The sequence below is a fragment of the Streptomyces sp. NBC_00076 genome (assembly GCF_045041235.1).
Taxonomy (GTDB): domain Bacteria; phylum Actinomycetota; class Actinomycetes; order Streptomycetales; family Streptomycetaceae; genus Streptomyces.
Window position 1 is genome coordinate 4861552 of sequence record NZ_CP108242.1, and the last position, 56724, is coordinate 4918275.

The 56724-nt window shown below is 70.0% G+C and carries 52 protein-coding genes and 1 tRNA gene (2 of these 53 cut by a window edge); 30 read left to right on the forward strand and 23 right to left on the reverse strand.

The genetic code is table 11. From position 1 onward, the window contains the following. Both OHA64_RS21935 and OHA64_RS21940 read left to right on the forward strand, forming a co-directional pair. Positions 1-806 carry the 3' portion of an NAD(P)-binding protein gene (locus OHA64_RS21935; RefSeq protein ID WP_405615598.1) on the forward strand. 355 nt of this gene lie to the left of the window's left edge, so the window shows 806 of its 1161 coding nt (coding positions 356-1161); its start codon lies beyond the left edge, outside the window; its stop codon occupies positions 804-806. Positions 807-889: 83 nt separating this feature from the next. Further along, positions 890-1900 (forward strand): zinc-binding dehydrogenase, encoded by a 1011-nt coding sequence (locus OHA64_RS21940; protein WP_405615600.1) that lies wholly within the window; start codon positions 890-892, stop codon positions 1898-1900. 114 nt (positions 1901-2014) lie between these two features. Here the strand turns inward: OHA64_RS21940 and OHA64_RS21945 are convergent, their stop codons facing one another. Further along, the gene (locus tag OHA64_RS21945; protein ID WP_405615602.1) at positions 2015-2716 is read right to left on the reverse strand and encodes a rhomboid-like protein; all 702 of its coding nucleotides are present in this window, start codon (positions 2714-2716) and stop codon (positions 2015-2017) included. On the opposite strand from OHA64_RS21945, the gene OHA64_RS21950 reads away from it, so the two are divergent. Genes OHA64_RS21950 through OHA64_RS21960 form a run of 3 tightly spaced genes read left to right on the forward strand, consistent with a single transcriptional unit; the run spans position 2670 to position 5247 of the window. Continuing rightward, a complete protein-coding gene (locus OHA64_RS21950; RefSeq protein ID WP_405615604.1) occupies positions 2670-3596 on the forward strand; it encodes an aminoglycoside phosphotransferase family protein in 927 nt (308 codons plus the stop codon). The genes OHA64_RS21945 and OHA64_RS21950 overlap by 47 nt on opposite strands. Before the next feature lie 9 nt (positions 3597-3605). Continuing rightward, a complete protein-coding gene (locus OHA64_RS21955; RefSeq protein WP_405615606.1) occupies positions 3606-4091 on the forward strand; it encodes a GNAT family N-acetyltransferase in 486 nt (161 codons plus the stop codon). Positions 4092-4140: 49 nt separating this feature from the next. After that, positions 4141-5247 carry a DUF4037 domain-containing protein gene (locus OHA64_RS21960; protein ID WP_405615608.1) on the forward strand — a complete coding sequence of 369 codons (1107 nt, stop codon included), beginning with the start codon at positions 4141-4143 and terminating at the stop codon, positions 5245-5247. A gap of 14 nt (positions 5248-5261) precedes the next feature. On the opposite strand, the gene OHA64_RS21965 is transcribed toward OHA64_RS21960, so the two are convergent. Beyond that, positions 5262-5335, reverse strand: a tRNA-Thr gene (locus tag OHA64_RS21965). Positions 5336-5577: 242 nt separating this feature from the next. Between OHA64_RS21965 and OHA64_RS21970 the strand changes: the two genes are divergently transcribed. From OHA64_RS21970 to OHA64_RS21980, 3 genes are all read left to right on the forward strand, one after another. After that, entirely contained in the window at positions 5578-6714 is a 1137-nt protein-coding gene (locus OHA64_RS21970) for an ABC transporter ATP-binding protein (protein WP_405615611.1), read from the forward strand. A 215-nt stretch (positions 6715-6929) separates the two neighbouring features. Beyond that, a complete protein-coding gene (locus OHA64_RS21975) occupies positions 6930-7382 on the forward strand; it encodes a hypothetical protein (protein ID WP_405615613.1) in 453 nt (150 codons plus the stop codon). 112 nt (positions 7383-7494) lie between these two features. After that, on the forward strand, positions 7495-8226 hold the full coding sequence (locus tag OHA64_RS21980; RefSeq protein WP_405615615.1) for an NDP-sugar synthase: 732 nt from the start codon (positions 7495-7497) through the stop codon (positions 8224-8226). 152 nt (positions 8227-8378) lie between these two features. Here the strand turns inward: OHA64_RS21980 and OHA64_RS21985 are convergent, their stop codons facing one another. The 6 genes from OHA64_RS21985 to OHA64_RS22010 form a co-directional block, all read right to left on the reverse strand. After that, the gene (locus tag OHA64_RS21985; protein WP_405615617.1) at positions 8379-10133 is read right to left on the reverse strand and encodes a DoxX family protein; all 1755 of its coding nucleotides are present in this window, start codon (positions 10131-10133) and stop codon (positions 8379-8381) included. A 118-nt stretch (positions 10134-10251) separates the two neighbouring features. Next, positions 10252-11193, reverse strand: coding sequence for a 23S rRNA (guanosine(2251)-2'-O)-methyltransferase RlmB (gene rlmB, locus OHA64_RS21990; protein ID WP_405615619.1), 942 nt, complete (start codon positions 11191-11193; stop codon positions 10252-10254). Positions 11194-11304: 111 nt separating this feature from the next. After that, positions 11305-12705 (reverse strand): cysteine--tRNA ligase, encoded by a 1401-nt coding sequence (cysS, locus tag OHA64_RS21995; protein WP_405615621.1) that lies wholly within the window; start codon positions 12703-12705, stop codon positions 11305-11307. Between the two features lie 146 nt (positions 12706-12851). After that, entirely contained in the window at positions 12852-13355 is a 504-nt protein-coding gene (gene ispF / locus OHA64_RS22000; protein ID WP_405615624.1) for a 2-C-methyl-D-erythritol 2,4-cyclodiphosphate synthase, read from the reverse strand. Next, complete coding sequence (ispD, locus tag OHA64_RS22005; RefSeq protein ID WP_405615626.1) at positions 13345-14121, reverse strand: 2-C-methyl-D-erythritol 4-phosphate cytidylyltransferase; 777 nt, start codon at positions 14119-14121, stop codon at positions 13345-13347. The genes ispF and ispD overlap by 11 nt, the downstream gene beginning before the upstream one ends. Positions 14122-14394: 273 nt before the next feature. Beyond that, positions 14395-14877, reverse strand: coding sequence for a CarD family transcriptional regulator (locus OHA64_RS22010; RefSeq protein WP_003953493.1), 483 nt, complete (start codon positions 14875-14877; stop codon positions 14395-14397). 634 nt (positions 14878-15511) lie between these two features. On the opposite strand from OHA64_RS22010, the gene OHA64_RS22015 reads away from it, so the two are divergent. Further along, positions 15512-16189, forward strand: a complete 678-nt coding sequence (locus OHA64_RS22015; RefSeq protein WP_405615628.1) for a DUF461 domain-containing protein — start codon at positions 15512-15514, stop codon at positions 16187-16189. Between the two features lie 81 nt (positions 16190-16270). Here OHA64_RS22015 and OHA64_RS22020 read toward each other — a convergent pair whose 3' ends face one another. Together OHA64_RS22020 and OHA64_RS22025 are read right to left on the reverse strand one after the other, a co-directional pair. Continuing rightward, complete coding sequence (locus tag OHA64_RS22020) at positions 16271-16951, reverse strand: response regulator transcription factor (RefSeq protein ID WP_015659563.1); 681 nt, start codon at positions 16949-16951, stop codon at positions 16271-16273. Then, complete coding sequence (locus OHA64_RS22025) at positions 16948-18294, reverse strand: sensor histidine kinase (protein WP_405615630.1); 1347 nt, start codon at positions 18292-18294, stop codon at positions 16948-16950. The genes OHA64_RS22020 and OHA64_RS22025 overlap by 4 nt, the downstream gene beginning before the upstream one ends. Before the next feature lie 234 nt (positions 18295-18528). Here OHA64_RS22025 and phoU point away from each other — a divergent pair, with 234 nt between their 5' ends. Together phoU and OHA64_RS22035 are read left to right on the forward strand one after the other, a co-directional pair. Then, positions 18529-19230, forward strand: coding sequence for a phosphate signaling complex protein PhoU (phoU, locus tag OHA64_RS22030; RefSeq protein ID WP_405615632.1), 702 nt, complete (start codon positions 18529-18531; stop codon positions 19228-19230). Positions 19231-19486: 256 nt separating this feature from the next. Then, positions 19487-19735: an SCO4226 family nickel-binding protein gene (locus OHA64_RS22035; RefSeq protein WP_405615635.1), complete on the forward strand. Its 249-nt coding sequence runs from the start codon at positions 19487-19489 to the stop codon at positions 19733-19735. Between the two features lie 661 nt (positions 19736-20396). On the opposite strand, the gene OHA64_RS22040 is transcribed toward OHA64_RS22035, so the two are convergent. The 9 genes from OHA64_RS22040 to OHA64_RS22080 all read right to left on the reverse strand — a co-directional run bounded on the left by OHA64_RS22040 (position 20397) and on the right by OHA64_RS22080 (position 34733). Beyond that, complete coding sequence (locus OHA64_RS22040) at positions 20397-22475, reverse strand: ArnT family glycosyltransferase (RefSeq protein ID WP_405615637.1); 2079 nt, start codon at positions 22473-22475, stop codon at positions 20397-20399. A 74-nt stretch (positions 22476-22549) separates the two neighbouring features. Beyond that, complete coding sequence (locus OHA64_RS22045; protein ID WP_405615639.1) at positions 22550-23635, reverse strand: NlpC/P60 family protein; 1086 nt, start codon at positions 23633-23635, stop codon at positions 22550-22552. Positions 23636-23679: 44 nt separating this feature from the next. Further along, the gene (locus OHA64_RS22050; protein ID WP_030661330.1) at positions 23680-24162 is read right to left on the reverse strand and encodes a poly-gamma-glutamate biosynthesis protein PgsC/CapC; all 483 of its coding nucleotides are present in this window, start codon (positions 24160-24162) and stop codon (positions 23680-23682) included. Continuing rightward, positions 24159-25637 (reverse strand): poly-gamma-glutamate synthase PgsB, encoded by a 1479-nt coding sequence (gene pgsB, locus OHA64_RS22055; RefSeq protein ID WP_405615643.1) that lies wholly within the window; start codon positions 25635-25637, stop codon positions 24159-24161. The genes OHA64_RS22050 and pgsB overlap by 4 nt, the downstream gene beginning before the upstream one ends. Before the next feature lie 15 nt (positions 25638-25652). Beyond that, positions 25653-27923 carry a HAMP domain-containing protein gene (locus OHA64_RS22060; protein ID WP_405615645.1) on the reverse strand — a complete coding sequence of 757 codons (2271 nt, stop codon included), beginning with the start codon at positions 27921-27923 and terminating at the stop codon, positions 25653-25655. Between the two features lie 263 nt (positions 27924-28186). Next, positions 28187-29530 carry an alpha/beta hydrolase family protein gene (locus tag OHA64_RS22065; RefSeq protein WP_405615647.1) on the reverse strand — a complete coding sequence of 448 codons (1344 nt, stop codon included), beginning with the start codon at positions 29528-29530 and terminating at the stop codon, positions 28187-28189. Positions 29531-30017: 487 nt separating this feature from the next. After that, positions 30018-32174: a protein kinase domain-containing protein gene (locus OHA64_RS22070; protein ID WP_405615649.1), complete on the reverse strand. Its 2157-nt coding sequence runs from the start codon at positions 32172-32174 to the stop codon at positions 30018-30020. Positions 32175-33399: 1225 nt separating this feature from the next. After that, positions 33400-33969, reverse strand: a complete 570-nt coding sequence (locus OHA64_RS22075; RefSeq protein ID WP_405615651.1) for a GNAT family N-acetyltransferase — start codon at positions 33967-33969, stop codon at positions 33400-33402. Then, positions 33966-34733, reverse strand: coding sequence for a GntR family transcriptional regulator (locus OHA64_RS22080; protein WP_405615653.1), 768 nt, complete (start codon positions 34731-34733; stop codon positions 33966-33968). Before OHA64_RS22080 ends, OHA64_RS22075 begins: the two co-directional genes overlap by 4 nt. Before the next feature lie 423 nt (positions 34734-35156). Between OHA64_RS22080 and OHA64_RS22085 the strand changes: the two genes are divergently transcribed. The 13 genes from OHA64_RS22085 (at position 35157) to OHA64_RS22145 (ending at position 46086) form a co-directional block, all read left to right on the forward strand. After that, positions 35157-35321, forward strand: a complete 165-nt coding sequence (locus OHA64_RS22085; RefSeq protein WP_405615655.1) for a hypothetical protein — start codon at positions 35157-35159, stop codon at positions 35319-35321. Between the two features lie 128 nt (positions 35322-35449). After that, complete coding sequence (locus OHA64_RS22090) at positions 35450-35719, forward strand: DUF6284 family protein (RefSeq protein WP_405615657.1); 270 nt, start codon at positions 35450-35452, stop codon at positions 35717-35719. Beyond that, positions 35716-36162, forward strand: a complete 447-nt coding sequence (locus OHA64_RS22095; protein WP_405615659.1) for a Pycsar system effector family protein — start codon at positions 35716-35718, stop codon at positions 36160-36162. The genes OHA64_RS22090 and OHA64_RS22095 overlap by 4 nt, the downstream gene beginning before the upstream one ends. Further along, the gene (locus OHA64_RS22100) at positions 36159-37061 is read left to right on the forward strand and encodes a DUF2637 domain-containing protein (protein WP_405615661.1); all 903 of its coding nucleotides are present in this window, start codon (positions 36159-36161) and stop codon (positions 37059-37061) included. Before OHA64_RS22095 ends, OHA64_RS22100 begins: the two co-directional genes overlap by 4 nt. After that, the gene (locus OHA64_RS22105) at positions 37061-37447 is read left to right on the forward strand and encodes an RRQRL motif-containing zinc-binding protein (RefSeq protein WP_405615663.1); all 387 of its coding nucleotides are present in this window, start codon (positions 37061-37063) and stop codon (positions 37445-37447) included. The genes OHA64_RS22100 and OHA64_RS22105 overlap by 1 nt, the downstream gene beginning before the upstream one ends. Before the next feature lie 29 nt (positions 37448-37476). Next, entirely contained in the window at positions 37477-38031 is a 555-nt protein-coding gene (locus OHA64_RS22110) for a hypothetical protein (protein WP_405615665.1), read from the forward strand. Between the two features lie 115 nt (positions 38032-38146). After that, the gene (locus OHA64_RS22115) at positions 38147-40264 is read left to right on the forward strand and encodes an ATP-binding protein (protein ID WP_405615667.1); all 2118 of its coding nucleotides are present in this window, start codon (positions 38147-38149) and stop codon (positions 40262-40264) included. A gap of 204 nt (positions 40265-40468) precedes the next feature. Then, a complete protein-coding gene (locus tag OHA64_RS22120; RefSeq protein WP_405615669.1) occupies positions 40469-40933 on the forward strand; it encodes a hypothetical protein in 465 nt (154 codons plus the stop codon). Between the two features lie 88 nt (positions 40934-41021). Beyond that, a complete protein-coding gene (locus OHA64_RS22125) occupies positions 41022-41762 on the forward strand; it encodes a DNA methylase (RefSeq protein ID WP_405615671.1) in 741 nt (246 codons plus the stop codon). A gap of 17 nt (positions 41763-41779) precedes the next feature. Beyond that, positions 41780-42610: a bifunctional DNA primase/polymerase gene (locus OHA64_RS22130; protein WP_405624051.1), complete on the forward strand. Its 831-nt coding sequence runs from the start codon at positions 41780-41782 to the stop codon at positions 42608-42610. Then, positions 42603-44084, forward strand: a complete 1482-nt coding sequence (locus tag OHA64_RS22135; protein ID WP_405615673.1) for an ATP-binding protein — start codon at positions 42603-42605, stop codon at positions 44082-44084. Before OHA64_RS22130 ends, OHA64_RS22135 begins: the two co-directional genes overlap by 8 nt. A 445-nt stretch (positions 44085-44529) precedes the next feature. Next, positions 44530-44775, forward strand: a complete 246-nt coding sequence (locus tag OHA64_RS22140; RefSeq protein ID WP_405615675.1) for a helix-turn-helix domain-containing protein — start codon at positions 44530-44532, stop codon at positions 44773-44775. Positions 44776-44850: 75 nt separating this feature from the next. After that, complete coding sequence (locus OHA64_RS22145; RefSeq protein ID WP_405615677.1) at positions 44851-46086, forward strand: tyrosine-type recombinase/integrase; 1236 nt, start codon at positions 44851-44853, stop codon at positions 46084-46086. A 78-nt stretch (positions 46087-46164) separates the two neighbouring features. Here the strand turns inward: OHA64_RS22145 and OHA64_RS22150 are convergent, their stop codons facing one another. Further along, positions 46165-46926 (reverse strand): phosphoglyceromutase, encoded by a 762-nt coding sequence (locus OHA64_RS22150; protein WP_405615679.1) that lies wholly within the window; start codon positions 46924-46926, stop codon positions 46165-46167. Between the two features lie 163 nt (positions 46927-47089). On the opposite strand from OHA64_RS22150, the gene OHA64_RS22155 reads away from it, so the two are divergent. Beyond that, positions 47090-48448 carry an MDR family MFS transporter gene (locus OHA64_RS22155; RefSeq protein ID WP_405615681.1) on the forward strand — a complete coding sequence of 453 codons (1359 nt, stop codon included), beginning with the start codon at positions 47090-47092 and terminating at the stop codon, positions 48446-48448. A 13-nt stretch (positions 48449-48461) separates the two neighbouring features. On the opposite strand, the gene OHA64_RS22160 is transcribed toward OHA64_RS22155, so the two are convergent. Further along, positions 48462-48962, reverse strand: coding sequence for a DUF2000 family protein (locus OHA64_RS22160; protein WP_405615683.1), 501 nt, complete (start codon positions 48960-48962; stop codon positions 48462-48464). A 49-nt stretch (positions 48963-49011) separates the two neighbouring features. Between OHA64_RS22160 and OHA64_RS22165 the strand changes: the two genes are divergently transcribed. Next, positions 49012-49884 carry an AraC family transcriptional regulator gene (locus tag OHA64_RS22165; protein WP_405615685.1) on the forward strand — a complete coding sequence of 291 codons (873 nt, stop codon included), beginning with the start codon at positions 49012-49014 and terminating at the stop codon, positions 49882-49884. Positions 49885-49973: 89 nt separating this feature from the next. Then, positions 49974-50621, forward strand: coding sequence for a hypothetical protein (locus OHA64_RS22170; protein ID WP_405615687.1), 648 nt, complete (start codon positions 49974-49976; stop codon positions 50619-50621). Positions 50622-50642: 21 nt separating this feature from the next. Here OHA64_RS22170 and OHA64_RS22175 read toward each other — a convergent pair whose 3' ends face one another. Both OHA64_RS22175 and mshA read right to left on the reverse strand, forming a co-directional pair. After that, on the reverse strand, positions 50643-51170 hold the full coding sequence (locus tag OHA64_RS22175; RefSeq protein WP_405615689.1) for a YbjN domain-containing protein: 528 nt from the start codon (positions 51168-51170) through the stop codon (positions 50643-50645). Beyond that, the gene (gene mshA, locus OHA64_RS22180; RefSeq protein WP_405615691.1) at positions 51163-52503 is read right to left on the reverse strand and encodes a D-inositol-3-phosphate glycosyltransferase; all 1341 of its coding nucleotides are present in this window, start codon (positions 52501-52503) and stop codon (positions 51163-51165) included. Before mshA ends, OHA64_RS22175 begins: the two co-directional genes overlap by 8 nt. A 316-nt stretch (positions 52504-52819) precedes the next feature. Between mshA and OHA64_RS22185 the strand changes: the two genes are divergently transcribed. From OHA64_RS22185 to OHA64_RS22195, 3 genes are all read left to right on the forward strand, one after another. Continuing rightward, positions 52820-53632, forward strand: a complete 813-nt coding sequence (locus tag OHA64_RS22185) for a class I SAM-dependent methyltransferase (RefSeq protein WP_405615693.1) — start codon at positions 52820-52822, stop codon at positions 53630-53632. Positions 53633-53838: 206 nt separating this feature from the next. Further along, positions 53839-54918, forward strand: a complete 1080-nt coding sequence (locus OHA64_RS22190; protein ID WP_405615695.1) for a C40 family peptidase — start codon at positions 53839-53841, stop codon at positions 54916-54918. 318 nt (positions 54919-55236) lie between these two features. Continuing rightward, a protein-coding gene (locus OHA64_RS22195) for a PP2C family protein-serine/threonine phosphatase (RefSeq protein ID WP_405615697.1) crosses the window boundary here: on the forward strand, positions 55237-56724 show its 5' portion. 120 nt of this gene lie beyond the right edge of the window; only the first 1488 of its 1608 coding nucleotides appear in the window; the start codon lies at positions 55237-55239; its stop codon lies beyond the right edge, outside the window.

Sequence of the window (56724 nt, forward strand, 5' to 3'; positions counted from 1 at the left end):
TCCTGACCTGGGCCACCGAACAGGCCGGCAAGGAGGGCGCCCGGGCCGCCGCCAACTACTCCGCCGTCGCCCTCTTCCACCACGACCCGGGCGCCCTGTCCGCGGCGTTCGTACAGGAACGCCTGCGCCGCGCCACCAAGCTCCCGCCGGAGGCCCACTATCCGCGCGGCGGCTGGGGCGCCCTCATCGACCGGATGGCCGCGCGGGCCTGGAACCTGGGGGTCCGCATGGAGACGCTCTCCCGCGTCGGCACCCTCCCCACCGACGCACCCGTCATCGTCGCCACCTCCCTCGATGCCGCCCGGCGCCTTCTCGGCGACGACTCGCTGACCTGGACAAGCGGTCGTACGACACTCCTCGACCTCGCCGTGCGCAGCCGGCGCGGGGACGCGTTCGCCGTGTCCGACCTCGACTCCCCCGGCTGGATCGAACGGTTCACCGCCCAGGACCGGTCCCTCGCCCCCGCCGGCGAGCAGCTCCTCCAAGGACAGATCCCCCTCGCCCCGCACGAGACGAAGGCCGATGGCGTCACGCGCGCGGAACAACTGCTCGACCTCGCCTTCGAGGGCTGGCGCGAGCGCGTCACCTGGCGGCGCGAAGCCATCGCGAACGGCCGCACCGGGGCCGTCGACCTGCCCGGCACCAGTTGGCGCGACCGGCCGGCGATCGACCGCGGTGACGGCGTCTTCCTCGTGGGCGACCAGGTCGCCGCCCCCGGCGTGCTGTCCGAGGTGTCCTTCAACAGCGCCCTCACCGCGGTCTCACTCGCCCTCGGCCACCACACCCTTGACCTCAAGCATGCTTGAGGTCGAAGAGTGGGCCAGCACAAGCGGGACCGCGGTACGAGAACACCGCTCACCGATGGACACCACCCACCGACGGTGGACCCATGCACGCCATCCGCCTGCACACCTTCGGCCCGGCCGACCACCTCACACTCGAACAGGTCCCCGACCCCGTACCCGGACCCGGCCAGGTCCGTATCGCCGTAGCAGCGGCCGGTGTCCACCTCCTGGACACCGCCCTGCGCGAGGGCTTTCAGGGCCCCCTGCCCAAGCTTCCGACCCTGCCCACGATCCCCGGCCGGGAGGTCGCCGGTACCGTCGAGTCCCTCGGCGAGGGCGTGGCCGACCTGTGGCTCGGCCGACGCGTGGTCGCCCACCTCGGCTTCGCCCCGGGCGGCTACGCCGAACTCTCCGTCACCGACGTCGACCGCGTGCACGACATCCCGCACAACCTCGACGCCGCCCAGGCCGTCGCCATGATCGGAACGGGCCGTACGGCCATGGGAATCGTGCAGTTCGCCGGACTCGGCCCCCATGCGGTGGCCGTGATCCCGGCCGCCGCAGGCGGAATCGGCACCCTCCTCGTGCAGTACGCCAAGAACGCGGGCGCCACCGTCATCGGCCTCGCGGGCGGCCCCGAGAAGACGGCCCGCGTCGACGCCAACGGCGCCGACCTCGCCGTCGACCACCAGGACCCCGGCTGGCCCGCCAAGGTACGCGCCCACCTGGACGGCCTCCCCCGGTCCCGCCCGACCGACAGCCCCCGCACCGCCACCGTCGTCTTCGACGGCGTGGGCGGCAGCGTCGCCCGCGCGGCCGTCGACCTGCTCGGCCCCGGCGGCAGACACCTCGTCTTCGGCTGGTCGGGAGCCGGCCCGCACGACGGCGAACCGTATCTCGTCGACGGGGTCTCCCAGCAGGTCCTCGGGCCCGTCATGATGCGGAAGGCAGGCGGCTCCAACCCCGTCCGCACCCTGGAACTACGCGCCCTCTCCGAGGCCGCCGCGGGCCGCCTCACCCCCGCCGTACAGCGCTTCCCACTCGCCGAGGCAGCCGCCGCACACCACGCCCTGGAGACGCGCGGCACCACCGGAAAGGTGGTCCTGGAACCATGACCTCCCCAGGACGCGACCGACCCGATCGGTGCTCTCCCGACGGAGCGAATGACACCCACCAGGTGACTCCGCGGGCACCGATCCCCGCCGCCGACGGGGCGGAACCGCAGCAGTTCACCACCCCCGCCACGAAGCCACCGCCCCCCGCGGATCCCACACCCCGCCCCGCCCCCGCGTCACCGGATGACAGGCGAACCCGATCAACAACGACACGGCATGCCCGAAATCGGTGAACGTCCGCCCCACCACCAACGGAACCCCGTACACCACCAACACCACCGCCAGATACCCGAACCGCCACGGCCGCGCGATCCGGTACACCAACACCCCGACCACCCCCGCCAGCGCGTAACTCACCCCGATGTCCACCGTGTCCGCCGTCGACGACGGAGCCCTCCCGTCCCACATCGCCACCAGCACCGCGCTCTCACTGATCAACGTCGCCAGCACATGCGCGGTCACACACACCACCAACCAGCGCAAGGTGCCGAGCCAACGCTCCGCCGGCGCGTGAATGAAGCTGTACAGCGCCACATACGGCAGCCAGTTCCCACCGTCGATCAACAACGCGCTCGCGAACAACACCCGCACCGGGTTCTCCGACAGCCGCTGAATGTTCGTCGACCGCTCCAGCAGGAACTCCCGCTCGAACTCCGGGGACATGTGATGAACAGCGACGGTACTGACGAGGAGCAACGCCAACCAGACATACGTACCGGGCGCGCCACGGACGTACCTCACCACCCGGCTCCGGCGCCGCTCACCGCGCATGACCCGATTCACGCACGCAAGTATCGTCCGCCCCGTGATCGACATTCCGGAAGGCCTGGCCGCCGCACAGCAGAAGTACAACGGCGCCGCCGGACGCGCCTTCATCGCCCGACTGCCGAACCTGGCCGCGGACTTCCTCGACCGCTGGGACCTACGGCTCGACGGCCCGCCCATGCACGGCGTCTCCGCCCTGGTCCTGCCGGTGGTCCGCCACCCCGACACCACCCCCGCCGTCCTGAAACTCCAACTCCTCGACGCCGAGAGCGAAGGCGAACCCGTCGCCCTGCGGGCATGGCACGGCGACGGAGCCGTACGACTGCTCGACCACGACCCCACCACCGGCACCATGCTCCTGGAACGCCTCGACCCGGCCCGCATGCTGTCGCACCTGCCAGACCCCCACGAAGCCGCCCTCGTCATCGCCCGCCTGCTGGCCCACCTCACCACCACCCCCGCACCCCACGGCATGCGCCGACTCGGCGACATCACCCAGGCCATGCTCGACCGCACCCCCGCCGCCCTCCAGCACATACCGGACCCCGAGGCCCGCCGCCTCCTCGCCGACTGCGCCGCCGCCGTACGCGAGGTCGCCACCGACCCCGGTGACCGACTCCTGCACTGGGATCTCCACTACGACAACGTCCTCGCCGCCGACCGCGCCCCCTGGCTCGCCATCGACCCGAAACCCCTCGCCGGCGACCCCGGCTTCGAACTGCTCCCCGCCCTCTGGAACCGCTTCGACGCCGACGACATCCCCTGGCGCTTCGACGCCATGACCGAGATCCTCGGCCTGGACCGCCCCCGCGCCCGCGCCTGGACCCTCGGACGCGTCCTGCAGAACTGCCTGTGGGAGATCGAGGACGGCCGCCCCCTGGAGGCGGAACAACTGGAAATCGCCAGGCGTCTCAGAAACGCCGACCGCTAGCCTGCGCCCATGATCCGACCCGCCACCCCCGCCGACGTCCCCGCCCTCCACACCCTCATCCGCGAACTCGCCGACTACGAGCACGCCCTGGAGGAAGCCAAGGCCACCGAGCAACAACTCCACGACGCCCTCTTCGGCGACCACCCGACGACCCACGCCCTCATCGCCACCGACGACACCACGGACGAACCGATCGGCTACGCGATCTGGTTCCTTAACTTCTCCACCTGGCGCGGCGTCCACGGCATCTACCTGGAGGACCTCTACGTCCGCCCCACCGCCCGAGGCGCAGGCCACGGCAAGGCCCTCCTCACCGAACTGGCCCGCATCTGCGTCGACCGCGGCTACGCCCGCCTGGAATGGGCCGTCCTCAACTGGAACGCCCCCGCCATCGCCTTCTACGAGGCCCTCGGCGCCCGCCCCCAGGACGAGTGGACCGTGTACCGGCTCACAGACGAGTCACTTGTGAAGGTGTCGCGCATGACATCTCACTGAACGGGCACGGCTCACTGGCGTGAGCATCACCGGAACGAGCCCCACGAACATGCCCCCCTTCATACCCGGCCTCGAACTCTGTCGCCGGTTCTACGCGGAAGCCGTACGCCCCTTACTGGAGGAGGCCGCCCCCGGAATCCCCCACTCCGCCGCCCGCATCGGCAGCGGCTCCGAAGTGCTCGGCTTCGACACCGCCCGCTCGGCGGACCACGAATGGGGCCCACGCCTCCAGCTGTTCCTCCGCCCCCGGGACGTCTCCCGGCACTCGGGCCGCATCAGACACGTGCTCGCCGAACACCTCCCGAAGACCTTCCACGGCTACCCCACCCACTTCGCCCCCACCGACGAGACCCGCGACATCCGCGTCATGCGGGCCACCGACGGCCCCGTCCACCACCGCGTCGAAGTCACCCACGTCTCCTCCTGGTTCACCGCCACCCTGGGATTCGACCCGACCTCTCCCCTCACCCCGGCCGACTGGCTCGCCACCCCCACCCAGCTCCTCGCCGAGGTCACCGCCGGCGCCGTCTTCCACGACGGCCTCCACGTCCTGGCCCCCGCCCGAGCCGCCCTGCGCTGGTATCCCCGCGACCTCTGGCTCCACATTCTGGCCTGCCAGTGGCAACGCATCTCCCAGGAAGAAGCCTTCGTCGGCCGCTGCGGAGAGGTCGGCGACGCACTCGGCTCCGCCGTCGTCACCGCCCGCCTGACCCGGGACCTGATGCGGCTGTGCCTCCTCATGGACCGCCGCTACCCGCCGTACAGCAAATGGCTCGGCAGCGCCTTCGCCCGAACCTCCGCGGCCGACCGCCTCACCCCGCCGCTCACCGCCGCCCTCGCCGCCACCGACTGGCACACCCGCGAGTCCCACCTCACGACGGCCTACGAGACGGTCGCCGACCTCCACAACCAGCTGGGCCTCACCGACCGCGTGGACCCCCACACCCGCCCGTACCACACCCGCCCCTTCCGGGTCCTACGAGCGGAACGCTTCACCCACGCCCTCCGCGCCCGCATCACCGACCCCACCATCCGCTCCCTCCCCCTGACCGGCGCCGTCGACCAGTTCATCGACAGCACGGAGGTACTGAGCCGGCCACAGACGGCCCGAGATGCCGCCGAGGGCATGCGAAAGCCCAGGCCAGAACAATCCTGACCTGGGCTTCTCGGAGCCCCCTGTCGGATTCGAACCGACGACCTACGCATTACAAGTGCGTTGCTCTGGCCAACTGAGCTAAGGAGGCCCGTACGCGCCTGGCGCCTACGTGCCCACGCAGTGTACCCACCCCGCGGACCGGCCCTGTCGAAAATTTCCGCGAAGTTCACAGTCCTCCAGGTACTGACAGCCAGCCAAACGCCAGGTACCGTCCTGACCCAGTTCACGCGTGTGGACTACACCACCCTGGGCATGGCCCGGGGCGGCTCACCACCTTCCTACAACGGATCGTCCGGCACGTTCCTGCCGGTAGAAGGGGGCCCTGTCACCATGGCCACTGTCTCGTTCGACAAGGCGACCCGGGTATACCCGGGTTCCACGAAGCCCGCCGTCGACGCCCTTGAGATCGACATCGAGGACGGGGAGTTCCTCGTTCTGGTCGGTCCGTCCGGCTGCGGCAAGTCCACCTCGCTCCGCATGCTCGCGGGGCTCGAGGACGTGAACGCCGGCGCCATCCGCATCGGTGACCGTGACGTCACGCACCTGCCGCCGAAGGACCGGGACATCGCCATGGTGTTCCAGAACTACGCGCTGTACCCGCACATGAGCGTCGCCGACAACATGGGCTTCGCGCTCAAGATCGCCGGCGTGAACAAGGCGGAGATCCGGCAGAAGGTCGAGGAGGCCGCGAAGATCCTCGACCTCACGGACTACCTGGACCGCAAGCCGAAGGCGCTCTCCGGTGGTCAGCGTCAGCGTGTCGCCATGGGTCGTGCCATCGTGCGTGAGCCGCAGGTGTTCCTCATGGACGAGCCGCTGTCCAACCTGGACGCCAAGCTCCGTGTGTCGACGCGTACGCAGATCGCGTCGCTGCAGCGCCGTCTCGGCATCACCACCGTCTACGTGACCCACGACCAGGTCGAGGCCATGACGATGGGCGACCGGGTCGCCGTCCTCAAGGACGGTCTGCTCCAGCAGGTCGACTCGCCGCGCAACATGTACGACCGTCCGGCGAACCTCTTCGTCGCCGGCTTCATCGGCTCCCCGGCGATGAACCTCGTCGAGGTCCCGATCACCGACGGCGGTGTGAAGTTCGGCAACAGCGTCGTCCCGGTCAACCGTGACGCCCTCAAGGCCGCCTCCGACAAGGGTGACACCACCGTCACCGTCGGTGTTCGTCCCGAGCACTTCGACATCGTCGAGCACGACGGTGCCGCCGCCGCCTCCCTGTCGAAGGACACCGAGGACGCCCCGGCCGGTCTCGCGGTCTCCGTGAACGTGGTCGAGGAGCTCGGCGCCGACGGTTACGTCTACGGCAGCGCCAAGGTCGACGGCGAGCTCAAGGACCTGGTCGTCCGCGTCAGCGGCCGCGCGGTCCCGGAGAAGGGCGCCACGCTGCACGTCGTGCCGCGTCCGGGCGAGACCCACGTGTTCTCGACCTCCACGGGCGAGCGCCTCACCGACTGAGGCGAACAGAGCGACCAACCGGGGTGATTCACCCTGGTTGACCAAGAGGGCCCCGCAGCCTGCTGCGGGGCCCTCTTCGTTGTCGACAAATACCCCGGCAGACCGGTCATTTCGAGCAGTGTGCGTCAACACGGCGCCCAGAAACGGCATCAGTTCATCCCCCGAACCGGTGACTAAATGTCGCCGCATCATTACCCCACGCTACCCTCACTCGCGTGAAGTACTCCACTAACCAACAGACGCGACGCGGCCAGGGCCCCGCCCGCCGGATCGGCCGCTCCCTCGCCCTCGTCCTGCCCGTCGTCCTGGTGCTCTCCGGGACCCTTGCGGTCACCCGAGTCAACTGGTCGGGGAATCCCTCGAACTCGGTGCTCATGGCATCGGACGCCACCCTGTCGGACGCCAAGCCGCGCGCAGCCCGGGCCCCGCAGACCGTGCTGCGGGACCAGCTCCTGACCGAACTCCAGGAGAAGGACCCCGGCATCGCCCTCACACACCTCCAGGAGGCCGTCAACAGCCGTCCGTCGCTCGCCAAGCACTGTGTGTCCATCGCCCAGGCTCTGGGCCGCGCCGCGGTCCGCGTGTACGGGCCCACGCGGGCGCAGTCGTACACCCGCCCGGTCTGCGACACGTCCTTCGCCACGGGCGTCGCGGCGGCGCGCGGCTGAGCGCCCGGAGTCCGTTACCGCCCGCCCGGCCGGGGAGGGCGGGCGATAACGGCTGATCAAGTATTGGTTACCGGACCCGGCCGGGAGCGGGACGCCACGTACAGTTCGAATCATGACCGATCCGAACGCCGCGTCCCGCCCCGTTCAAGCCGTGATCCTGGCCGGCGGCCAGGGTTCCCGGTTGCGTCCTTACACGGACGACCGGCCCAAGCCGATGGTGGAGATCCCCGGCACGGGGACTCCGATCATCGGCCATCAGCTCGTGTGGCTCGCGGAAGAGGGCGTGACGGACGTGGTGGTCAGCTGCGGCCATCTCGCGGACGTTCTGCAGCAGTGGCTGGACTCCGCGGATCTGCCGGTGAACGTGCAGACGGTCGTCGAGTCCGAGCCGCTGGGCCGTGGCGGCGGCCTCAAGTACGCCGCCGCGCATCTCCCCCACCCGGATCGTCCCTGGTACGCGACGAACGGCGACATCTGGACCCGTTTCTCGCTGCGGGACATGGCGGATTTCCACGCCGAGCGTGACGCGGTCGCGACCCTCGCGCTGGCGCGTCCGCGGATTCCGTGGGGGGCGGTGCAGACGGACGGCTTCGGGCACATCACCGACTTCATCGAGGCGCCGCCGTCGACGTTCGAGATCAACGCGGGTGTCTATGTGTTCTCGCCGGAGTTCGTCGATCTGCTGCCCGAGCGGGGGGACCATGAGCGGACGACTTTCCCGCACCTGGCGCGGGAGCTCCGGCTGGCCGGGTTCCCGATTCCGCAGGGGGCTTACTGGCGCGCCATCGACACCGCGAAGGATCTGACGGAGGCCGCCAAGGAACTGGCCGCGATGGGGCGTTGAGGCCGGACGTGACGTGAGTACCGCATCACGTGAGTACCACTGACGTACATGCCGAAGGGGTCCCGCACATCAATCGTGCGGGACCCCTTCGTCGTATGGGCGAGGTGGTGTTCAGCCGGCGGGCCCGCCCAGGACTCCGCCCACCGGCTGGGTTACCCCAACAGGCCGCCGACCAGGCCTGATTGGCCGGATGTGGAGCCTGAGCCGCCGCTGCTGCCCGCGCCGCCCGTACCGCCTGAGCTGCTGGTGCCGCCGGTCGAGCCGGCGCCTCCGGTGGCACTGCCGCCGGAGGTGGGGCCGGAGCTGGTGCTGGGGGCCTGTTGGACCGGGGGGGCCTGCTGGGGCGGTGCCTGGCCGGTGGTGCCCTGGGTCTGGCTGGGCGTGCCGCCGGTCGTGGTGCCGGTGTCCCGGGTGGCGCCCGGGGTGGTGGCGTCGGCGGTCGGGGTGCTGGCCGTTCCGGCGGTGGCGCCCTGGGTGGGCGAACCGGAGGCGGACGGGGTCGCCTTGTGACGCTTGGCGGGGTCCCGAGGGAGGGGGGAGCCGGGGAGTTCGTTGCGCGGGGCCTCACCGGGTCCGGGGACGACCACGCGGTCGGCGTCGCGGACGGCACCGCCGAGCAGGGAGCCGATGAGGAGCGTGACCCCGGTGGTGACGGCGGTGATGAGGGCGCCGCGGCGCAGGACGTACTGGCGCAGTTCCCAGATGTCGGCGAGGGGTCCGAGGCGGCGCCAGGCGCTGCCGGCGAGGCGGCCGTCGATGGAGTAGACGGGGGCGCCGGCGATGATCAGTGGGGACCAGGCGGCGAGGTAGATGATGTCGGGGGTGTCGTAGGCGGGGACGCTCTTCCAGCTGACGGTGACGAGGAGCGCGGCGGACAGGCCGGCGCCGACCACCGCCGCGACCCGCTGCCAGCAGCCCAGGACCGTGAGGACGCCCACGATGACCTGGAGGAAGGCGATGACGAGCCCGGCGCCGACGGGGTGCTGGAGGGCGAACTGCCTGAGCGGCTCGGCCACTTCCCAGGGGTGCAGGGTGTTGAGCCACTTGACCATGGAGCCGCGTTCGCCGCCGTCGAAGTAGACGGGGTCGCAGAGCTTGCCCATGCCGGCGTAGATGGAGATGAAGCCGAGGAAGACACGCAGCGGGAGGAGGACGACGCCGAGGTTCATGCGGCGGCCCGGGTAGTACGTGTGCCGGGCGGGGTCGTCGCCGTGACGCCTGGCCCGGTGGTCGCGGTCGGCGCCCGCGCCGGTGTCCTCGTACTCCTCGAACTCCTCGCCCGTGTAGGCGGGTTCGTCGTAGGCGGGCTGGTCGTAGGCGGGTTCGTCGTAGGCGCTGCCGACGGTCCGCATGTTCGGCAGGAGTCGGGTGCCTTCGGATACGGGGGTGCGCTGGGCGCCCACGACCGGGGTCTCGACGGTCTGGTCGATGTCGCCGTAACCGCCGTCGCCGTAGCCACCGTCGGCGTAACCCTGGCCGCCGTAGCCGCCGTTGACGTCCACGCGGGGGATGACCTGGGTGGCTCCGGTGTCGGCGGACGGGGCCGGTTCCTCGCCGTGGCGGAGGCTGCCCCGCACGGCCTGGAGAAGGCGGTGGGCGCCGGTGTCGTCGGGGGCGGACTTGCCGCTCCACACGACGGGGCGGCGGCGGGCGCCCGCGCCGGGTCTGCCGACCGCGCCGACGGCGGGCATGCGCGCGGTGTCCTCGGCGGCGCTCAGATGCCGTGCGACCCGCGGCGATTGGGTACGCCGGGACGACGCGCCCAACTGCACGCGGAAGCTCGCATGGTTGACGATGATCTGCGCCGGATCGCTCGGCACCTTCACCATGCTCAGCGCGGGAGCGTCGTCGTATCCCGACGGGCCGTCCCCCGAGGGTGTGCGGGGTGTTCTGGTGTCCACACTCATCTAACCGAGTGACGGTTGTTTAGGACACTGCTTTGACCCGCCGGATGTGTCCGGACCCCGTCAAGCTTGTCCTGGACGCCAGGAACACCCCGTGTGGGTGACTATGTCGAACAATCGCTCAGGCGCGTCGGCGTGCGGCCTCGTACAGCACGATGCCCGCCGCGACACCGGCGTTGAGCGACTCTGCTCCGCCCGGCATCGGGATCCGCACCCGGAAGTCGCAGGTCTCCCCGACGAGCCGGGACAGGCCCTTGCCCTCGCTGCCGACGACGATGACGACCGGGCCGTCCAGGGCGGGCAGGTCGCCGAGTTCGGACTCACCGTCGGCAGCGAGACCGACGACCGCGATGCCGGCCTTCTTGTACGCCTCCAGGGCGCGCGTCAGGTTGGTGGCGCGGGCGACGGGCGTACGGGCGGCCGCACCGGCGGACGTCTTCCAGGCGCCGGCGGTCATGCCGGCCGCGCGCCGCTCGGGGACGACGACTCCGTGGCCGCCGAAGGCGGAGGCGGACCGGACGACGGCACCGAGGTTGCGTGGGTCGGTGACGCCGTCGAGGACGACGATGAGCGGGTCCTCACCCTTGTCGTAGGCGGCGTTCGCGAGGTCCTCGGGGTGCGCGTACTCGTACGGCGGGACCTGGAGGACCATGCCCTGGTGGTTGAGGCCGTTGGTCATGCGGTCGAGCTCGGGGCGGGGGGCCTCCATGAGGTGGATTCCGCCGCGCTCGGCGACGAGCTGGAGCGCCTCGCGCACCCGCTCGTCGTTGTCGATGAACTGCTGGACATAGAGCGTCACCGCGGGCACGCCCTCGCGCAGCGCCTCGACGACGGGGTTGCGGCCGACGACCATCTCGGACGTGCCCTTGCCGCCCCGGCCGCGCGCTGTGGGGCGGCGTACCGTCTGCTTCGCCTTGGCATTGGCGACGCGGTTCTTCTTGTGTCCCTTGCGCGCCTCGGCAGGCGGGGTCGGGCCCTTGCCCTCCAGGCCCTTGCGCCGCTGGCCGCCACTGCCGACCTGCGCGCCCTTCTTGCCGGACATGCGGCGGTTGTTGGCTGCCATGACCTACCTGTCTGTTCTCGGGGAAGCCTCGGGAAACCCGAGGCGTGCGTGTGTACGTATATGCAGTGTGCCGCCCGGACTGCCGGGCGGCACAATCGATCAAGAAAGAGCTCAGCGCGGGCCGAGGCTCCAACGTGGTCCCTGCGGTCCGTCCTCGATGACGAGGCCGGACTGGTTGAGCTGGTCGCGGATGGCGTCCGCGGTGGTCCAGTCCTTGCGGGCCCGCGCCGCCTCGCGCTGGTCGAGGACCAGGCGTACGAGGCTGTCGACGACCCCGTGCAGATCGTCGCCGCGGTCGGCCTCGCCGGCCCACTGCGGGTCGAGCGGGTCCAGGCCGAGGACGCCGAGCATGGCGCGGACCTCGGCGAGGCGGGCGACCGCGGCTTCCTTGTCGTCGGCGGCCAGCGCGGAGTTGCCCTGCCGGACGGTGGTGTGCACGACGGCGAGGGCCTGCGGGACGCCCAGGTCGTCGTCCATCGCCTCGGCGAAGGCGGGCGGCACGTCGGCGGCGGGCTCCACGACTCCCCCGGCCTTCTCCATCACGCGCTGCACGAAGCCCTCGATCCGCGCGAACGCGGACTCGGCCTCGCGCAGGGCCTCCTCGCTGTACTCGATCATCGAGCGGTAGTGCGGGGTGCCGAGGTAGTAGCGCAACACGATCGGGCGCCACGCCTTGACCATCTCGGAGACGAGCACCGAGTTGCCGAGCGATTTCGACATCTTCTCGCCGCTCATGGTGACCCAGGCGTTGTGCACCCAGTACCGGGCGAACTCGTCGCCGTACGCCTTGGCCTGGGCGATCTCGTTCTCGTGGTGCGGGAAGATCAGGTCCAGGCCGCCGCCGTGGATGTCGAAGACGGTGCCCAGGTACTTGTGCGCCATCGCCGAGCACTCCAGGTGCCAGCCGGGGCGGCCGCGGCCCCACGGGGTCTCCCAGCTGGGCTCGCCGGGCTTGGCCGCCTTCCACATGGCGAAGTCGCGGGAGTCCCGCTTGCCGGTCTCGCCGTCGCCGGAGGGCTGGAGCAGGTTGTCCAGCTCCTGGTTGGACAGGCGCAGGTACTCCGGGAACGACTTCACGTCGAAGTAGACGTTGCCGTCGGCCTCGTAGGCGTGGCCGCGCTCGATGAGGCCGCGCATCATCTCGACCATCTCGGTGACATGGCCGGTCGCGCGCGGTTCGTACGTCGGCGGCAGGCAACCGAGGACGGTGTAGCCGTCGTTGAACGCGCGCTCGTTCTCGTACCCGATCGACCACCAGGGGCGGCCCTGGTCGGCCGACTTGGTGATGATCTTGTCGTCGATGTCGGTGACGTTGCGGATGAACGTGACCTCGTAGCCGCGGTGGGCGAACCAGCGGCGCATGATGTCGAAGTTCAGGCCCGAGCGGATGTGCCCGATATGCGGTGCGGCCTGCACGGTGGCACCACACAGGTAGATCGAGACACAACCCGGCTGGAGCGGGGCGAAGTCACGAATCTGCCGGGCACTGGTGTCGTACAGGCGAATAGTCACGAGTCCAGGGTAGTAGGCCCCGGGTGATGCCTTGCGACCTTCGGCTCAAGCAGGGCGTATTCGTGACGTTCGTCCACGACCGGAGCCGGGCTCGAGCCACGGGGCGGGGGTCGTCGCGCTCCGTCCGCACCACCAGTTCGGTCGCCTCAGACCCCGGTGCGCACCACCAGTGCCGTAGCCACCGCCATCAGTCCCTCGCCGCGCCCGGGGAAGCCGAGGCCGTCCGTGGTCGCGCCGGAGACCGAGACCGGGGCGCCGGCCGCCTCCGACAGGATCTTCTGGGCCTCGTCCCGCCGCTTGCCGATCTTCGGGCGCGGTCCGACGACCTGTACGGCGATGTTGCCGACGGTGAAGCCCGCCTCGCGGACGATCCGGGCGGCCTCCGTCAACAGCGTGACGCCTGAGGCACCCGACCATTCGGGGCGCCCGGTGCCGAAGTGCTGGCCGAGGTCGCCGAGGCCGGCCGCCGAGAACAGCGCGTTGCAGGCGGCGTGCGCGACGACGTCCGCGTCGGAGTGCCCGGCCAGGCCGGTGCCCTCGCCCTCCCACTTCAGGCCCGCGCACCACAGCTCGCGGCCCTCCTCGAAGGCGTGGATGTCGGTGCCGATGCCGACCTGGGGCAGCACGTACGGGGGAACCTCAGAAGCCATCGTTGAGCCTCCTGCGGGCCAGGACCGCCTCGGCGAGCACCAGGTCCAGCGGGCGCGTCACCTTGAAGGCCTCCTCGTGGCCGGGCACGGTCACGACCGTCTCGCCGAGCTGCTCGACCATGCTCGCGTCGTCGGTGACGTCCTCGGTGACCGTCTCGTGGGCGCGGATGAGGGTCACGCGGTCGAAGCCCTGCGGGGTCTGGACGGCACGGAGGCGGGCCCGGTCCAACGTGGCGACGACGGGCTCCGGTTCGCCCGGGGTCGCGGCGGGCTGGACTTCCTTGACGGTGTCCGCGAGCGGCAGCGCCGGGACGACGGCCACGGCTCCCTCTCGTACGGCCTCGATGACGGTGTCCACCGTGTCGACCGGGACGAGGGGCCGGGCGGCGTCGTGGACGAGGACGATGTCGTACTCGGGCGGCAGCGCGTCCAGGCCGAGATTCACGGACTCCTGGCGGCTCTCGCCGCCCGCGACGACCAGGAAGTCGGTCCGCTCGGGCAGCGCGTGCGCGTCGAGCAGCGACTTGACCTCGGGCGCGCCGTCGGGCGGTGCCACGACGACGACCAGGGAGACCGCGCGGGACGCGGCGAGTGCGCGTACCGCGTGGATGAGCATGGGCGTGCCGTTCAGAGTGCGCAGCGCCTTGGGGGCCCCCGGGCCCAGGCGCACGCCGCGGCCGGCGGCCGGAATCACGGCGGCGGTCCGGGCGGTGGTTCGGGCGGCCGGCCGGGCTTCGGCGGGCGAGGGGCGCGAATCGTCAGACATCGGTTCCTGTCAGGTTTGTGTGCTCGGCATACGTGGGTATGGCCTCAGCGTGCCGGGTACGACAGCGTGACCAGAACCCTTCCGTGACCCTGGTCGAGTCGACTGCCCGGGCCCGGCACGCACAGTATCGGGGGTGTTACTCCCGAGGTGAACACGCGTACGGCGCCGAACGCGAACATGCCGCAGCGCCCGGCGACATCACTACGTCATCGGGCACCGCGGCATTTCAGTGTGCTGAGCTGAGCGGGCTGCGTGGTGCGGCCTGCGCCGGCGTCAGGACGCCAGGACCTCGTCGAGCAGGGCCTCCGCCTTGTCTTCGTTCGTGTTCTCCGCGAGCGCGAGCTCGCTCACCAGGATCTGGCGGGCCTTGGCGAGCATGCGCTTCTCACCGGCGGAGAGTCCGCGCTCGCGCTCACGACGCCACAGGTCACGTACGACTTCCGCGACCTTGATGACATCGCCGGAGGCGAGCTTCTCCAGGTTTGCCTTGTAACGACGCGACCAGTTCGTGGGCTCCTCGGCGTACGGCGCGCGCAGCACCTCGAAGACCCGGTCCAGTCCATCCTGACCGACCACATCACGCACGCCGACGAACTCCGCATTGTCCGCTGGCACACGTACCGTCAGATCACCCTGGGCGACCTTCAGCACCAAGTAGGTCTTGTCCACGCCTTTGATCTGGCGAGTTTCGATAGCCTCGATCAGCGCGGCCCCGTGATGGGGATAGACCACGGTGTCGCCAACCTTGAACGTCATGTGACAGGTACCCCTTCCGTGGCTATCCAGAGTAACACGGAAACTGCGCGTTCTGAATGGCGTTTTCGCAGGTCAGGGCACATCTCGGGGCTTGACAACAGCAACAGGAACGTGCTGCGCGGGCCGAGCGGAAGAAAGTATTCGCAGGTGGGAGCGGCTCTCCGGGGGAGGTGAAACGCGTACGTTACACGCATCCGGAGGCCCTCCCAGGCGACTGAACATCCCCATATGTCCGGTTGCAGGTGTGCGACTTCCGCTACTCCGTTCGATGACCGGAGTCGGGTACGAGACGAATCCGGAATTGATCACCGAGCTGCCCGACCACTCGACCGGTGATCAATTCCGGGGTTCATGGATTCCTTCACGGAAAATCCCTGGGCCAAGCGGGGGACACTTATGTGAATGGCAGACGAGCGCGGCCGCAATGTGACCTGAGAGTCCCTTGTGACTCGTGGGACTACACGTGACCTACACCTGGACTACACGTGGGACTACGCCTTGCCGTGGGAAGCGGACGTTCAAGGAGGGTCGGGTGCGGTGCGACGGGACCGGCTCGGTAACCTAAGGCCGCTGACAGACACTTAGCGCGGCTTCATCGGGCCGCCTCGCTCAAGCTCAAGGAGTTGCCGCCGCCGTGAGCAGCAGCCTTCGACGCGGTGCCCTCGCCACCGCCGCCATCGCGTTCTCGATCGCCTCGCTCGCCGCGTGCGGCGCCGGCAACGACGCCCAGACCCTGGAGGTCAAGCCGGACAACGCGGCCACCAGCCTCGGGGACATCAAGCTCCAGAACGTCATGGTCATCACCCAGCCCAACGACGAGTCCACGGGCCCGGCGGTGATCTCCGCCACGGTGTTCAACACCGGCAGCACCGCGCAGACCCTGGACTCCGTGAACGTCGACGGCGGCGGCGCCGCCGAGCTCACGCCCGCCAAGGGCAAGGGCGCGCTGACCGTCCCGGCCGGCGGCTCCGTCATCCTCGGTGGCAAGGGCAACGCCTCCGCCGCGCTGAACGAGATCGGCGCGTCCGTCAAGAACGGCAACGCCCAGAAGGTCACGTTCACCTTCAGCAAGACCGGCGACGTCAACCTGCGTGCCTTCGTCGTCCCGGCCAAGTACTACTTCACCAAGTGGGGCCCGACCGAGATGCCCGCCGCCCCGGGTGACACGACCAAGCCGGACTCGCGCACGGAACCGGGCGCCGGCACGGGCTCGCCCAACGCGTCCAACTCGGCGAACACCCCGGCCGACACGACGACCCCGACCGACGCGTCGTCCGCGAGCACCACGGAGTCGCCGGCCGCGGGTCACTGAGCCTGAGCCGGCATGAAAGAAGGGCGGGACCTCATGGAGAGGTCCCGCCCTTCTTCGTGGGCGTCAGCGTGAGCGGGCGGTTTACGGCTCGAACTTGTAGCCGAGCCCCCGGACCGTCACCAGGTACCGCGGCGCGCCCGGGTCGGGCTCGATCTTGGCGCGCAGGCGCTTGACGTGGACGTCGAGGGTCTTGGTGTCGCCCACGTAGTCGGCGCCCCAGACCCGGTCGATGAGCTGCATGCGGGTCAGGACGCGGCCGGCGTTGCGCAGCAGCATCTCCAGGAGGTCGAACTCCTTGAGGGGGAGGTCGACCTTGGAGCCGGAGACCGTCACCACGTGGCGGTCCACGTCCATACGGACCGGGCCCGCCTCCAGCGCGGCCGGGGTGACCTCCTCCGGCTCGCCTCGGCGGCGCAGGACCGCCCGGATGCGGGCGACCAGCTCGCGGGAGGAGAACGGCTTGGTCACGTAGTCGTCGGCTCCTATTTCCAGCCCGACGACCTTGTCGATCTCGCTGTCCTTGGCGGTCACCATGATGACGGGGACGTTGGAGCGGCCGCGCAGCTGGCGGCACACCTCGGTGCCCGGCAGGCCGGGCAGCATCAGGTCGAGGAGGACGAGGTCGGCGCCGTTGCGCTCGAACTCGTCGAGTCCGTCGGGCCCGGTGGTCGCGACGGCGACCTCGAAGCCCTCTTTGCGGAGCATGTACGACAGGGCGTCGGAGAAGGACTCCTCGTCCTCGACGACGAGCACACGGGTCACGGAAGGACCTCCGGGGCGGGATGTGGTTCGTAAGAAGATGATGGGGGTGAGGGGCGTGATGCGGGGGTTGAGGCGCTGTGACGACCGGTCTCCTCGTCGAGACCGTCGCGGTCGTGGAGACCCTCGGATCCGTCGAGACCGTCGGAACCGTCGAAGTCGTCGAGGTCGGGGTGCTGGTGCGCGCGGTCGCGGGCCACGCCGGCCTCCGGGAGACGCAGGGTGAAGGTGGAGCCCTGCCCCTCGGCGCTCCACACCGTGACCTCCCCGCCGTGCGATGCGGCCACGTGTTTGACGATGGCGAGGCCGAGGCCCGTGCCGCCGGTGGCACGGGAGCGGGCCGGGTCGACCCGGTAGAAGCGCTCGAAGACGCGCTCCTTGTCCTTTTCGGAGATCCCGATGCCCTGGTCGGTGACGGCGATCTCGATCATGTCCCCGCCGGGCGCGTTGATCTTGCGGGCGGCTATGCCCACGCGGGTGCGGGCGGGCGAGTAGTTGACGGCGTTCTCGACGAGGTTGCCGAGGGCGGCGGCGAGCTGGCCGCGGTTGCCCCAGACGTGCAGGTCGGCGGTTCCGCCTGCGGCCATGGTGATGCTCTTGGCGCCGGCCTGGTGCCGGCAGCGGTCGATCGCCTCGGCGACCAGTTCGTCGACGCGTACCGGTTCGGCGTCCTCCAGGGGATCGTCGTTCTGTACCCGCGACAGGTCTATGAGCTCCTGCACCAGGTTGGTGAGCCGGGTCGCCTCGATCTGCATACGGCCGGCGAAGCGTTCCACCGCCTCCGGGTCGTCGGATGCGCCCATCACTGCCTCGGAAAGGAGGGAGAGCGCGCCGACGGGGGTTTTCAACTCGTGGCTGACGTTCGCGACGAAGTCACGTCGTACCGCTTCGATCCGCCGTGCCTCGGTCAGGTCCTCCACGAGCAGCAGCACCAGCCGGGATCCGAGCGGGGCGACCCGCGCGGAGACGGCGAGTGCCTCGCCCCGCCCGGTTCCCCGCCTCGGCAGATCCAGCTCGACCTGGCGTATCTCCCCGTCACGGCGGGTGTCCCGGGCCATCCGGAGCATGGGCTCCACCGAGAGCTTGCCGCCGCGGACCAGCCCGAGCGCGTACGCCGCGGAGCTGGCCTTGACCACGGAGTCGGCCTCGTCGAGGACGACCGCGGAGGAGCGAAGCACCGACAGAACGGTGTCGACGCCCGGCGGAAGCACCGGGTCGGTGTGCAGGGAGGTGCGGGTGGGGCGCTTCTGCTCCCGCTCGCTCCAGCGGAACGCCAGCACGGCGATGACACCGGTGAGTACACCGGCGATCGCTGCCGCTGCGGCAACCGCCGCGTTCACGTCCATGCCCTCAGGTTAGGCACGGCATCGCTCCCGGCCACAGCCATCCGAGTGCGACCTCGAACACTCGTCGCCCAGAGTTCACCTTGGAGCCAGGATTGGTTCATTTGGGGTGCCGGAAACGGACGCGTACAGGCCGGAACGTGGGAGCGTGGGGTGCGAAGCACCGGTTTCAAGACACTCGCGCCGGGCCCCGGCCCCCGGTGAACCCCCGATGACGACGTACGAGAGGGAACCCTGATGCGGGACGCGTACCACGAGGAACTGGATTCGATCGGCGACGGTCTGGTGGAGATGGCCCGGCTGGTCGGCTCGGCGATCGGGCGCGCCACGACGGCGATCCTCGACTCCGACCTGAAGCTCGCCGAGAGCGTGATCGAGGCCGACCAGAAGGTCGACGAGCTCCAGCACGACCTTGAGGCCCGTGCGATAGCTCTGCTGGCCCGCCAGCAGCCGGTCGCCACGGACCTTCGTATCGTCGTGACGTCGCTGCGGATGTCGGCGGACCTGGAGCGCTCGGGCGACCTGGCCCAGCATGTGGCGAAGCTGGCCCGGCTGCGCTTCCCGTCGCGCGCGGTCCCGCACGACCTGCACGCGACGATCCTGGAGATGGGTCAGCTCGCGCAGCGCCTGATGGCGAAGGCGGCCGAGGTGATCATCACGAAGGACGTCGACCTGGCGCTCCAGCTGGAGCAGGACGACGACGAGATGGACCTCCTGCACCGCCACCTCTTCCAGCACCTGATCGACGACCGCTGGAAGCACGGCATCGAGACGGCCGTCGACGTGACCCTGCTGGGCCGCTACTACGAGCGGTTCGCCGACCACGCGGTGTCGGTGGCCAAGCGGGTGGTGTTCCTGGTGACGGGCGAACACGCGGACGAGCTCCAGTCGGACGCGCAGCCCGAGATCCAGCCGGCACAGGGGGCGGAGGGGGCCTGATCCCTCCGGGGGTCTTGTTCGGGGGCCCTGATCCGTCCGGCTGCGGTGCGGCGAACCGGCTGACGGTGCGGTGAATCTCGTACGACGGTGAGGGCCCCGGTGTCACACCGGGGCCCTCACCGTCGTACACGTCCTACGCGGAAACTGGTGCCGACCGAGCGGTCGCCCGCGCCGCCGTACGGGCGCACCATGAGGGAAGAACAGGTGAGCACACTCGCGCACCCGCAGGACTCGGAAAGGCAAGGAGGTACGGGCCATGGCCAAGTTCATGGACGTCCACCACGGCTTCGAGGGCATCACGCCCGACCAGCTGAGGGAGGCACACGCGGCCGACCTCGCCCTGGAGAAGGAAGAGGGCGTGCATTTCGAACATGCCTGGGCGGACCCGTCCTCCGGCACGATCTACTGCCTCGCCGAAGGCCCCTCGGCCGAGGCGGTCCAGCGCGTCCACGAACGCGCGGGGCACAAGGCCGCCGAGATCCACGAGGTCTCACTGTCGGTCTGACGGCGCGGTCCGCGGCGCGCGGTGGGACGGTCCCCGCGCCCGCCCGTCTCCCCTGACGGCCTCCCTATCGGTCGCTGCCGCCGATAGAGTCCGCCACGGAGGACTGACCGTGACGCGAATACCCAGACCGGCCGTGGCGCTCATGGTGGCTGCCTCGATTGTCGCGATGACGGCGCTCGCCGGGTGCGGGGAGCAGAAGTCGTCGCCGACGTCCAAGAGCCCGTCGGCAAGCGGGCCCACATCCGCACCTCACCCGGTCATTCATCTCAGCGCGGACGCCGAAGAGGCATGAGCGGATGTTAGTGACAGCCAGCGGTCGGCGCGAAGCGGAGTCCCGATCTCAGCTAACCGGCCTCCGTGTCCTGCCGCGCCCGTAGACGGCTTCCGGGCGGTGCGGATCATGGAGAACAGCCGGGAAAGCTCGGGCTTCGATGTCCCTTGGCGGCGTACGAGGGTGCTCCAGCGCCGCGACGACGCTCCCTGTCGCCGACATGGAGACAGAGGTACATCGCCCGCTCGACCTGGCCCGGCGACTGCGCGGAGAAGTCGACTTCGCCGGTGCGATGAGTCCTGAGCCGACGCCCGATGACGCAATGCTGCCGCCCGCAGTGCTTTCGCTGGAGCTCCAGGGACCGCGATCGCTGGGTTCGCGGGTGGCGCCTCACCTCTGGGGGGCGCAGTCGTAGAGGGTGAAGCTGCCGTCGGTGCGGAGGCCGTAGGCGGTGGGCCGGATGCGGGTGCAGTGGGACTTCACCCAGGTGGTGGTGGGAGTGGTGGGACGCTCGGTGGTGAGCAGCGCATAGCGCAGCTGGTGGGCGGTGACGAGGCTGCCGAGCTGCTGGGCGGTCGGGAAGGGGGTGCTGCCGGTGAAGCCGCCCATGACGAGGATGGGCTCGGACTTCGCGCGCAGCAGGGGTTCGGCGGCGTAGGCGGCCTGGGCGGCGAGCAGGTACTTCTCGCCGCGGCGGTGGGTGGTGAGGTAGTCGAGCAGGGCGGCGTCGCGGGCGCTGGGCCGGTCGAGCCCTCTCCTCCGCGGAGCGCGATGGGGATGCTCGCTGTACGACTTGCCGACCGGACCGGCCATCGGCGAGGCGGTGGCGCCCGCGTAGAGCGGGTCGAGGCCGGAGACGGCCCAGCCGGCCGGTACGACCAGGGTGGCCGCGATCCCGGCGGCGAGGGCGGCGTGGACCATCCGCGGGGAAGTGCGCGGCCCGCGGCTCCATAGGCCCACCACGCCGCACAGCGCGAGCATCACGGCGACCGGCAGCAGCCAGGAGACGAATCGGGTCGGCCAGTCGAGTACCAGCGCCCACGCCGCCGTCAGCGCGATCGCCGCCGGCAGCGTCAGGTGTCGTCGGCCGGTCGCCGCGTGCTCCGCCGCCGGCTCGGCCTCCTGCTCCGGCTCGCCCCTCGGTTCCGGGTCGTATCTCGGGTCCCACCCCAGCTGGTACCAGGTCTCCTGCTCGTACCCCGGTTCCGGCTCCTGAGCGTCCCTCGGCTCCTGCTTCGGCTTGTCCCCGGGCTCCAGCTCCGCCGCGTATTTCGCCTCGTACTCCGAGCGGAAGAGCGCGAGGCCGCCACCGGCCAGCGCGGCGAGCGCCGGGGCGATGACGGCCGTGTAGTAGGCGTGGTTGCCGTTGGAGACGCTGAACACCAGGCCGTGCATGGCCAGCCAGCCGCCCCACAACAGGAATCCCGCGCGCGTCAGGTCGGTTCGCGGCCGGCCGACGCGCCGGGCGACGCCCAGGACCGTGGCCAGCACGGCGAGCGGCAGGAACCAGGCGACCTGCGGGCCGACCGTGTCGTTGATCAGCATGTCCCAGCCGGTGTTGCCGGTGGTGCGGCTGGCGGCGGTGCCCGCGACGGCGCCGAACGCGGTGGAATCGCTGCTGAAGCGGCTCAGACCGTTGTAGCCGAAAACCAGGGCGAACGGATTGTTGTCGGACGTTCCGTCGAGGTACGGCCGGTTGGCAGCCGGTGTCGCCCAGGCGATCAGTATCCAGAAGCAGGAGACCGCCAGCGCGACCGCCCCGCCCAGCAGGAGACGCAGAGCCCGCTTCAACGGCGCGCCTGGCGCGACGAGTTGGTACACGGCGGCGAAGACCGGCAGCACCAGCCACGCCTGCAGCATCTTCGCCTGGAAGGCGAGCCCGACCCAGATCCCGCAGGTGATCAGCGGCAGCAGCCGCTCGGTGCGTACCGCCTTCTGCAGCGCTCCGGCGGCCGCCACCAGGAGCAGAGTGAGCGTGGTGTCCGGGATGGTGGCACGGTTGAGCGCCACGGTGACCGGGGTGAGGGTGAGCACCAGCGCGGCGATCAGCGCGGCGAACGGACCGGACCAGGCCCGTACGATCCGGTGCAACAGCCATACGGTGAGCACGCCTTCGACGACCTGCGGAAGCGCGGCCGCCCAGGTGTGCGGGCCGAACAGCCAGACGGAGATCGCGTCGGGCCAGAAGGCGCCGGGCAGTTTGTCGATGCTGATCGAACCGCCGGCGTCGAGCCCGCCGAAGAAGAACGCCCGCCAGCTGCCCGCCATCGAGCGTATCGCCGCACCGTAGAAGGGGTGGAGCGCGGCGTGCCCGATGCCCCAGGAGTACAGCACCGTGGCGACGGCAAGCACCGCGGCGAGCGCCGGGCGCTCCCAGCGTGGGGCGTCTTCCGGCAGGCTGAAGCGGCGGTTCGCCGCCTGGCGGCCTCGGTGCGCGCCGGTGGGCTGGACGGCGGGGATGGCGGTCATGGCGGTGGTCCTCGGATCAGCAGGTCAGGTCAAGCGGCGATGCGTCGGCGGTGGAGTCACATCGTGGAGTCACATCACAGTCGGCGGGCCGCCCGGAAGCCGCGGGCGTAGAAGTCGGTGCCGTCCAGCAGCGCGTGGCCCGACAGGTCACCCAGGGTCGGGCCGTTGGCGGCGGAGCGGCTGGAGTAGAAGCGGTGCCGGCCCTTGTCGTCGAGGCCCATGTATATGCCGACGTGGTCGATGAAGTCCGGCCGGTCCTTGATGATGGCGAAGAAGACCAGATCGCCGGGTTGCAGGACGTCCAGGTCGGTGGCCTGCCGCGTGCCGGTGTGCGGGATCACCTGGCGGCCGGGACCGTGGGCGGCGATGGCGTAGGCGCGGCGCGGCAGACCGGTGCCCTTGGTGTTGGTGTTGTGCAGGGGGATGCCCATGCGGTAGCCCCACACGAGACGCTGGAAGCCGGAGCAGTCGACACAGCCGTAGCGGTCGTTCTCCGGCTGCACGCGCGTGCCGTCCGGGAAGTCCCAGTCGATGCCCAGATAGTCGTAGAAGTCGGACTTCTCGTCGTAGTAGGCGAAGTCCAACGGGTTTTTGACCGCGGCGTTGCGCGGGCCGAAGTGCGCGGTGCCCGCGTAGCGCACGTCGGCGGTGTTCCGCTTGTCGGGCGCCCCGGCACTGCTGTACTGGAACGCCACCGCGAAGACGTCCGGGCTCTTGTCGCCGAGTGTCTTGGGGAACCAGCTCTTGAACCACGCGGACTTCTCCATGCCCCGCTGCCACGCGTGCGGCAGCACGCGCACCCAGGCGTCCGTGGTCACCGTGGCCTCGGTGGTCCGCGGCTCGCTGAAGGTGCGGGCGGGCCCGGTCAGTACGGCCGTACGGGCGCCGTCGGTGAACGTGGCGAGCGTGCCGCCGTCGGCGGCACGGACCACGGTGCGGCCGGGGGCGGACAGCCGCTCGTAGGTGTGGGGCCCGGCGGACCGGGAGTTCGGGCCGGAGCCCGTGCCGTCGGCGGTCGTACCGGCATCGTCGTCGCTGCCCCGCCCGAAGCGGTCCCAGGCGAACCCGCCCGCCGCCCCGGCTACCGCCACGCCGGCGATCGTACGGAACACGGCGCGGCGGGTCGGGTTGTTGCCTCTGCCGACTGGTGTGGAGTGCATGACCGATCCTCCTGGAAGTGTCAGGTGAGAGGGTGCTCGACAGGTCAGCCGGTGGGCAGGGCGCCCATCAACAGGCCGGAGACCAGCACGACGTACGTGGCCAGCGTCACCGCCGTGGTCGAGATGACCGTGGCCGCCATGGGCTGGCGGACCATCTGGTACGAGACCAGGCCGGGGACGATGAAGCCGAGGGTCTGTGACGTGTACAGCAGCGGAAACTCGTGACTCAGGGCGAGCATCACGGTGGTCTGCGTCAGCACCGCGCACAGCACCACGGCGGCGAACAGCCGCTTGCCGTAGAGAATCACCGTGCGCTGCAACAGCTTCGTCATGAAGTACGTGAGCGTCGCTACACCGACCATCAGCCCGGCCAACCACACGTCGGTGACGAGTGTGAGGGCGATCCAGCCCGGGGTGATCATTCCCCCGGGCGAGAGGTTGGTGGTCAGGTAGCAGACGAGCGAGAAGACCAGCCCGAGGGCGATCCCGAGTGCGGCGGTCTGTGCGTTGAGGTCGGGGGGGATCACGGGTTCCTCATGGACTGGGGCGGATCGTAGGAGTGGTACTGATCGTGCGTGTGGTTCGGGTCGCCCGCGGTGTTCCATTCGTCGGGCCGCTCCTGGCGGGCGGCGGACCGGCGGGCGAGGTCGCGTTGTTCCGGGATGCGGAAGGCGTACGTCGGTGTCTCCAGCGGTGCCACCCAGCTGTACGGCTCCGGCTCGGGCGGGCGGGCCACCGAGACACGCGGTCGGGGTACGGCTATCTGGATAGTCTCCTGGTCCAGGCCGTCGCCGGTGACGACGTCGAGCAGGTCCTCGGAGTCGTCCAGCGGCAGCTCGGCGAGGCATTCAAGGAACAGCTCGCCCTGGCCGTGGATGTTGCCGATCGCCACCAGCGAGTAATCCGGGCCGAGTTCGGCGAGGATCGCCGCGGTCAGTTCCTCTGGGTCCCGGCGGTCGCCGCCGAGATCCACCACCCGCCCGGTGAAGCCCGCCGGTATCGCGTCCCGGGCGCTCTTGGTCGGGTGGCCGATCAGGAACACCGTCTCGGCGGCGAGGTCGGGGACGATCGTGCCCATCTGGCCGTTGCGCTCCACCCGGTCCGGGCGGCAGTTGATGACCACGCCGATCGGCCCTCTGATCGCGCCCAGCTCCTCCAGCTGCTTGACGTTCATCAGTGTCGACTCGGGATCGTTGGCCGCGAAGACGTTGGCGAACCGCAGCCGCTTTCCGTCGGGGGTGACATAGCGCTCCACGGACAGCACGCCCGGGTCGGGCGGCGCGTCCCACATGCCCTGCATCGCGGTGTGCCGCTCCACGCCGAGCAGTTCGGCGACGGCGAGCGCGATCGCCACGTTCTCCTTGAAGGTGAACCAGCTGAAGCCGCGCAGTTCGGCGTCGGTCACCGACTCCGGATCGACCGCGATCAGCCGGCAGTTCCGCTTGTCGGCCTCCTCCTGGAGGATGTGCAGCCGGTCCTTCTCCGCCGTCACGCACACCCCGCCCACCGGCATCGAGCGGGAGAGCGAGCGGGCGACGTCGTCCAGCGTCGGCCCCATCTCCTCCAGATGGTCCTCGCGGACATTGCACAGCACGCCGATCGTGGAACGGATCAGCTTCTCCTGGTTGATCTCCTGCAGCGCGGGCATCACCGCCATGCACTCGATCACCAGCGCGTCCGGCCGGTAGGTCGCCGCCCGCCGTACGATGCCGATCTGCTCGACGATGTTGGCGATGTTGAGCTTGCGGTACACCGGCTCCTCGGTGGCATCCGGATGGATGAACCGGGCCGCGGTGCCGGTGGTCTTGGCCACCGTGACCAGGCCGCCGCCGCGCAGCGCGCCCGCGCACAGCCGGGTGATCGAACTCTTGCCGCGGATACCGTTGACCAGCACCCGCGTAGGTATCTGCTCCAGCGAGGCGAAGTGCCGCCGCTGCTCCAGGATTCCGGCGATCCACAGCGTGGCGCAGCACATCAGGACGATGACATAGAGGAAGAGCACGCCGATTCCGTCCTTCTACCGCTGGTGGGTGTTCGCACGCGGGGGCCGGGAGGGCCCGGCGGCGTGGCCGGATCTGGCCGCCCGGTCGCGTTCCGCCAGGACCTGGCGCACCAGCTCCAGGCTGCGGGTGACCGAGCCGATCTCGTCGTGGTTGACCGGATGCAGCACGGTGCGGCGGTCCCCGCCGGCGAGCCGCTCGACGAGCACGGCGACCGCACGCAGCGGCCGGATCACCACGACGTACAGCCAGCCCAGGCAGGCCGCGCTCACGGCGAGGCCCAGGATGCCTGCGAGCATGGTGCGCTGCTCGGCCTGCACCGCGGGGATCTGGAGCGCCGCCGCGGGCTCCGCGGTCACCACGTGCCAGCCGAGACGGGCCGTCGGGCCGCTCTGCGCCAGCGGCGCGGCGGCGTCGACCGATGGGCCGGAGGACGTGTTGTGCACCGCCGAGGTCGCGGTGCCCGCGGTCCCCGGGGCGCCCTGGGTGGCGCGGGCGAGACGGGTCAGGCCGGAGTCGGGCAGCGACTGGAAGGCACGGTAGCCCACGCTCGCCGCCAGCACCTTCTCGTCGCCGTCCGTCACCCAGACGCTGCCCAGCTTCGGCCTGGGCAGAATGGAGTTGAGCGCCTTCACGTCGATCTCGCCGAACAGGACCACCCCGGCCGCCGGGGCCTGGCCCTTGCCGGACCGGACCTGCGCGTAGGCGGCGATCGCCGGTATCCGGCCCGAGGTGTTGACGGTGGTGATCCCACCGCCGCCGGGCACGTGGACGAGGGTGCGCAGGGGTGTGTCGCCCACCCGCAGCGTGATGCCGCCCGAGCGGTTCAGGAGATATAACGAGCGGTACTGCTTGTGGTCGGCGAGGGACTGCCGCAGGACCTCGCTCTGGGCGGCCCGGCTCCTGCCCGACAGACTCGCGGCCGCTTCGCTCAGGTCGGTGTACGACTGGTCGAGGGACTGCCGGATCCGCTGCGTCGCGATCTCGGTGCGCGCCTGCTGGTCGGCGAGGACCGGAGCCGGAACCGCGGTCGCGGCGTCCGCCCGGTTCAGCAGGAAGATCATCGGCACCGCCCAGCAGGCCACCACCACCACGCCGACCACGGCCAGAGCCCGGTAGCCCGGCCCGCGCCGGGCCGGGAACTGCTGCGGGCCGCTCTCGCCGAGCAGTTGCCCGCGCAGTGAGTCCAGTGCCCGCCCGATCCGGGCCAGTTCACCGAAGCCGTGCACCGGAACCGGCCGGGACAGCTCCGCCGCCGCGGTCGGCCCACCCCCGGTCACGCCCCGGGCCAGGCGGCCGGCGGACAGATACAGCCGCAGCAGTGGCTGCTGCACGGAGAAGTACAGCGCCAGCCCGAGCAACAGCGCGACCATGGCCAGCGTCCCGGCTGTCTCGAGTGCGAAGCGCGAGTAGTCGGCGGCGGGGGCCGTGGCGGGCGCCGCGCGGGAGGTGAGCACCACCAGGCCGAGGTCGTCGGTCGCGCCCGAACCTGTCGCCGAGGCGACCTGGGCCCAGCCGGCCACGGTGCGCCGGCTGCCGGTGGTGGTGCCCAGCAGGGTTCCCGAGGCGTCGGTCCCACTCCTCGACCCGTTCGCCGCGCGGGCCGCCGCCGCGGACAGACCGCTGTGGGCGGCGGTTTCGGACGCCGTGCCACGGACTGCGGTGGCGAGCGCCTTGCCGCTCGCGTCCAGCACTTCGGCGGTGCGCCCCTCGCCGTACGCCGTGAGGGCGGGGAGCGCTTCGGAGACCACCAGCAGCAACTGCCGGTCGGGCCGGCTCGGGGCCTGGTACTGGTCCTGGTCCTGGTCGGGATCGTCCTGCTGCGCGGGCAGTGTGACCTTCGCGAAGTACAGCAGTTGCCGGGTGCCGCCCGACGTCACCAGCCGGGGCGGGATCGCTTCGGGCCCGGACGCCGTCCTGGCGACGTCCACCCCGGTCAGCGGCACCGTCTTGCCGCCGGCCGCCAGCAGTTTGCCGTTGCGCTGGTCGAGCAGCGCACTGCCGAGGGCCGCCTTCCTGGCAGCGGTCAGCGCTTTGAGCGTGGTCGTGGGGGTCGATGCGCTCGTCGCCGGGTACGCGTCGGCCGTACGGCGTACCGCGCTCGCCTCGGCGTCGATCGCGGAGCGCATCGACAGCGCGGTGTCCGCGGCGATCTGCTGTTCCCCGTTCAGCACGGCCTGGGGGACACCCGCGGTGTGGATGCCGTCGAGGCCGATCACGGTCAGGGCGGCGACCATCAGCAGGAGTACGACGAGTGAGGCTATCGGCGGGCGGACCCCGCCAAGCATCGGCATATCGGCGCGGCGGCGGATGCGGTGGCGTCGCGGCGCCCGAGGTGCGGAGGACAGGAGAGCTGATCCTTCCTCAACTGGCGCCGAGCGCCCAAATGTTCGACAAGACGAACATTCTAGCGCCTCCCATCACATGGCTATCACAGGTTCCCCCCATGTGTCGTACGAGACAACGGGACCCTGCCCGGCGGCGACACATACGAGTCACCACGCGCCGAAGGGCCGGACCCGCGAACAGGTCCGGCCCTTCGGATGTCCGGTCAGCGGACGAAAGAGATCTCCGGATACTTGGTGGAGGGCCCGTCGAGCAGGGTGCTGTGCTTCTTACGCACTTCCTGGTCGAAGAAGGCGGCGAGGTAGACGCGTTGGATCTGGACCGCCCGGTTCGGGGCGATCGTGCCGTACTGCTCCTTGATCGTGGCCTGGGAGGTCCCGGTCAGGCGCGCCCACTGGGGCACCAGATACTCGTTGTCGCTGAACGACAGGTGCGCCGCGCCCTTGAGCTTGATGTCGACCCGGTATCCCTTCAGATGCGACCACATGGTCCGCCACGAACTGTCGTTGTTGCGGTTGTGGTTGCCGGAGCTGAAGAGCATGAAGGGCCGGTCCAGGTCCTTGCTCGGCGCCGTCCCGAAGAACTGGCCGTCCAGGTTGGCACCGGCATCGATCCGCTTGTCGAGCTGCATGGAGGTGGCGACCGCCCCGCCGCCCAGCGACCAGCCGAACATGCCGATACGGGAGGTGTCCACCGACTTCGACAGCCCGGAGGGCAGCGTCGCGCGGCCGGCGTCCGGGTTGCCGCCACTGCTGATCTTGCCGAGCGCGGTGATGACGAACTTGATGTCGGCCGCGCGCACCTTGAGCGTGTCGGAGGAGTGGGCGGTCGACGGCATCGTTCTGACCTCGAGTCGACTGGCCGGGAACTGCACCTCGTTGGCGTCGTGAGTGTGGTCGACGGTGACGACGAGGTAACCGCGGCTGGCGAGATCCTGGGCGAGCGCGGTGCCCATCGCGCGGTCCGAGTGCAGCCCGCTCGAGTACAGCAGGACGGGCAGCTTGCCGAGCGAGGTCTTCACCGGGGCGAGGACATGGCCCGCGGTCTTCGGCAGGGTCACCTGCTGCGGCGTCAGCCTGCGCGTGCCGAGGAAGTGGGCGCCGGAGATCGACGGCATCCACGGCGCCTGATAGTGCCCGGACGTGGCGGTGGCCGGATACCAGAGCGACACCATCAACTCGCGCGGCTTGTTGCCGGGCACGTACGGGTCCGTACGGGACTTGTCGACGAGGTGCAGGCCGACCATGCCCACGCTGTGTTGCCCGGTCGGCGCGGGCATGGTGAGCTGCTGGGCCGACGTGGCCGTGCGGGCGGACGCGAGCGCCTCAGGGTGTGCGGGCTTGAGCTGCTGCTCGTCGTTCTCGGGCGCCCAGGGCGTGTTCGGGTCGGGTTGGCCGACCGGGGCCCCGGTGGCCGCAGGCCTGTCGGACGTCTTCCCGGCGGCCATCGCCGGTGTCATCCCCACACCCAGCGCGAGGGCCAGCACACCCGCCGAGGCGACCGCTCTGGCGATCCCTCTTCGACGGTGGTGCGGGCGGCGGTACTTCATGAAACCCCCAATGTTGGTCAGCGATCGTAGAACGCGCGATCGACTGCCGCATACCGTACCGCCGCAGCGACGGCAGTACTCGCGCGTCCCCGATGTCGCCAACGCGACCTCACGTACCGGATGTTGAGCGCTGCCACGGCCCGATGACGCGTCGGCGTTCCACGGCACCGACCGGGGGAGGAGAAGCTCAGCGAGCCGGGTGCGACTCTCGGCGGCTTGGCGTCGGTCGTACTCGGCGTTGACCAGATCAAGAAGCAGCGCCGCTGACAAGGAGCCTCACCCATGACGAGCACCAAAGCGCGCCTCACGGCACAGATCACACCAGTTGAGCAGGCGAGCCAGGACGAAGCCAAGGCGCTGGCGGACGAGGGCAGGACGAGCAGGGCGATCCGCCGACTGCGGAAGGACTCCGGTCTCGCACGGCACACGGCACACGGCACACGGCGCCGGCCGCTCGGGACCTGCTCGTGGCGATTGCCTCGGCCGGTCAGGTGGGTCCGTCCGGGCTCCGGGAGAAGGCCGTGTCGCCGGCCATCGCCACGAGCGCGTCCTTGACGAGCAGCACTCGCGGCGGGTAGTTCTGCGCTTTGTCCCCGGGGGCGTCCAGCGCGGAGGTGCGCCAGACCTCTGCTCCGGTGCGGCTGTCCAGTGCCAGCAGACGGCCGAAGCGGTTGGAGAAATAGACCCGCTTGTACGTCGCTGACACCGCGGGCGCGGACAGACTCTCCACATCCGTCACCTTCTGCCAGAGTTGTTTGCCGCTGTCCGCCGACACCGCGGTGACCGACCCGTCGGACCGGACGAAGTAGACGACGCCGTCCACGAGGGTGGCCGCGCCGGTCAGCGGATGTGCCAGCGGTATCCGTCTGACCTGCCCGGTGTCCGAGGCCACCCGCAGCAGCGCGTTGTACGGCCGTTCGTACCCGGCTTCGTACACGTCCTTCGCGGTCTGAGGGGCGAGGAACAGTGGCTGCCCGCCGACTGCGCCGAGCGCTTCCGCCTTCTTCGGCAGGGTGGCGATTTCGGTCAGGCTGCCGGGTCCGAGCTTCATCAGATCGACCGGGGCCTGGCCGGGCTCGGTGCCGGCCGAGCACAGGGCGTAGGGGGCGCCTCCCAGCGCAGACGGAGTGCAGACCTCGTCCAGCGAGGACGCCCGCCACAGTTCCTTTCCGGACGGCCCGTAGGTCACGAACGACGAGTAGTCGGGGGACATGGTCAGCAGTCCGCCGTCGTACAGGACCGCGTCCTGGGACTTGTTGATGTCGCGTTGCCAGCGCCGGTGCCCGGTGGCGGCGTCGAGAGCCACCACGCGCCTGGTCCTGTCGTCCGGATCCTCGTACGCATAGACCAGCCCGTTGCGGACGCCGATCGGCTGCACCCCCTGAGGGCGGGTGCCGGTCCGCCACAGGATCCGGCCGGAGGCCGTGTCGATCCTGGCGGCTGTGAAGCCCGTACCGCCACAGAACAGGGCATTTTCCTCCGTCACGCATCCAGGGTTGTCGTAATCGAGAGGAACACCCTTCACGTCGTACCGCAGCTTCGTGCGCCACGGCCGCCAGCCGCCGGGCAGCGAGGCGGCACGGCTGGTGGCCGTGGCGTCGGAGGCGGCGGTCTCGGAGGCGGCGGTGGTGTCCGGACCGGACACGAAGACACCCACCCCGATACCCAGGCCCGTGACGGCCAGCGCCGCGCCGAGGCCGGTGAGCAGCATCCGGGTTCGACGTCCCTTGCGGGTGCCGGTCGCGGCGCCCGCGGAGGTGGTGGCCGCGCTCGGAGAAGTGGGGTGGCGCCAGGAGTTCGCGGACTGCCCGGTCTTCGGAGACGCGATGGCGTCGGATTCCGGCAGCGTCTGGAGCATGCGGTGTATGTCCGTCAGTCCCGGCCGTGCGGCCGGGTCCTTGTCCAGGCAGCGCTCGACAATGCCCAGGAGCCCTTCGGGTACCCCGCCGAGGTCCGGGGTCCCGTGCACCACCTGATAGCCGGTTATGTACGGGCTGTCGGCGTCGAACGGTCCCGTGCCGACGGCCGCGAACACCAGCAGTGACCCCAGCGAGAACACGTCCGAGGCCGGGGTGACCCCTCGGGGCGAGGCCAGTTGTTCCGGCGACATGAAGGGCGGAGTGCCGATCATCCGCCCGGTCGTGGTGAGGCTCTGGCTGTCGGAAGCGCGCGATATGCCGAAGTCGATGACGCGCGGCCCGTTCTCGGTCATCAGGACGTTGCCCGGTTTGAGGTCCCGGTGCACCAGGCCCACCCGGTGGATGTCGCGCAGCGCCTCGATGAGCCCCAGCCCCAGCGCGCGCAGGTCCCGCTGGCTCAACGGGCCTTCCTTCTCCACGACTTCGGAAAGGGTGAGCCCCGGCACGTAGAGCGTCGCCATCCACGGCCGGTCGGCGTCCGGGTCGGCGTCCACGACAGGGGCGGTGAAGGCGCCGCTCACTCTGCGCGCCGCCGCGATCTCCTGTCGGAAGCGCGTCCGGAGCTCCTCCTCCTGGGAATACGGCCCGCGCACGAGCTTGACCGCGACCTGCCGTCCCGAAGCGGAGACTCCCAGATAGACGACTCCCATGCCGCCCGCCCCGAGCCGACCGAGAAGGGTGTACCCGCCTATGGACTCCGGGTCCCCGGTGCTCAGGGGCGTCATCGCCGATCATCCTTCCCAGCGCCAGGCCTGCCTCACGGGGATCAGAGTAGGGCCTGCCGCCCCACCACGGCCCAGATACGACATCAGGCCTCCCGTCAGCGGAAAAATCCCTGGTAGGAGGCCTGATGTATCGGCCTTACTTCTTCTTGCCCTGGGTCTGGCGGGCCCGTTTTTTGGCCCTGGTCAGAGGGGTACGCGCCCCAACTGACCTGCGGTCGTGCGGTCATTGTTGGTCGTTGTTGGTCGTCTGAGGTCGACCTCGGAGGGCCCAGAGAGGGCCCGGCGGCGTCGCCCCGGGCCTCACACGAAGAGGAGCAGCCTCCGCCCGGCCGCGACGGGCGCCGCCGCCAAAGACCGCCTCAGCAGTGCCTAGCGAGAGTCATGATCCGCAGCACCGCCATGCGGTGCCTCCTCGGCCCAGATTCGCTGAGTCAGTGGCACCGCTACGGCCATGACGCCCATCGCCGTTCCAAGCGGAACGGCGAGAGCTGGGAGGACCAGGACCAACACGCCGGCCGCAGTCGCCAGCCCAACGATGACGAGAACAGCCGCAATACGCCGGTGACGCCACGAAGCGGTCCGCAAGGCCGATCGCGTTCGCGTGGAGCGTTTCGACTCGCCGCTGAGGGATGCGCGTTGGATGGGTAACGTCATCACTGACCTTTCTCGAACAAGGGACTAGGTCAGCCCGCCCTCGCACTCAGGAGCGAACCGTGAGCGAGGGCGGGCACGGCATCAGTGTGCCTCTACACGTCACCTCAGTGGCCTCAGCTGGCTCGGCGCTCCAACCGGAACAGCGCCTACCAATTCGCTGGCGTGAACTTCATTGCAAATTTAGGTTGTTCAGGAAACCCCTGAACAGAGGGCTAGTTGAACACAGTTTGCGCTCCGCGCAACCCCTAACCCTTACGCCATTGCAATGCAATGGCGTAAGGGTTAGGGAGGGGTGCAACGTGCCAGGTAGTGCCGATGCGTTTGTGGCGGGCAAACCCTTCACCCGACCACGCTCTGGCGGCACCGCACTGAGAGCCGCTGAACGCTGGGCCGAGCGGGCGCCCTCGGTAGGACGACGCCAGTTGCCCGCGCATAGAGGACCTGGCGCACAGCAAAACCCGCAGCTAGTGACGCATCTCACACGGGCAGAGCGGGCGTCATTGGTGGGGCCTGCGGACTGCGGGCTGCGGGCTGCGGGCTGCGGGCTGCGGGCTGCGGGCTGCGGGCGGAGTCAAGCCGCGAAGGGGAGGCGTGCGGGTGCTGGCGTACGGTCCGTGAATCCGTGATCTGCGGGCCGCGCCACTCGCTGCGCAAGCCACCCAGAGACCCGTGGTCCGCCATTCACCGCTGCCCCTTCCAGGACCGTACGGACGTACGTGAAGCCCTGTTCGAGGTAGTAGCGCTGGAGCGCTTCGTTCGCTGTCCATGCGTCCAGTCGGACCCATCGGGCGCCCGCACGGTGCGCCCGGTCGCCAGCCCAATCAAGCAGTCGGCCGCCAAGGTTTTGCCTGGCGTACTCGCGGGCCACGGTGAGTTTGTTGACGAACATCGAAGGTTCGGCAAGTTCGTCGTCAGTCCACAGACCATCCTCGGCGTCCGGCGTGAGCGTGATGGTGCCGGCAGTGGTGTGCCCGTCGCGAAGCATGAACACTGTGCCCGCTTCGATCGTGGCCAGTAGCTTGTCAGCCGGGTACGGGCGGCTCCACTGGTCAGAGCCGAGACCGCGAAGCCAAGCTGCCGCTTCTTCACGGAAGGCCAGAAGCTTGGCTACGTCGTGTGGCTCTGCGGGGATGATGATCACGTGTTCTCGCTTCGGGCGGCAAGCTCGCCGATCTCGTAGTTCATGCGGTTCAGGTCGCCGCGGAAGGTCGTGATGGTGCACCGGATGGGGCGGTCTGCCGAGTAGCCGGTGCGTGTCCAGAGCAGTACCGGCACACCTGCTCCGATCTCCAGCAGGCGTGACTCGTCCGGGGTCGGCATCCGCGCCGCGATTTCATCGAAGTACCCAACCTGCTCAATGCCTTGAGCAGCCAGGTACCGCGTTGTTCCCTCCTCGATGTCACCAGGCTCAGCTAGTCGCGGCGATGCATCGACCAGCCACGACGGATAGTAGGTCGCCTGAGTGGACCAAGGAACGTCGTCCACATAGCGATGACAAAACCGCAATACCGTCTTCGCACCAGGCTCGACCATGAGGCGCTCAGCGATCTCCTGTGACGCTGGCAGCATCTCGACACGGAAGGTCTGGTGCGGCCGCCGGCCTGCGTTGGTCACGTCTGTGCTGTACGCGTCGCCGTTCTGCGGGAAGGTCAGGTTCTCGAATCGAGACGCGTTGAGCTTGAACACCTCGTGGGACTTGACCTCATAGCCGAGTCCCTGACTTGACGAGATCAGCCCCTCGCTGACCAGCAGGCTCAGACCGTTACGGATGGTGTTTCGCGACGCGTCGAAGCGTTGCTGAAGGTCGTTCTCTGAGGGCAGCCGCGCCCCCGGCGCGTAGGTGCCGTTGTCGATCTCGCGACGCAGGACGTCGGCGACTTGGCGGTACTTCGGCTGCTTGTTCATGCCCTCATCATGACGCACTCGCCCAGCTTGTTGGTACATGTAGCCCCTAACCCCTTGACGCCTGACTGTCTGTGGGTGCAGCATCACTGCATCAGCTTGTACCAACAAGCTGAGCAGGTGGTGCAACACCTCCAAGTGTGCTCGCCTGCACTGACAACGCCCGGAGGAAAGCCCAGCCCGGAGGGGTGGGTGAGTACGAAGGAAGCGTCGGTTGGTTGAGAACTCAACAGCGTGCCTAAGAGAAGCCGCCCCACCTCTGCAATCAAGAGGGCGGCGTGCGCGGGTCGTTCCCGCGCACAGCACAGCGCATATCGACCTTTCCGCAGCTCAGCGCTGCGGCCGGTTGCCTCCGCTGCTCGTCTCGTACGAGCAGCGCTGAGGGGAGCCGGGAAAGACCCGAGCTCACATCTGAGAGGGGCCCTCATGGGCGACAACAAGAACGGAACCGTCTTCAACTTCGGTGACGGTGAGGTCACCTTCGGTGGGTCCGTGGTGCTGGGTGACCAGGTCGGCGTGTCCGGCGGTGTCGTCTACGGCGACGTCGTGATGGGCGAGGGAGGCAGCACCGAGGACACCGACAGCAAGTAGCGCGCACCCCGCGCTTCACCGCCGCGTGCGGCTCACGCGGCTTTCCATCATCAACGGCGCGCGGCCCCGGAGGTGCAACTCCGGGGCCGCTTTCGGGCCGTTCCACCTGTGAGAGGAACCACGACCCAATGAAGCACATCGTCACTGTTCAGGACGCTGTTACCGCGTTCGCCGACTTCATGGAGCCGACGGCCGCTGAGCTGGACGCGATCGAGCAGGAGATGCCGCTGATCCTGGCGGCCGTCGACCTGCTCGACGCGCAGATCACCACCCTCGACCGCACCCCGACCGAGCTGGACACCCGCCGCATCCGCCGGGCCCGCCGCCGAGTCCTGGCCGAGGGCAGGGACCTGGCCAACCGCACCGCCAGCATCACCCTCCCGGAGGTGGGAGCGTGAGCGCCACCGACCAGAACCTGAGGGCCGCGCACGCTGAGGTGAAGGCGGAGATCACGCGGACCGACACCAAGACAGCGCTGCTGCTGGCGTTCGTCGGCGCGGTCCTCGCCGGAGCCTGGACCATCGCCCGCGACCTGCCCCTGAACCTTCCCGCGTACGTCGCGGGCGGGCTCGGAATGGCGGTGCTGGTCACCGCCGCTGGTCTGCTGCTGCGGTCGACACGTCCCAACCTCCGTGGCCGCCACGGCTTCCCGCTGTGGGCGACCCTGACCCCCGAACAGATCACGGACGCGGTCGCGCGTGACCTGGCTACCGACATCGCGGGTCTGTCCCGTCTGGCGGTCGCCAAGTTCACCTGCCTGCGCCGCGCGGTCGACCTGACCCTGACCGGCGGCGCCCTGCTCATCGTCGCTGTGGTGATCGCGGCAGGGGGTGCGGCATGACGCTGCCCCGCAAGGGTCGCGCCGCTCTCGTGCTGGCGCTGGTCGGTGTGGTCGGCATGGCATTCCGGGTTTCCTGGAACGCGTTGCGGGACATTGCCAACGCGGTCGGCGCGGACGACACCGCCGCCACCCTCTACCCGTTCGTGGTCGACGGCCTGATGGCCCTGGCCCTGGTCGCCACCCTCGTACTCGCCGGGCGGGACCGGACGTTCGCGCTGCGGGTGCTGGGCACCTACACCGCCGCCTCGCTGGTCCTCAACTACGTCCACGGTCTCGTGCCCGAGCTGCACGGCACCACGGTCGACTGGGGGCGACTCGCCAACTGGGACCCAGCGAACTGGGCTCTTGTCCTGCTGGCCACGTCGCTTCCGGTCGGGTCGATCTACTTCGGATCCGATCTGGTCGCCAAGGTCCTGCACCACCGCCCCACCCCGATTCCGGCCGTGGACGCGAATGCGGAGGAATCTACCGAGACCGTGATGAAACGGTCTACGGCTGACCTGCCGGAATCGACCCCGCCGCCGATCACCGCGACGGTGGTTCGCGTGCCCGATCAAGGGCCGGTCGACTTCATGAAATCGACTCTGCCGCTCAAGCCCCTCCCCCCGATCGCCCTGCCGATCGAGTCGGCCCCGGTCGAGCCGATCGAGCGGAGTGTGGCGCCCGCCGCAGCACCCCGCCCTCGCGGTGTGACCGGTCGGGTCCCCGACGTCGCCCGATCGCCCCGACCCAAGCGCACACAGGCTGAACTGCTGGCGGAGGCACGGACCGCGACAGCCGATTGGCCGGATGCGGAACTGACCGCTGAAGGCATCCGCCGCGCGGTGCGTACCTCGCCCGCCAACGCCCGGATGCTGCGCGACACCCTCAAGGCCGAACGCACCACCACGGCCCCGTGATGTCCGCCGCATGGGGCAAGTGCTACGACCCGACCGGCGCCCGCTACGGGGTGCCCGCCTACCCGTGGCGACTGGCCCCGGAAGGGCTCGCCACCCGCAGGCAGTTACGCGCCCTGGGCCTGCGTCCGGGCGGTCAGCCGATACAGGCGCAGGTCATGCGCGCCAACCGCCGCACCGGCGGAATGCGCATCGCCTACCTCTACCGCGTCGACCTGGCCATGCCGGTGAGGCCGATGACGTCGCGCAAGTGGGGCGCCCTGGCGCTGGCGATGCTCGCCCGCCGCACCTGCCCCGTCTGCCGGCTGGACGTCGGCTACTGCATATCCCGCAAGTACGGCATGTGCGGGATGTGCATCACCGCCGAAGAACACCAGTCAGCTGCCTGACCTGCACAACCTTCGAGACGGAGACACAGTTGAAGATCACCGTCAGTACGCACAAGCTGCCCGGCTACGGGCCCACCCTGCGCACCACGAAGCGGATGACCGAGCAGGCCGTGCGCATCGTCAACCGGGCGGTGCCCGGCAGCATGCCCGACGTTGAGGTCATCCTGACCAATGAGCGCGGCATGGCCGAACTCGGGGCCGCCGCCTACACCGAACTGGCCGGCGTGCTCGACAAGCGCACCCGCGCCCGCGCCGAACGCGAATGCCTGCGCAGGGCCCGCGATGTGAGCGGCCGCGCCATCCCGCGCGCCGACGGTAGTGCGCTGGTCCTGCTGAATGTCGACCAGCACCCCGGCGAGGCTGAGATGGCCGTCACGCTCGTCCATGAACTCGTGCACTGCATGCAGTTCAGCCGCAAGGACGTCGTCGAGAGCATCGTGCGCGATGCCCGCGACAGCTTCGGTGTTGAGCGGCAGTCACGCCGTCAGGCCCGCGAGCACGAGCGTGCCGTCGAGCAGGACGAGCGCGAGGCCTACGGCAAGGAACACCTGGCCAACCAGCTCGTTCCCGGCGCCGCCGCCTAAGCCCCGGCGTCCGCGCCTGCTGCCCCGGGGTGGCCGTCCCCTGCCACGGACCCGGCCACCCCGGGCGCCTCCCTCAACTCCCGCCCCGATCGGGGCAGTCAGGAGAACTTCCAGCATGAGTGAGAACGTCGTACGTCTCCACAAGGACCCCGAATCTCCTGCTCCGGATGCGTCGGTGACCACGTTGACGGTGGTGTCGGACGCTCCGGCGGCGCCGGTGGTGCCGCTGTGGGTGCGCTCCGGACGGGCCGTCAAGCGGGTGGCCACAGACGAGCGCACCACGACCGCCGCCCGCACCGTTGCCCGCCACGGTCTGTATGTGTGGGGCGGGGGCCGGATCGTGGCCCGCCGCACCTGGGACGGCCGCACCGCCGCCCGCTACGAGCGCATGCTTCGTGCGGCGGAAGCCGCGGGGAACTACGAAGTGGCCGCTGAGTGGGAGGAGCGCGGGCAGCGCTTCCGCGAAGCACGCCACCGCCGCCGCATGGACCTGCTGACCTCGCCCATCGACGCGGCCAAGGGCGCGCTGGTCGGCACCGGTATGGGCATCGGCTCGCTGGTCGCCCTCGGGATCGTGCTGGCCATCGCGAACAAGGACGTCACCGACGTCGTCACCCCGGTCATGGCGGTGATCGAGTTCATCCGCCTGCTCATCACGATCGTTCAGGTGGTGTGGGGACCGGCCATCACGATCGGCCCGTTCCTCGCGCTGCTCGCCCTGTGGGCCGTCGGCAGCAAGCAGCAAGCCGCCCCCGCCTGGGCCCTGCCCGCCAACGTCCGCGACGGCGAGGGCGAGCCGATCACCCCGTCGATCGTGGTCAAAGCGCTGCGTGACCTGGGGATTCCGGCGATGCGCAACGCCATCAAGGAGATGGGCGATGCCGGCGCGTCCATGCTGTCGCCGATCAAGATTGCCGGGTGCGGTGTCGAGCTCGACGTCACGCTCCCGTCCGGGGTGTCGACCAACGAGGTGCAGAACCGGCGCCGCAAGCTGGCGGAGAACCTCACCCGGCACGAGCACGAGGTGTTCATCACCATCCCGCCGGCCGCCCGCACGGTCCGGCTGTGGATCGCCGACTCCGGCGCGCTCGACGAGCCGATCGGGCCGTCTCCGCTGGTCACCGACGAGTCCCTGACCGCCGACTACAGCAAGGGCCGCGCCCCGTGGGGGCAGGATCTGCGCGGGGACGCTGCCCTTCTCAGCCTGTTTCAGCGGATGCTGCTGGTCACGGGCCTGTCGAACCAGGGCAAGACGGCCGCCCTGCGTGCCCTCGCCCTGTGGATCGCGCTGGATCGCACGGTGGAGTTCCGGGTGGCTGACCTCAAGGGCGCCGGTGACTGGGCCATGTTCGACGGACTGGCCACCGTCCTCATCCAGGGTCCGACCGATGAACACGTCATCGAAGCGACCGAGATGGTGGAGAGCGGGGTGGAGGAGATGAACCGCCGTCTCCAGGAGCCGCCCGGCACCGAGTTCCACCCGCTGATCCTGATCGTGGACGAGGCGCAGGTCGCGTTCATGTGCCCGCTCAAGGACGAGGACAAGCGCCCCTATGGCGGCTCCAAGGCGACGTCGCGGTACTTCATGGGCGCTCGGAAGATCCACAACCAGGGGCGGGCCGTGAACGTGCTGCTGTGGCAGGGCACCCAGGACCCCACCGACCAGAACCTTCCCAAGCTGGTCCGCGAGGGCGCCCACACCCGGGCCTCCCTCGCGCTCGGCACCGAATCGCAGGCCCGGATGGCGCTGGGAGACAAGGCGGTCGACGGCGGCGCCGCTCCGCATCTGCTGCGTCCTGGCCTGGACAAGGGAACGCTGGTCGTTGCCTCCGACGGGATCGAGATCCCGAAAGGCCAGGCGTCCATCACCGTGCGCACGCACTACATCGACACCGAGGCCGCAACCGCCATCGCCGACCGTGCCAAGGCGCTGCGGGACGGGGTCACCACCCTCACCGTGATCGAGCGCGGCGAGGAGCGCGACCCGCTCGCCGACATCGCCACCGTCGTCGGCAAAGCCACCCGCCTCCGCACGCAGGACATCCTCAAGCGGCTCGCCGCGCTGAACGAGGATGCATACGGCGGCTGGTCGTTCCTCGACCTCAAGCGCGTCCTGGACGGCACCGGAGCCGAGCCCTACAAGTCCGACGGCATCATGAGCGTCAGCCGCGACCGCCTCACCCGCGCCCTCGCCAACCGCCCCGAGGACGGTTCCGCTTCCGCCGACGGATGACAGGGAGCCGACCCCCCACGGGTCAGGGAGACAGGGAGAACTCCCTGACCCCCTCCCTGACCCGCCTCCCTGGCCCTGAGCTGCACAAATGATCGTTCAGGGAGTCAGGGAGGCCCGCAGGTCAGCACCCCTGAAACCCCCTCCACAGCACCCCGGCAAGGGGGTGTCTCAGCCTCCCTGACCCACCTTCGGAAGGGATTCCGCATGTACCCCGAACTCGCCCACAACACGACCGAGCAGCGGTCCGTGGAAGTCCACCACCCCACCCCGATACAGCCCACCGTCATGGCGCCGGCGCCGATGGTCGCCATGCAGCCGGGCCACGTTCCGGCGGTCGCCAGCATCGTTCTGCCCGACGGCCGCGTCGTCACCGGCTACGCCATCGACCACGCCCGTCCGGAGCCGGTGACCGTCAAGCCGCCTGTCTCCCGCACGGCGGTGAACGTCGCCCTCGGGGGCGTGGGATTCCTCGCGGTGTGCGGCGGACTGCTGCTGCTCACCTCGTTCATCGCGGCCCTCACCGCGTTCATCACTCAGCTCATCACCCTCGCCGCCGTCATCTTCGGCGGATGGATCGCCGTGCAGATCTTCAGCGCGAGCGGCCACAAGGGCGGGACCACGGTCAACATCCGCAAGGCCGTGATCAAGCGCAACAAGTTCTTCGGCTAGCTACGCCAAGGGCGACCCCCATTCCGCCAAGAACCCGGGGTCGCCCTTGCCAACCAGCCCTCAACAGACCTGTTGGAGGTCACCCAGCATGACGCAACTCACCGTCATCCGGCGAGTGCCGGACACGTTCCTCCCGCGCTTCCGGGTGCTGGACGCCTACTCGTGCATCGGCGGCGCCACCAAGGGCCTCAAGCTCGCCCTGCCCGGATGCCACGTCACCGGTGTCGACATCCAGGCGCAGCCGGACTACTGCGGCGACGTCTTCCACCAGGGCGACGCGATCGAGTTCATCCGCGCTCACGGCCACGAGTTCGACTTCATCCACGCCTCCCCGCCCTGCCAAGGGGAGGGCGCCCCCACCAAGGGCACCAACCGGGCGCGCAACGCGGCCATCGGCCGGACCTACCCCCGGCTCATCGCCCCGACCCGGGCCGCGTTGGAGTCGACTGGGCGGCCGTACGTGATGGAGAACGTGGCCGGCTCCGAGGTTCGCAAAGACCTGCGTCTGTGCGGCGAGATGTTCGGCCTGGGCGTGATCATGCACCGCTACTTCGAGTTGGGCGGCTGGACCACCGCGCAACCGGCCCACCCCCAGCATCGGGGCTACGTGCGGGGTTGGCGGCACGGCGTCTACCGCGACGGCCCGTACGTCGCCGCGTACGGCGCCGGCGGGGGCAAGGCCACCGTCGACGAGATCCGCGCGGCCAAGGGCATCGACTGGTCGACCGATCACCTGAGGTTGCGGGAGGCGCTCCCGCCCGCCTACACCGAGTGGATCGCCCGCGCCTACCTCGTCACCCTCGCCCCGAGGCTGGAGGTGGCCGCGTGAGCGCGCTGCCCGAGCCCATGCGGACCGCTCTGGCGCTGGCGGCAGACGGGGTGCCGGTGCTGCCCCTACGTGCGGGCAAGGCGCCGTTCGGCAACTGCCACCGGTGCGCGAGCAACGCGTGCGGCGGCCGGCCGAACATGAAGAGCGCGGGCCCGTGCCGGTGCCCCGGCGTCTGCCACGCCTGGGCCGCCGCCACCACCGACCCGGCCGTCCTCACCTCCCCGCCGTGGACGGCCGCATGGCGGCGATCCGTCTGCGTCGCCTACCACCCCGGCGCCGCAGGGCTGACCGTGGTGGACCTGGACAACGCGGCGGCCATCGACTGGGCCCGCGAGACCCTGCCCGCCACACGGGTCGTGCAGACGACGCGCGGGGAACACTGGATCTACCGGGGTGCCATGTCGTCGCACAACGCGGTCCGCCCCGGCGTCGACATCAAGTCGACCATGTCCTACGCCCGGTGGTTGGGCCCCGGCACCGGCACCATGACCGCCCTGCCGGACATCGTCCGCACGCTGGCCGTGAAGGAGCCCACCGCAGTCCGACCGGCGGCCGTCACCGTGCCCGCACCGGCCAGGGGCGGGGAGTGCCCTCACCGCACGCCCGCCTACCTGGACCGTGGCATCGCCATGGCAGAGCAGCGCATCACCGCGGCTTCTACTGCGGTGCACGCCACCGTCTACCGGACGTTCCTCGCCGTGCTGTCCACGCACGGCCGGTGCGGCTGCCTCACCGAGGCGCACACCGTGCGGCTGTTCACCGCCGCGCAGGCCAAGGGCGAATCGGCCCGGCACTGCACTGACGCGTGGAGCAACGCCCTGACCACGTTGGGACTGAGCCATGTCTGAGGACGAAAAGAACCCCGCCCGCCAGATCATCGCGGACTACGCGCAGGAGCACTTCCGCTACTTCCGCACCGCCGACGGGACCGTGTACGCGCAGAAGAACGGCCACCCCGTGGCCCGGCCCATGCGCTCGCAGGGCACCACCGGCAGCCACCGCCAGGAACTCATGGTCGGCCTGTTCAAGGACGGGCGCGGCGTGTTCAACGGATCGGCGATGAAGGAGGCGTTGGACTTGATCGAAGCCCTCGCGTTGGAGGCGGACACGCACGCCGTGAACATCCGCGTAGCCCCCGGATTCGACGGGGCAACGTGGCTGGACTTGGGCCGCGACGACGGACGGTCCGTCCGTATCCACCCCACCGGCTGGGACATCCTCACCCCCGACCCGCGCGAGGTGTGCTGGCGACGCACGCAGCTCACTGGGGAACTACCGCTGCCGGTCAAGGACACCGACGGCAAGGGCATCGACCTGCTGATGCGGCTGTGCAACTTCGCCAACGCCGAAACCGAGTGCCTCGCCATCGCGTGGCTGATCGGCTGCCTCGGCCCGTCCGTTCCGGTCCCCGCGCCGTTCCTCACCGGCCCACAAGGGGCGGGGAAGTCCACCGGGGGCAGGATGCTCACCCGGATCATCGAGGGCATGAGCGGTGACCTGCGCAGGGCACCGAAGGATGAAGAAAACCTGATCGCGGCCGTGGCGGCCGGATGGATCACCGCCCTCGACAACCTGTCCCACATGACGCCGGACCTGTCCGACGCCATGTGCTGCATCGTCACCGGTGCCGAGAGCGTCAAGCGGGCTCTGTTCACCGACGGGGACGTGTTCCGCGTCGGTTACCGCCGGCCCCTGCTCCTCACCGGGATCGACGTGGGAGTCATCCGACCCGACCTCGCGGAACGGCTCCTGCCCCTGCGGTTGGAGCGTCCCCGTGTGCGGCGCACCGAGGCCGAACTGTGGGCGGACTACGCGGAAGTTCTCCCCGTTGTCCTCGGCTCGCTCCTGGACCTCACGGTCAAGGTCCGCGCCGTGGAGGCGGAGACCCCCACCGACCTGCGAATGGCGGACTTCGCCCACCTGTGCGCGCAGTTCGACGCGGCAACCGGGCTCGGGGCGCTTGCCGCCTACCGGGCGAGTCTGGACGACCTGAACGACGACGTGATCGAGGGTGACCTCCTCGCACAGACCGTCCTCAGGCACGCGGAGACCATCGAGCCGGGCGCGGCGCAGCAGATGACGTCCACCGAGTGGCTGCACTGCCTCAGCCTCCTCTACAGCGGCGACGAGTGCCGTGCCCTGCCCAAGGGGTGGCCGACCACGGGCAAAGTCCTCTCCGACCGCCTCAAGCGCCTTCAACCGACGCTGGCCGCCCGGGGCGTCCTCATTGACTCGGGCCGTACCAAGGCGGGCCGCTACCTCGAAATGACCCGCACGGTCGCCCTGACCCTGACTCCGAACGAGCAGACGCGGGCATTCTGACCCGCGATCCGCAGGTTCAAGCGAACAGCAAGAGGAGCACGTGCTCCTCTTGCTGTTCGGCGGGACGCCGCCCCAAGGTCGCGCCGCGCAGCGGCTCCCTATTCGCACTGGCAGGCGCACCGACTACTACAGGCAGCCCCTTCTTTGTCCTAAGTAGGAAAACGCTGCGTCACCTGCGTCACCCGAGCCGGAAAACGGCTGCTGACCTGTGGCAACAGCGATGACGCAGACGGCCGACTCTGCGTCATCCTGCGTCACCTGCGTCACCCGGTGACGCAGCCGATGACACAGCGGTGACGCAGCCCCGATCCGCCGCGTCACCCAAACCCGCAGGTCAGAGCCTCAAGTGACGCAGATGACGCGGTGACGCAGAAATCCGCACCTCGGACACACACGGAGTCCGAGAAACCCCCGAAGCCAACGCCACTCAACCTCTGAGGACCCCATGAGCCGAACCCGTTCCGCTCAATCCGACCCCCGCGCCGTCCTGCGCGGCGGCCTGCCCGATCGGTACCTCACCCCCGACGACATCGCCGAGATCTTCGGCGTCCCCCTCGAAACCGTCTACCAGTGGCGTAGGAAGCGCACCGGTCCTCCCGGCTTCCGCGTCGGTAAGCACGTTCGCTACGACCCCGCCGAGGTGGGGGCCTACGTCACTCAGCTCAAGAACGTCGACCGCATCGCGGCCTGACGCAGCCTCACGCCGTCAGGGGTGGCCGATTGAACGGCCACCCCTGCTCCATGCTGGGAAAGGACTCCGTCTCTGATGGCAGGAAGCATTCAAGACCGTTGGTTCAGGACTGAGACCGACGCCAATAGCAAGACCGTCCGCGTCAAGACCGAGCGCCACGGCACCGGCCTGCGCTACAGGGCTCGCTACTTCGCGCCCGACGGCAAGCGCAAGAGCAAGTCGTTCGCCGACGGACAGAAGCGCCTCGCCGAACAGTGGCTGAGCAAGATGGCTGCGGACGTGGCTCGCGGCGACTACATCGACCCGAACGCGTCCCGAACGTCCTTTCAGGAGTTCGCGGAGGAGTGGCTTGCGAGCCAGAGCGGAGACCCGAACACCCGAGCGTCGATGCAGTCTCAACTCAGGCTGCACGCCTTCCCCCACATCGGGGCACGTCCGCTCGGGTCGTTCCAGCCGAGTCACATTCGCGAGTTCGTGACGCGCCTCGAAGCGTCCGGCATGTCCGGCGCGTACGCCCGTGTGATCTTCTCGAACGTCCGGGCCGTCCTCTCCGCGGCCGTGGAAGACGGCTACCTACGCCGGAACCCCTGCAACTCCCGGACGGTGACGCTCCCCGAGATGGGCATGCGCCGTGTCATCCCATGGCAGCCGGAACGGGTCTTCGCTGTTCGGGCCGCCATGGTCGAACGCTTCCGCACCATGGTCGACATGGGCGCCGGCTGCGGCCTGCGACAGGGCGAGATCCTCGGACTGTGCGTCGATGAGCTGGACTTCGACACCAACACCCTGCACGTGGTGCAGCAGCTCAAGCTGAGCCTGAGCAAGGCCGTGTTCGCGCCCCCGAAGGGCGGCAAGCTCCGTGATGTGCCTCTGCCGGATCCCGTGGCGGATGCGCTGAAGGAGCACATCGACCGCTTCCCGCCCGTTGAAGTCACGTTGCCGTGGATGCGGGCGAACGGCCAGCCCGTGACCAAACGTCTGATCTTCAGTGGGCCCAACGGCGGGCACGTCTGGCGCACGTCGTTGAACGAGGACCACTGGAAGCCCGCCCTCGCGAAAGTCGGCGTCATCCCGAAGGCCAAGAGCCGCGAGCACGCCGCCGCCCGCGAACACGGCATGCACGCTCTGCGCCACTTCTACGCGTCCGTCCTGCTGGACGCCGGGGAGAGCATCAAGGCTGTCAGTGAGTACCTCGGGCACTCTGACCCGGGCCTGACGTTGAAGGTGTACGCGCACCTCATGCCGAGTAGCCGGGACCGTGCCCGGACGGCTCTCGGGCTGGCGCTCCGGCCGCAAGACTCGGGGCACTGAGGGCCCCAGGTGGGCCCAGGCCGTGAAAAAGCCCCCGATCCGCGCCATACGCGCAGGTCGGGGGCGTGATCACAAACCCTACTTCTTCTTGCCCTGGTTCTTGACCGCCTCGATGGCCGCCGCTGCCGCCTCCGGGTCGAGGTACTTGCCGCCCGGTGTCACCGGGTTGAAGGACGCGTCGAGTTCGTAGTAGAGGGGAATGCCGGTCGGGATGTTGAGGCCCGCGATGTCGGCGTCGGAGACGCCGTCGAGGTGCTTGACGAGGGCGCGCAGGGAGTTGCCGTGGGCGGCGACCAGGACCGTGCGGCCGGTGAGGAGGTCGGGGACGATGCCGTCGTACCAGTACGGGAGCATGCGGATGACGACGTCCTTGAGGCACTCCGTGCGGGGGCGGAGCTCCGGGGGGATGGTCGCGTAGCGCGGGTCGTCGGACTGGGAGAACTCCGTGCCGTCCTCGAGGGCGGGCGGCGGGGTGTCGTAGGAGCGGCGCCACAGCATGAACTGCTCCTCGCCGAACTCGGCGAGGGTCTGGGCCTTGTCCTTGCCCTGGAGGGCGCCGTAGTGGCGCTCGTTCAGGCGCCAGGAGCGGTGGACGGGGATCCAGTGGCGGTCCGCGGACTCGAGGGAGAGCTGGGCGGTGCGGATGGCGCGCTTCTGGAGGGACGTGTGGACCACGTCGGGGAGCAGGCCGGCGTCCTTGAGCAGCTCACCGCCGCGGACTGCCTCCTTCTCACCCTTCTCGTTGAGGTTGACGTCCACCCAGCCGGTGAACAGGTTCTTCGCGTTCCATTCGCTCTCGCCGTGGCGGAGGAGGATCAGCTTGTACGGTGCGTCGGCCATGCGGATGAGCGTAATCGAAGGCTCTGATCCGTTGTGTGTCCGCTCGCCAGGCGGACTGTGGAACGGACGGTTGACGGGATCTGTTAATTCAGTGGTCCCCGCCACCTCCCCCCTCGTAAGTTGCGCCTAGCGCTCAAGCCACTTACATCCGGGGGGATCCGCCATGTCCGTCGCCGCCCTGAGGCGTGCCACCCGGGAGACCGTCTCAGGGCTCCCACGTGAGTTCTGGTGGCTGTGGACCAGCACGCTCGTCAACCGGCTCGGCGCGTTCGTCGCCACCTTCATGGCGCTGTACCTCACGCTGGACCGCGGGTACTCCGCCTCGTACGCCGGACTGGTCGCCTCGCTGCACGGGCTGGGCGGAGTGGTCTCCTCCCTCGGCGGAGGTGTGATGACCGACCGGCTCGGGCGGCGGCCCACGCTCCTCATCGCCCAGGCGTCGACCGCCGCGTCGGTCGCGCTCCTCGGCTTCGTGCACCATCCGGTCGCCATCGCCGGCGTCGCCTTCCTGGTCGGGATGGCGTCCAATGCCTCACGACCGGCCGTGCAGGCGATGATGGCCGACATCGTGCGCCCCGAGGACCGGGTGCGTGCCTTCTCCCTCAACTACTGGGCCATCAACCTCGGTTTCGCCGTGTCCTCCATGGCCGCCGGGTTCATCGCCGAGTTCAGCTACCGCGCCGGCTTCCTGATCGAGGCGGGCATGACGGCCGTCTGCGCGGTCGTGGTGTTCCTGAAGCTGCCCGAGTCGCGACCCGTCGCACACAAGGGCGAGGAAGCGCGCGACGACGTCGGCCTCGGTGCCGTCCTGCGCGACGGGCGGTTCATGAGCGTCGTGGGGCTGTCCTTCCTGGTCGCGCTGATCTTCCAGCAGGGCTCGGTCGGTCTGCCGGTCGCCATGGGCGAGGCCGGGTTCACACCCGCCGACTACGGCATGGCGATCGCCGTCAACGGCGTGCTGATCGTCGCGTTGCAGATCCCGGTCACCCGGTTCATCGAGCACCGGGACGTCAAGCGGCTGCTGGTCGTCTCGTCCCTCCTCGCGGGATACGGCTTCGGCCTCACCGCCTTCGCCGGGTCGATCGGCCTGTTCGCCCTCACCGTCTGCGTGTGGACACTCGGCGAGATGATCAACGCGCCGACCCAGACCGGTCTCGTCGTCCGACTGTCCCCGGTGCACGGTCGCGGGCGCTACCAAGGCATGTACACCCTGTCGTGGTCGGTCGCGGCCCTGGTGGCACCCCTGATGTCCGGCATCGTCATCGACCGCTTCGGCGCGGAGTGGCTGTGGGGGACGTGCGCGGTCATCGGGACGGGGGCCGCGATCGGGTACGGCGCCCTGATGCGGCGGATGCCGAACGAGGAACCGGGCGAGGAATCGAGCAAGGAACTGAGCAAGGATCCGAGCGAGGAATCGAGTAAGGAACCGGCCGGGAAGCCGACGGTCACTGAACCGACGGCGACCGACCCGGCGGCGACTGAACCGCCGGCCGCCGTCAAGCCCGAGGCCCCCGCGTTCTGACAAGCCAAGGCCATCAGGGGTGCATCCGCGCTCCCTTCAGCACCTTGTCCACACCGTTGCGCGGCCCGTACACCGCCAGCCCCACCAGATCCAGCTCACTCGTCGGCACGGCCCGTACCGCCGCCCGGTTGTCGCGGTCGTGGCCCGTGGTGAAGAGGTCGCTGGTGAAGAGTGCCCGGGGCAGGGTTCGGGACAGGGCCCGCGTGTGCGCCGCGCGCAGTGTCTCCTTGGTGGCCTCGAAGACCAGCACCGGTTGCCGGAACATCGGCAGGTAGGCCACCGAGTCCCCGTCCTCGTACGGCTCGCCGATCACCTCCGGGACCTGCGTGCCGAGCCCGCTGACCAGGAACGCCGTCACGTTCAGCCGCTGCCAGGGCTCCAGGTCCTCCCGCAGCAGCACGGCGATCTTGGTGTCGAAGCGCACGGGCTCGGCAGGCGCGGGCTCGGCAGGCAAGGCTTCGGTAGGCAGGGGTTCGGTACGCAGAGGTTCGGTAGGCAGGGGTTCAGTGCTCATGTGACGAGACTGCCGGGCGTCGTACGACAGCGTCTTGTACGTTCTTTGCGTGGCGGCGAAACCAGCGGTTCAGCAGGAGGTTGCCGCCTGGCGCCCGCGCATCCCCGGTGTCGTGGAGGTCTTCCACGCCCACTTCACCGAGTACGCGTACCCGATGCACGTCCACGACGCGTGGACGTTGCTCATCGTGGACGACGGGGCCGTACGGTACGACCTGGACCGGCATGAGCACGGCACCCCGCACGACACGGTGTCGCTGCTGCCGCCGCACGTCCCGCACAACGGCTCCCCCGCCACCCCGGACGGCTTCCGCAAGCGGGTGCTGTACCTCGACAGCAGTCGGCTCGGCGAGGATCTGATCGGGCCCGCCGTCGACGCACCCGATCTGCGCGATCCCTTGCTGCGGCTGCGCGTCGGGCAGGTGCACACCGCGCTCACCCGGCCCGGCGAGGAACTGGAGGCCGAGAGCAGGCTGACGCTCGTCGGCGAGCGGCTGCGGACGCATCTGCGACCGGTGGACGGGAGCCGCACCCCACCTCGCACCTCACGCCCCGACCCCGCGCTCGCCCGCCGGCTGCGCGAACTCCTCGACGAACGTGTCGTCGAGGGCCTCTCACTGGACGAGGCCGCGCGGATGCTCCAGGCCCATCCCGCGCATCTCGTACGGGCGTTCAGCAGCGCGTACGGCATCGCACCGCACCAGTATCTGAACGCCCGGCGGGTCGATCGGGCCCGTCGTCTGCTGCTCACGGACCACGGTCCGGCGGACGTCGCCGCGCTGACCGGCTTCCACGACCAGGCCCATCTCACACGCCACTTCAAGAAGCTGGTGGGAGTGCCCCCCGGGCGCTACCGGAACAGCTACCGCAAGGGCTCGGGTGGCTCCCACGTCTCCCACGAAGGCATGCGGAAGGTCATGTGACGTCGGCCCGACAACCGAGTACGGACGTTCGTTCGAGAGATTCGGCGGAAGCCGTCCGTCCACCGGTTACGCCCGCTTAGCGTCGCCCCATGGACGACTCGCAGAACACCCAGAACCCCAAGAACCCACCCAACCCGGAGAACCCGGAGAACCTGGAGAGCCCGCCGGACTCACCGGGGTCGCCGGACTCGCCGGACTCGCCGAGATCGGCCGCCTCGACCACCCTGCGCACCCTGAGACTCAGCCGGGTCTCCACCGCCGTCGCGGGCGCCGCGGCCCTGGTGGCCTTAAGTGTCGGCGCGGCCCTCGCGTCCGCCTCGGACGACGGTCCCGCGTCTTCCCCGAGCCCGAGCCCGACCTCGACGTTCACCGAGCCGCCGCCGATCGAGGAACCCGGCGACGAAGACGGCGACGGCCCGGTCGGCGGCAGCGGCAGCGGCGGCAGTGACCCCGACGACCCCAACCCCAGCCCGACCACTCCGGTCGATCCCCCGATCCCCTCCGAGCCCCCGGCCACCCCGCCCGCGGAAACCGACCTGGAGGCGCTCAACCGGCGTATCGCGGAACTCGACCAGAAGGTCGACGAGCTGCCCACCAAGAAGGAACTGGCGGACGCCCTGCGCGCCTTCGCGAACGAACTCGACAAGCCCGACGGATCGTCCGGCGGCTCCGGTGACGACCCCGATCCCACCGACGGTCCGCAGCCGGACTCCTCCCTGCCGCCGGACGGCGACTGACCCGGCGTCGGCGTCCCGGGGTCAGTCGGCCGAGGGCCGTGTGAGGTGCGCGAACGCGTCCAGGTTTCGCGTCGACTCGCCCCGGGACACCCGCCACTCGTACTCCTTGCGGATGGCGGAGGCGAACCCCAGCTCCAGAAGGGTGTTGAAGGCACCGTCGGCCGCCTCCAGGACCTGGCCGAGGAGGCGGTCGATCTCGTCGGCGGTCACGGTGGCCAGAGGCAGCTTGGAGGTGACATAGACGTCACCGAGCGGGTCGACGGCGTAACTGATGCCGTACAGCTTGAGGTTGCGCTCCAGGAGCCAGCGGTGCACGCCGGGCTCGTTCTCGTCGGGGTGGCGGATGACGAAGGCGTTGAGGGACAGAGAGTGACGGCCCAGCAGCAGGGACACCGTCGTCGAGAGCTTGCGGGTCCCGGGGAGCTTCACCACGTAGGTGCCGGGTGCGGGGCTCTCCCATTCCAGTTCGGCGTCCTTGAGGGCACCTTCGAGGACCTGCGCCGTCTGCGCCGCCCGCGCGTCCCGGTCCGCCTTTCCGGTGTCAGCCATGGTGGGAGCGTACGCGACGGCGGTACGACTGGGTCGCCGCCGTGTAGACGTCCGCCGTGGCGGCGGCCGCGGTGTCCCAGCCGAAGGACTGCGCGTGCCGGGCGGCTGCCTCGCCCATCCGTGCCGGGCGCGCGGGGTCGTCGGCGAAGTCGCGCAGCACGCGCGCGTAGTCGGCGGGATTGTGTCCTCGTACGAGCACACCCGTCTCTTCGTCGCGTACGGCCACCGGAAGTCCGCCGACCGCGGCGGCGAGCACCGGCGTCCCGGCCGCCTGTGCCTCTATGGCGACCAGGCCGAAGGACTCGCTGTAGGACGGCACGACGAGCACGGACGCGGCGCGGAACCAGTCGGCGAGCTGCTCCTGGCCGACGGGCGGCTGGAACCGTACGACATCCGCGATGCCGAGCCGGGACGCCAGCTTCTGCAGGCCCTCGGGCTTGGCGAGCCCGCTGCCGCTGGGGCCGCCGACGACCGGGACGACGATCTGCGAGCGCAGGTCGGGACGCTCGTCGAGGAGGACGGCGACCGCGCGCAGCAGCACGTCCGGCGCCTTCAGGGGCTGGATGCGGCCTGCGAAGACGGGGACCAGGGCGTCCTGCGGGAGGCCGAGACGGGCGCGGGCTGCGGCGCGGCCGTCGGCGGGGCGGAAGCGGTCCAGGTTCACGCCGGGGTGGACCACGGCGACGTTGGCGGGATCGGCGGCGTAGTGCCGTACGAGTTCCTCGCGCTCCTCGGCCGTGTTCGCGATCAGGCGGTCGGCGGCGGCGACGATCTGGGTCTCGCCGATGACGCGGGCGGCGGGCTCGGGGGTGTCGCCGTCGGCGAGGTTGGCGTTCTTGACCTTGGCCATGGTGTGCATGGCGTGCACCAGGGGGGCGCCCCAGCGCTGGGCGGCGAGCCAGCCGACGTGGCCGGAGAGCCAGTAGTGGGAGTGCACGAGGTCGTAGTACCCGGGGCGGTGGCCTGCCCAGGCCTGCATCACACCGTGCGTGAAGGCGCACAGCTGGGCGGGGAGCTCCTCCTTGGCGAGGCCCTCGTAGGGGCCCGCGTCCACGTGCCGGACGAGGACGCCGGGCGCGAGTTCGACGGCCGGCGGGAGAGCGGCGGTCGTCGCGCGCGTGAAGATCTCCACCTCGATGTTGATCGCGGCGAGGCGCTGCGCGAGCTCCACGATGTAGACGTTCATGCCGCCGGCGTCGCCGGTGCCCGGCTGGTGGAGCGGTGAGGTGTGCACGGAAAGCATGGCGACGCGGCGGGGGCGACGGTGCGGCAGTCGCAGTCGCGGGGGTGCCGCCACAGAGCGTCGCCCGAGCCTGCTGGCGTACTGGCTCACGTGGCTCCTCCTAGCTGCGGGCAAGCCGGACGGAAGGTGCGGCGCGCCCTCCAAGGGAGGCAACACGGAGTGAGGGCTTCCCATTCCGGGCGGGAGGGTTTTTGCCGAGGTATTACCAGGTTTCGCTCAACCGTTCGAGGTCGGGATGCGTGGACCTTGGGGCCCCTCCGAGTGATCGGCGTCCGGCGATCAGCGAACAGGGGATCGGCGCCAGGGCGACCGGCCGGCCGAGCGCCCAGGCCGGCGGTACGAGCGGCCTGACTACTGAACCGAGTGCCCGGCCAGGAGGACCAAGCGGCCGCATACCCTCGTACCCATGACATCCCGCGCAGCGACCCGCCCCGTGGGCACGGTCACGCGCGGGACCACCAATCCCAATCGGCTCCGCCGCATGGACCGCTGGATCGCGGCGGTGCACGGGGCCGAGCTGCGCCGCGCCGTCGACCCCGTGGCCGTCGACCTCGGCTACGGTGCCGCCCCCTGGACGGCCGTCGAACTCCTTGCCCGCCTTCGCACGGCGACGCCACGCGCGCGCGTGGTCGGCGTCGAGATCGAACCGGCGCGGGTCGCGGCGGCGCGGCCGTACGAACGGGACGGGCTCGTCTTCCGGCATGGCGGTTTCGAGATCCCGGTTGCCGGGCGGCCGCTGCTCATCCGGGCCGCGAACGTACTGCGCCAGTACGACGAGGGTGAGGTCGCCGCCGTATGGGAGCGGCTGTGCGCCCGCCTCGCCCCGGCCGCCGGGAACTCCCGCGGCGGGCTGCTCGTCGAGGGGACCTGCGACGAGATCGGGCGCCGGCACGTATGGGTGGCACTCGGTCCGCGGGGTCCCCGCACGGTCACCTTCGCGACCCGGCTGGGTTCGCTGGAGCGGCCCTCGGACCTCGCGGAACGGCTGCCGAAGGCGCTCATCCACCGCAACATCCCCGGTGAACCGGTGCACGCCTTCCTGCGCGACTTCGACCGCGCCTGGGCGGCCGCCGCGCCCTACGCCTCCTACGGCGCCCGCCAGCGCTGGCTCCGGGCGGTGCGGGACCTCACGTCCGACTGGCCGGTGACGGACGGGCCGGCGCGGTGGCGGCAGGGTGAAGTGACGGTGGCGTGGGAGGCGTTGGCGCCGCGCATCTGACCCGTCCGGCTTCCCGGCCCCGGGAACGATCTCCGTGAGGCGTTCGTCACACAGACGGGGAGATCGCCATACGGGGGATGGGAAGGGGGGAAGGACTCGCTTTGCCGACGCGCGCAACGACCTCTGTCGTTTTGCACGCCTACGTGACACGATCCCCAGACGTCCGTAAGTTACTGACGGTAAATCAGTTTTTTGGGGGCAGAGGTATGAGAGCGGGCAAGCGCGGGCTGATCACAGCGGCCGTGACCGTCGTCTGCGCGGTCACCGTACTGGCAGCGCCAGGCACGGCGTTCGCGGCTCCGACCCCCACGCCGTCCCCGACCACGACCCCGTCCTTGGCAGCTCCGCCCGACAAGGACCTTGAGGCCGTACGCGAGAAACTGGACGCCCTCTATCACGACGCGGCGGTCGCCACGGACGCGTACAACGCCGCCGAGGAGAAGGCCGAGAAGCAGTCGGCCGACATCGTCGCCCTGGCCAAGAAGATCGTCGAGGGCAAGGAGAGGCTGGACCGGCTGAAGGACCGCGCGGGTGCCGCGGCCCGCTCCCAGTACCGCGGCGGCGGACTGCCGGACGAGGCGCGGTTGATGCTCAGCGACAACCCTCAGCAATTTCTTGACGGTGCGGGCCGGGTGATCCAGGGCCAGCGCGCGACCAAGGGCCTGATCGGGGAAATGTCCCGCACTCAGCAGGACTTGGAGCAGTACTCCAAGGATGCCTCCGCCCAGTGGAAGAAGCTGGAGGAGGGCCGCAAGGCCAAGGCGGCCGCCAAGAAGGAGATCAAGAAGCAGATCGCGGCGGCCGAGAAGCTCGAGTCCAAGCTGGAGAAGAAGGAGAAGGAACGCCTCGCCGAGCTGGAGAAGAAGGCCGCGCTCAAGGCGCAGACCGCCTGGCTCGGCTCCGGCATCCTCGACGAGATCAAGGGCGACGCCTCCGCGCAGGGCAGGAAGGCGGTGGAGTTCGCCACGGCCCAGATGGGCAAACCGTACGAATGGGGCGCCGAGGGCCCGAATACGTATGACTGCTCCGGCCTGACCTCACAGGCCTGGGCGAGCGCCGGCAGCACGATCCCACGCACCTCGCAGCAGCAGTGGCAGCAGTTGAAGCACGTGGCCGTCGAGGACATGCGCCCCGGAGACCTCATCATCTACTTCGGCGACGCCAGCCATGTCGCGATGTACGTGGGCGACGGCGCGATCGTGCACGCCCCGCGGCCGGGGCGGACGGTGACCGTCGCCGGGGCGGGGACGATGCCGATACTCGGGGTAGTGCGGCCGGGCGCGTGAGCGTCCGTGGGGTGGTGCGGCCGGGCGAGCTGGTGGCCACTGAGCCGTTCAGCCGAGTGCGTGAGCGGCCACGGGTGACAAGGGCCACATGACCTGGCGCACCTCAAACCTGTCGCCGACGTGACGTTCGTCATCCCGACGCGGCAGTCGACCTGTCCAACTGCGGTAGGGAACGCGGCATATGACAGCGGCCAGCGTGCGGGCAGCGTGCCGTGCGCCATTCCGTTGCGGCGCCGACTACCGCTATGGTCCCCGTCGGTAGGTCGAGGTCCCTTGCCCTGCCATGCACGCGGGGGGGGGAGGGAAGGAACCAAGAAGATGCCCGTACCCGTACCGCGGCAGAGAGCGATCCCGGCCGTGGAGAGTGGTCAGGCGCAGGCCGCGTCCTCAGGCACCGGCCCTTCGAAGGAAGGGGCCCCGCACGAGACGGCCCCCGCCGGGAACACCGCGGCCGTGCCCACTGGCCGCACCACCGCCACTGCCACAGCCATGACCGGCCCGGATGGCTCGGCCGGCACGCGTGGCTCCGCCGACGGCACAGGCCAGGTCGGCCACGTCGGCGCGACCGGCCAGACCGGCGCATCCGGCTCGGTCGGCGGCTCCAGCGGCTCTTGCGGCCCCAGCGGCTCCACCGGCACAGCAAGCACCACTGCCACCACCCCCAGCAACAGCACAGGCACCGGCGCAGCCACCAACGCAGGCGCCGGCACCACCCCCGCCACGACCAAACCCACCGGCGTCATCGCCCCCACCGGCACCAACCTCACCCTGCTGGTGATCGAGGACGATCCCGGCGGCTCCACGGTCGTGCCCGAGTTGCTGGACTCGGCCGGCAGGCCGATCCGTGTGCGCACCGCCCGCAACCTCACCGAGGCAGCGCGGCTGCTCACCGACGACGTCCACTGCATCCTGCTGGACCTCGCGCTGCCCGCGGCCGGCCGGACCCCGGCCGACGACGAGCTCGCCGTACTCCGGCACGTGCTGGAGCTCGCGCCCCGGCACGCCGTCCTCGCGCTCACCGCGTCCGGCGACGCCGAGCGCGGCGCCGAGGCGGTGCGTGTGGGCGCCCAGGACTACCTGTTCCGGGACGAGCTGGACGGTCGGCTGCTGAGCCGGGCGATCCGGTACGCGGTGGAGCGGAAGCGTTCCGACACGGCCGAGCGACGCCTCGCCGAGGGCCGGATGCGCGCCCAGGAGAACCGCCGCCTGGAACGCGGCCTGCTGCCCACCCCCCTCCTGGAGGGCTCCTCGCTCCGCTTCGCCGCCCGCTACCGGCCGGGCCGTTCGCGTGCCCTGCTCGGCGGCGACTTCTACGACACCGTCCGCACCCCGGACGGCACCGTCCACGCGATGATCGGTGACGTCAGCGGGCACGGCCCGGACGAGGCGGCGCTCGGTGTGGAGCTGCGTATCGCCTGGCGGGCGCTGACACTGGCGGGCCTGTGCGGCGACCAGCTGCTCGGCACGCTCCAGCAGGTCCTGGAGCACGAGCGCTCCGACGAGGAGATCTTCGCGACGCTGTGCACGGTGGACATCGCTCCCGACGGCCGCCGCGCGGGCCTGTGCCTCGCGGGCCACCCGGCCCCGCTGATCGCCCGCCCCGCCCGGCCCGCACGACTGCTCCCGCAAGAGAACAACGGCCCCGCCCTCGGCCTGCTCCCCGGCGCCCGCTGGCCGCGGATGCAGGTGGAGCTGGGTGCCGAGTGGAGCCTGATGCTCTACACCGACGGTCTGATCGAGGGCCATATCGGCCAGGGCCGGGAGCGGCTCGGCCAGGACGGCATGGTGGAGATGGTCCGCCGTCAG

What these genes read in the sequence shown, in the direction of transcription:
- OHA64_RS21940 (WP_405615600.1), top strand. Translation starts at nt 890, where the DNA reads ATGCACGCCATCCGCCTGCACACCTTCGGCCCGGCCGACCACCTCACA.
- OHA64_RS21950 (WP_405615604.1), top strand. Translation starts at nt 2,670, where the DNA reads ATGACCCGATTCACGCACGCAAGTATCGTCCGCCCCGTGATCGACATT.
- OHA64_RS21945 (WP_405615602.1), bottom strand. Translation starts at nt 2,716, where the DNA reads ATGTCGATCACGGGGCGGACGATACTTGCGTGCGTGAATCGGGTCATG.
- OHA64_RS21955 (WP_405615606.1), top strand. Translation starts at nt 3,606, where the DNA reads ATGATCCGACCCGCCACCCCCGCCGACGTCCCCGCCCTCCACACCCTC.
- OHA64_RS21960 (WP_405615608.1), top strand. Translation starts at nt 4,141, where the DNA reads ATGCCCCCCTTCATACCCGGCCTCGAACTCTGTCGCCGGTTCTACGCG.
- OHA64_RS21970 (WP_405615611.1), top strand. Translation starts at nt 5,578, where the DNA reads ATGGCCACTGTCTCGTTCGACAAGGCGACCCGGGTATACCCGGGTTCC.
- OHA64_RS21980 (WP_405615615.1), top strand. Translation starts at nt 7,495, where the DNA reads ATGACCGATCCGAACGCCGCGTCCCGCCCCGTTCAAGCCGTGATCCTG.
- OHA64_RS21985 (WP_405615617.1), bottom strand. Translation starts at nt 10,133, where the DNA reads ATGAGTGTGGACACCAGAACACCCCGCACACCCTCGGGGGACGGCCCG.
- rlmB (WP_405615619.1), bottom strand. Translation starts at nt 11,193, where the DNA reads ATGGCAGCCAACAACCGCCGCATGTCCGGCAAGAAGGGCGCGCAGGTC.
- ispF (WP_405615624.1), bottom strand. Translation starts at nt 13,355, where the DNA reads ATGGCTTCTGAGGTTCCCCCGTACGTGCTGCCCCAGGTCGGCATCGGC.
- ispD (WP_405615626.1), bottom strand. Translation starts at nt 14,121, where the DNA reads ATGTCTGACGATTCGCGCCCCTCGCCCGCCGAAGCCCGGCCGGCCGCC.
- OHA64_RS22010 (WP_003953493.1), bottom strand. Translation starts at nt 14,877, where the DNA reads ATGACGTTCAAGGTTGGCGACACCGTGGTCTATCCCCATCACGGGGCC.
- OHA64_RS22025 (WP_405615630.1), bottom strand. Translation starts at nt 18,294, where the DNA reads ATGGACGTGAACGCGGCGGTTGCCGCAGCGGCAGCGATCGCCGGTGTA.
- phoU (WP_405615632.1), top strand. Translation starts at nt 18,529, where the DNA reads ATGCGGGACGCGTACCACGAGGAACTGGATTCGATCGGCGACGGTCTG.
- OHA64_RS22035 (WP_405615635.1), top strand. Translation starts at nt 19,487, where the DNA reads ATGGCCAAGTTCATGGACGTCCACCACGGCTTCGAGGGCATCACGCCC.
- OHA64_RS22040 (WP_405615637.1), bottom strand. Translation starts at nt 22,475, where the DNA reads ATGACCGCCATCCCCGCCGTCCAGCCCACCGGCGCGCACCGAGGCCGC.
- OHA64_RS22045 (WP_405615639.1), bottom strand. Translation starts at nt 23,635, where the DNA reads ATGCACTCCACACCAGTCGGCAGAGGCAACAACCCGACCCGCCGCGCC.
- OHA64_RS22060 (WP_405615645.1), bottom strand. Translation starts at nt 27,923, where the DNA reads ATGCTTGGCGGGGTCCGCCCGCCGATAGCCTCACTCGTCGTACTCCTG.
- OHA64_RS22065 (WP_405615647.1), bottom strand. Translation starts at nt 29,530, where the DNA reads ATGAAGTACCGCCGCCCGCACCACCGTCGAAGAGGGATCGCCAGAGCG.
- OHA64_RS22070 (WP_405615649.1), bottom strand. Translation starts at nt 32,174, where the DNA reads ATGACGCCCCTGAGCACCGGGGACCCGGAGTCCATAGGCGGGTACACC.
- OHA64_RS22080 (WP_405615653.1), bottom strand. Translation starts at nt 34,733, where the DNA reads ATGAACAAGCAGCCGAAGTACCGCCAAGTCGCCGACGTCCTGCGTCGC.
- OHA64_RS22085 (WP_405615655.1), top strand. Translation starts at nt 35,157, where the DNA reads ATGGGCGACAACAAGAACGGAACCGTCTTCAACTTCGGTGACGGTGAG.
- OHA64_RS22090 (WP_405615657.1), top strand. Translation starts at nt 35,450, where the DNA reads ATGAAGCACATCGTCACTGTTCAGGACGCTGTTACCGCGTTCGCCGAC.
- OHA64_RS22100 (WP_405615661.1), top strand. Translation starts at nt 36,159, where the DNA reads ATGACGCTGCCCCGCAAGGGTCGCGCCGCTCTCGTGCTGGCGCTGGTC.
- OHA64_RS22105 (WP_405615663.1), top strand. Translation starts at nt 37,061, where the DNA reads ATGTCCGCCGCATGGGGCAAGTGCTACGACCCGACCGGCGCCCGCTAC.
- OHA64_RS22115 (WP_405615667.1), top strand. Translation starts at nt 38,147, where the DNA reads ATGAGTGAGAACGTCGTACGTCTCCACAAGGACCCCGAATCTCCTGCT.
- OHA64_RS22120 (WP_405615669.1), top strand. Translation starts at nt 40,469, where the DNA reads ATGTACCCCGAACTCGCCCACAACACGACCGAGCAGCGGTCCGTGGAA.
- OHA64_RS22125 (WP_405615671.1), top strand. Translation starts at nt 41,022, where the DNA reads ATGACGCAACTCACCGTCATCCGGCGAGTGCCGGACACGTTCCTCCCG.
- OHA64_RS22130 (WP_405624051.1), top strand. Translation starts at nt 41,780, where the DNA reads ATGCGGACCGCTCTGGCGCTGGCGGCAGACGGGGTGCCGGTGCTGCCC.
- OHA64_RS22135 (WP_405615673.1), top strand. Translation starts at nt 42,603, where the DNA reads ATGTCTGAGGACGAAAAGAACCCCGCCCGCCAGATCATCGCGGACTAC.
- OHA64_RS22140 (WP_405615675.1), top strand. Translation starts at nt 44,530, where the DNA reads ATGAGCCGAACCCGTTCCGCTCAATCCGACCCCCGCGCCGTCCTGCGC.
- OHA64_RS22145 (WP_405615677.1), top strand. Translation starts at nt 44,851, where the DNA reads ATGGCAGGAAGCATTCAAGACCGTTGGTTCAGGACTGAGACCGACGCC.
- OHA64_RS22150 (WP_405615679.1), bottom strand. Translation starts at nt 46,926, where the DNA reads ATGGCCGACGCACCGTACAAGCTGATCCTCCTCCGCCACGGCGAGAGC.
- OHA64_RS22155 (WP_405615681.1), top strand. Translation starts at nt 47,090, where the DNA reads ATGTCCGTCGCCGCCCTGAGGCGTGCCACCCGGGAGACCGTCTCAGGG.
- OHA64_RS22160 (WP_405615683.1), bottom strand. Translation starts at nt 48,962, where the DNA reads ATGAGCACTGAACCCCTGCCTACCGAACCTCTGCGTACCGAACCCCTG.
- OHA64_RS22170 (WP_405615687.1), top strand. Translation starts at nt 49,974, where the DNA reads ATGGACGACTCGCAGAACACCCAGAACCCCAAGAACCCACCCAACCCG.
- OHA64_RS22175 (WP_405615689.1), bottom strand. Translation starts at nt 51,170, where the DNA reads ATGGCTGACACCGGAAAGGCGGACCGGGACGCGCGGGCGGCGCAGACG.
- OHA64_RS22185 (WP_405615693.1), top strand. Translation starts at nt 52,820, where the DNA reads ATGACATCCCGCGCAGCGACCCGCCCCGTGGGCACGGTCACGCGCGGG.
- OHA64_RS22190 (WP_405615695.1), top strand. Translation starts at nt 53,839, where the DNA reads ATGAGAGCGGGCAAGCGCGGGCTGATCACAGCGGCCGTGACCGTCGTC.